This window comes from Gilliamella bombicola, from assembly GCF_900094945.1.
GTDB classification, from domain to species: Bacteria; Pseudomonadota; Gammaproteobacteria; order Enterobacterales; family Orbaceae; genus Gilliamella; species Gilliamella bombicola.
Genome location: NZ_FMAQ01000002.1, coordinates 57,672 through 115,342, shown reverse-complemented (window position 1 = coordinate 115,342; position 57,671 = coordinate 57,672). Strand labels below are relative to the sequence as shown.

General features: G+C 34.0%; 56 protein-coding genes, 2 tRNA genes and 4 pseudogenes (2 of these 62 cut by a window edge). 21 read left to right on the top strand and 41 right to left on the bottom strand.

All coding sequences use genetic code 11. The annotated features are described in order from the left end of the window. Both GA0061081_RS02600 and GA0061081_RS02595 read left to right on the top strand, forming a co-directional pair. On the top strand, positions 1–140 hold the 3' portion of the coding sequence (locus GA0061081_RS02600) for an AfsA-related hotdog domain-containing protein (RefSeq protein WP_342434161.1). 172 nt of this gene lie to the left of the window's left edge; 140 of the gene's 312 nt are visible here — the last part of the coding sequence; the start codon falls outside the window, past its left edge; its stop codon occupies positions 138–140. A 160-nt stretch (positions 141–300) separates the two neighbouring features. After that, positions 301–1,830, top strand: a complete 1,530-nt coding sequence (locus GA0061081_RS02595) for an MFS transporter (RefSeq protein ID WP_091346809.1) — start codon at positions 301–303, stop codon at positions 1,828–1,830. A 122-nt stretch (positions 1,831–1,952) separates the two neighbouring features. Here the strand turns inward: GA0061081_RS02595 and GA0061081_RS02590 are convergent, their stop codons facing one another. The 5 genes from GA0061081_RS02590 to GA0061081_RS11270 all read right to left on the bottom strand — a co-directional run bounded on the left by GA0061081_RS02590 (position 1,953) and on the right by GA0061081_RS11270 (position 4,384). Continuing rightward, positions 1,953–2,141 (bottom strand): hypothetical protein, encoded by a 189-nt coding sequence (locus GA0061081_RS02590; RefSeq protein ID WP_141683322.1) that lies wholly within the window; start codon positions 2,139–2,141, stop codon positions 1,953–1,955. 362 nt (positions 2,142–2,503) lie between these two features. Further along, on the bottom strand, positions 2,504–3,049 hold the full coding sequence (locus tag GA0061081_RS02585) for an RNA polymerase sigma factor (protein ID WP_085246544.1): 546 nt from the start codon (positions 3,047–3,049) through the stop codon (positions 2,504–2,506). A 232-nt stretch (positions 3,050–3,281) separates the two neighbouring features. Continuing rightward, on the bottom strand, positions 3,282–3,482 hold the full coding sequence (locus GA0061081_RS02580; RefSeq protein WP_091346806.1) for a hypothetical protein: 201 nt from the start codon (positions 3,480–3,482) through the stop codon (positions 3,282–3,284). A 211-nt stretch (positions 3,483–3,693) separates the two neighbouring features. Continuing rightward, the gene (locus tag GA0061081_RS02575) at positions 3,694–3,936 is read right to left on the bottom strand and encodes a hypothetical protein (protein WP_091346804.1); all 243 of its coding nucleotides are present in this window, start codon (positions 3,934–3,936) and stop codon (positions 3,694–3,696) included. A 247-nt stretch (positions 3,937–4,183) separates the two neighbouring features. Continuing rightward, positions 4,184–4,384 (bottom strand): YgaP family membrane protein, encoded by a 201-nt coding sequence (locus tag GA0061081_RS11270; protein ID WP_425337777.1) that lies wholly within the window; start codon positions 4,382–4,384, stop codon positions 4,184–4,186. 512 nt (positions 4,385–4,896) lie between these two features. Here GA0061081_RS11270 and GA0061081_RS11215 point away from each other — a divergent pair. Beyond that, a pseudogene (locus tag GA0061081_RS11215) lies at positions 4,897–5,202 on the top strand (transposase). Between the two features lie 79 nt (positions 5,203–5,281). Here the strand turns inward: GA0061081_RS11215 and GA0061081_RS02555 are convergent. Next, positions 5,282–5,662 carry a VOC family protein gene (locus GA0061081_RS02555; protein WP_085246549.1) on the bottom strand — a complete coding sequence of 127 codons (381 nt, stop codon included), beginning with the start codon at positions 5,660–5,662 and terminating at the stop codon, positions 5,282–5,284. A 127-nt stretch (positions 5,663–5,789) separates the two neighbouring features. On the opposite strand from GA0061081_RS02555, the gene GA0061081_RS02550 reads away from it, so the two are divergent. Next, entirely contained in the window at positions 5,790–6,761 is a 972-nt protein-coding gene (locus tag GA0061081_RS02550; protein ID WP_091346800.1) for a helix-turn-helix transcriptional regulator, read from the top strand. A gap of 312 nt (positions 6,762–7,073) precedes the next feature. On the opposite strand, the gene GA0061081_RS02545 is transcribed toward GA0061081_RS02550, so the two are convergent. From GA0061081_RS02545 to GA0061081_RS02525, 5 genes are all read right to left on the bottom strand, one after another. After that, positions 7,074–8,057, bottom strand: coding sequence for an AEC family transporter (locus tag GA0061081_RS02545; protein WP_085246551.1), 984 nt, complete (start codon positions 8,055–8,057; stop codon positions 7,074–7,076). Positions 8,058–8,966: 909 nt separating this feature from the next. Then, positions 8,967–10,097 (bottom strand): ABC transporter permease, encoded by a 1,131-nt coding sequence (locus GA0061081_RS02540; RefSeq protein WP_091346798.1) that lies wholly within the window; start codon positions 10,095–10,097, stop codon positions 8,967–8,969. A 5-nt stretch (positions 10,098–10,102) separates the two neighbouring features. After that, on the bottom strand, positions 10,103–12,901 hold the full coding sequence (gene rbbA, locus GA0061081_RS02535) for a ribosome-associated ATPase/putative transporter RbbA (RefSeq protein WP_091346796.1): 2,799 nt from the start codon (positions 12,899–12,901) through the stop codon (positions 10,103–10,105). A gap of 13 nt (positions 12,902–12,914) precedes the next feature. After that, the gene (locus GA0061081_RS02530; RefSeq protein ID WP_091346795.1) at positions 12,915–13,988 is read right to left on the bottom strand and encodes an HlyD family secretion protein; all 1,074 of its coding nucleotides are present in this window, start codon (positions 13,986–13,988) and stop codon (positions 12,915–12,917) included. Between the two features lie 267 nt (positions 13,989–14,255). After that, entirely contained in the window at positions 14,256–14,777 is a 522-nt protein-coding gene (locus GA0061081_RS02525) for a DUF2867 domain-containing protein (RefSeq protein ID WP_091346793.1), read from the bottom strand. A gap of 267 nt (positions 14,778–15,044) precedes the next feature. Here GA0061081_RS02525 and argE point away from each other — a divergent pair, with 267 nt between their 5' ends. Next, positions 15,045–16,202, top strand: a complete 1,158-nt coding sequence (argE, locus tag GA0061081_RS02520; RefSeq protein WP_091346792.1) for an acetylornithine deacetylase — start codon at positions 15,045–15,047, stop codon at positions 16,200–16,202. A gap of 57 nt (positions 16,203–16,259) precedes the next feature. On the opposite strand, the gene rnz is transcribed toward argE, so the two are convergent. Beyond that, complete coding sequence (gene rnz / locus GA0061081_RS02515) at positions 16,260–17,177, bottom strand: ribonuclease Z (RefSeq protein ID WP_091346790.1); 918 nt, start codon at positions 17,175–17,177, stop codon at positions 16,260–16,262. 6 nt (positions 17,178–17,183) lie between these two features. Next, positions 17,184–17,411, bottom strand: a complete 228-nt coding sequence (locus GA0061081_RS02510) for a YccJ family protein (protein WP_085247933.1) — start codon at positions 17,409–17,411, stop codon at positions 17,184–17,186. Between the two features lie 74 nt (positions 17,412–17,485). On the opposite strand from GA0061081_RS02510, the gene yaaA reads away from it, so the two are divergent. Further along, positions 17,486–18,259, top strand: a complete 774-nt coding sequence (gene yaaA / locus GA0061081_RS02505; RefSeq protein WP_091346788.1) for a peroxide stress protein YaaA — start codon at positions 17,486–17,488, stop codon at positions 18,257–18,259. 10 nt (positions 18,260–18,269) lie between these two features. Then, a complete protein-coding gene (locus GA0061081_RS02500) occupies positions 18,270–19,229 on the top strand; it encodes an AEC family transporter (protein WP_091346786.1) in 960 nt (319 codons plus the stop codon). Between the two features lie 13 nt (positions 19,230–19,242). On the opposite strand, the gene GA0061081_RS02495 is transcribed toward GA0061081_RS02500, so the two are convergent. From GA0061081_RS02495 to GA0061081_RS11265, 4 genes and pseudogenes are all read right to left on the bottom strand, one after another. Further along, positions 19,243–20,094, bottom strand: a complete 852-nt coding sequence (locus GA0061081_RS02495; RefSeq protein ID WP_091346785.1) for a carboxylate/amino acid/amine transporter — start codon at positions 20,092–20,094, stop codon at positions 19,243–19,245. 214 nt (positions 20,095–20,308) lie between these two features. Next, positions 20,309–21,091: an AraC family transcriptional regulator gene (locus tag GA0061081_RS02490; RefSeq protein WP_091346783.1), complete on the bottom strand. Its 783-nt coding sequence runs from the start codon at positions 21,089–21,091 to the stop codon at positions 20,309–20,311. Between the two features lie 25 nt (positions 21,092–21,116). Further along, positions 21,117–21,671: a YbhB/YbcL family Raf kinase inhibitor-like protein gene (locus GA0061081_RS02485; RefSeq protein ID WP_091346782.1), complete on the bottom strand. Its 555-nt coding sequence runs from the start codon at positions 21,669–21,671 to the stop codon at positions 21,117–21,119. 101 nt (positions 21,672–21,772) lie between these two features. Beyond that, positions 21,773–21,844: pseudogene (locus GA0061081_RS11265) on the bottom strand (riboflavin synthase); the annotation flags it as partial. Positions 21,845–21,971: 127 nt separating this feature from the next. On the opposite strand from GA0061081_RS11265, the gene GA0061081_RS02480 reads away from it, so the two are divergent. Both GA0061081_RS02480 and GA0061081_RS02475 read left to right on the top strand, forming a co-directional pair. Beyond that, positions 21,972–22,346 carry an integrase core domain-containing protein gene (locus GA0061081_RS02480; RefSeq protein ID WP_174786708.1) on the top strand — a complete coding sequence of 125 codons (375 nt, stop codon included), beginning with the start codon at positions 21,972–21,974 and terminating at the stop codon, positions 22,344–22,346. A gap of 226 nt (positions 22,347–22,572) precedes the next feature. After that, entirely contained in the window at positions 22,573–24,165 is a 1,593-nt protein-coding gene (locus GA0061081_RS02475; protein ID WP_091346780.1) for an ABC-F family ATPase, read from the top strand. A gap of 89 nt (positions 24,166–24,254) precedes the next feature. Here the strand turns inward: GA0061081_RS02475 and GA0061081_RS02470 are convergent, their stop codons facing one another. The 7 genes from GA0061081_RS02470 to GA0061081_RS02445 form a co-directional block, all read right to left on the bottom strand. Next, complete coding sequence (locus GA0061081_RS02470) at positions 24,255–24,590, bottom strand: YggL family protein (RefSeq protein ID WP_202112686.1); 336 nt, start codon at positions 24,588–24,590, stop codon at positions 24,255–24,257. Between the two features lie 27 nt (positions 24,591–24,617). Continuing rightward, on the bottom strand, positions 24,618–25,931 hold the full coding sequence (rhlE, locus tag GA0061081_RS02465; RefSeq protein ID WP_091346777.1) for an ATP-dependent RNA helicase RhlE: 1,314 nt from the start codon (positions 25,929–25,931) through the stop codon (positions 24,618–24,620). A gap of 569 nt (positions 25,932–26,500) precedes the next feature. After that, positions 26,501–26,857 (bottom strand): MmcQ/YjbR family DNA-binding protein, encoded by a 357-nt coding sequence (locus tag GA0061081_RS02460; protein WP_091346775.1) that lies wholly within the window; start codon positions 26,855–26,857, stop codon positions 26,501–26,503. A 203-nt stretch (positions 26,858–27,060) separates the two neighbouring features. Next, on the bottom strand, positions 27,061–27,237 hold the full coding sequence (locus GA0061081_RS11045) for a hypothetical protein (RefSeq protein ID WP_167349278.1): 177 nt from the start codon (positions 27,235–27,237) through the stop codon (positions 27,061–27,063). A 9-nt stretch (positions 27,238–27,246) separates the two neighbouring features. Next, a complete protein-coding gene (locus GA0061081_RS02455) occupies positions 27,247–27,489 on the bottom strand; it encodes a hypothetical protein (RefSeq protein WP_091346773.1) in 243 nt (80 codons plus the stop codon). 211 nt (positions 27,490–27,700) lie between these two features. Then, positions 27,701–27,907: a hypothetical protein gene (locus GA0061081_RS02450; RefSeq protein WP_091346771.1), complete on the bottom strand. Its 207-nt coding sequence runs from the start codon at positions 27,905–27,907 to the stop codon at positions 27,701–27,703. Between the two features lie 254 nt (positions 27,908–28,161). Continuing rightward, on the bottom strand, positions 28,162–28,620 hold the full coding sequence (locus GA0061081_RS02445) for a hypothetical protein (protein ID WP_091346770.1): 459 nt from the start codon (positions 28,618–28,620) through the stop codon (positions 28,162–28,164). 360 nt (positions 28,621–28,980) lie between these two features. Here GA0061081_RS02445 and GA0061081_RS02440 point away from each other — a divergent pair, with 360 nt between their 5' ends. The 3 genes and pseudogenes from GA0061081_RS02440 to GA0061081_RS11260 all read left to right on the top strand — a co-directional run. Then, the gene (locus tag GA0061081_RS02440) at positions 28,981–29,448 is read left to right on the top strand and encodes an STY0301 family protein (RefSeq protein ID WP_091346768.1); all 468 of its coding nucleotides are present in this window, start codon (positions 28,981–28,983) and stop codon (positions 29,446–29,448) included. A gap of 374 nt (positions 29,449–29,822) precedes the next feature. Then, the gene (locus tag GA0061081_RS02435; RefSeq protein WP_091346767.1) at positions 29,823–30,440 is read left to right on the top strand and encodes a hypothetical protein; all 618 of its coding nucleotides are present in this window, start codon (positions 29,823–29,825) and stop codon (positions 30,438–30,440) included. A 41-nt stretch (positions 30,441–30,481) separates the two neighbouring features. Further along, positions 30,482–30,640, top strand: a pseudogene (locus GA0061081_RS11260) (site-specific integrase); the annotation flags it as partial. Between the two features lie 25 nt (positions 30,641–30,665). Here the strand turns inward: GA0061081_RS11260 and GA0061081_RS02425 are convergent. Next, positions 30,666–30,742: transfer RNA gene (locus GA0061081_RS02425), tRNA-Ile, on the bottom strand. 216 nt (positions 30,743–30,958) lie between these two features. On the opposite strand from GA0061081_RS02425, the gene GA0061081_RS02420 reads away from it, so the two are divergent. Continuing rightward, the gene (locus tag GA0061081_RS02420; RefSeq protein WP_085247993.1) at positions 30,959–31,318 is read left to right on the top strand and encodes a DUF4156 domain-containing protein; all 360 of its coding nucleotides are present in this window, start codon (positions 30,959–30,961) and stop codon (positions 31,316–31,318) included. A gap of 75 nt (positions 31,319–31,393) precedes the next feature. Here GA0061081_RS02420 and serC read toward each other — a convergent pair whose 3' ends face one another. The 6 genes and pseudogenes from serC to GA0061081_RS02390 form a co-directional block, all read right to left on the bottom strand. Beyond that, complete coding sequence (gene serC / locus GA0061081_RS02415) at positions 31,394–32,479, bottom strand: 3-phosphoserine/phosphohydroxythreonine transaminase (protein WP_091346765.1); 1,086 nt, start codon at positions 32,477–32,479, stop codon at positions 31,394–31,396. Between the two features lie 160 nt (positions 32,480–32,639). Further along, the gene (gene argH / locus GA0061081_RS02410; protein ID WP_091346763.1) at positions 32,640–34,013 is read right to left on the bottom strand and encodes an argininosuccinate lyase; all 1,374 of its coding nucleotides are present in this window, start codon (positions 34,011–34,013) and stop codon (positions 32,640–32,642) included. A gap of 214 nt (positions 34,014–34,227) precedes the next feature. Then, positions 34,228–35,445: pseudogene (locus GA0061081_RS02405) on the bottom strand (argininosuccinate synthase); the annotation flags it as partial. A 103-nt stretch (positions 35,446–35,548) separates the two neighbouring features. Continuing rightward, complete coding sequence (gene argB / locus GA0061081_RS02400; protein WP_091346759.1) at positions 35,549–36,328, bottom strand: acetylglutamate kinase; 780 nt, start codon at positions 36,326–36,328, stop codon at positions 35,549–35,551. A gap of 78 nt (positions 36,329–36,406) precedes the next feature. Beyond that, positions 36,407–37,417 carry an N-acetyl-gamma-glutamyl-phosphate reductase gene (gene argC, locus GA0061081_RS02395; RefSeq protein WP_091346758.1) on the bottom strand — a complete coding sequence of 337 codons (1,011 nt, stop codon included), beginning with the start codon at positions 37,415–37,417 and terminating at the stop codon, positions 36,407–36,409. Between the two features lie 239 nt (positions 37,418–37,656). Further along, positions 37,657–39,120 (bottom strand): aminoacyl-histidine dipeptidase, encoded by a 1,464-nt coding sequence (locus tag GA0061081_RS02390; protein WP_091346756.1) that lies wholly within the window; start codon positions 39,118–39,120, stop codon positions 37,657–37,659. 146 nt (positions 39,121–39,266) lie between these two features. Here GA0061081_RS02390 and gpt point away from each other — a divergent pair, with 146 nt between their 5' ends. The 5 genes from gpt to proA all read left to right on the top strand — a co-directional run bounded on the left by gpt (position 39,267) and on the right by proA (position 44,386). After that, the gene (gpt, locus tag GA0061081_RS02385; protein WP_091346754.1) at positions 39,267–39,803 is read left to right on the top strand and encodes a xanthine phosphoribosyltransferase; all 537 of its coding nucleotides are present in this window, start codon (positions 39,267–39,269) and stop codon (positions 39,801–39,803) included. A gap of 23 nt (positions 39,804–39,826) precedes the next feature. Continuing rightward, complete coding sequence (locus GA0061081_RS02380; RefSeq protein ID WP_091346753.1) at positions 39,827–41,083, top strand: alpha/beta hydrolase; 1,257 nt, start codon at positions 39,827–39,829, stop codon at positions 41,081–41,083. A gap of 27 nt (positions 41,084–41,110) precedes the next feature. Next, positions 41,111–42,223: a glutamate 5-kinase gene (gene proB, locus GA0061081_RS02375; RefSeq protein ID WP_091346751.1), complete on the top strand. Its 1,113-nt coding sequence runs from the start codon at positions 41,111–41,113 to the stop codon at positions 42,221–42,223. A 367-nt stretch (positions 42,224–42,590) separates the two neighbouring features. Next, positions 42,591–43,121, top strand: a complete 531-nt coding sequence (locus GA0061081_RS02370) for a hypothetical protein (RefSeq protein WP_091346749.1) — start codon at positions 42,591–42,593, stop codon at positions 43,119–43,121. A gap of 11 nt (positions 43,122–43,132) precedes the next feature. After that, positions 43,133–44,386: a glutamate-5-semialdehyde dehydrogenase gene (gene proA / locus GA0061081_RS02365; RefSeq protein ID WP_091346748.1), complete on the top strand. Its 1,254-nt coding sequence runs from the start codon at positions 43,133–43,135 to the stop codon at positions 44,384–44,386. A gap of 59 nt (positions 44,387–44,445) precedes the next feature. Here the strand turns inward: proA and trhP are convergent, their stop codons facing one another. Continuing rightward, on the bottom strand, positions 44,446–45,789 hold the full coding sequence (gene trhP / locus GA0061081_RS02360; protein ID WP_091346746.1) for a prephenate-dependent tRNA uridine(34) hydroxylase TrhP: 1,344 nt from the start codon (positions 45,787–45,789) through the stop codon (positions 44,446–44,448). A gap of 319 nt (positions 45,790–46,108) precedes the next feature. Here trhP and GA0061081_RS02355 point away from each other — a divergent pair, with 319 nt between their 5' ends. The 3 genes from GA0061081_RS02355 to GA0061081_RS02345 all read left to right on the top strand — a co-directional run bounded on the left by GA0061081_RS02355 (position 46,109) and on the right by GA0061081_RS02345 (position 49,962). Beyond that, positions 46,109–47,413: a GntP family permease gene (locus GA0061081_RS02355; RefSeq protein ID WP_091346744.1), complete on the top strand. Its 1,305-nt coding sequence runs from the start codon at positions 46,109–46,111 to the stop codon at positions 47,411–47,413. Between the two features lie 16 nt (positions 47,414–47,429). Then, positions 47,430–48,575: a glycerate kinase family protein gene (locus GA0061081_RS02350; RefSeq protein WP_091346742.1), complete on the top strand. Its 1,146-nt coding sequence runs from the start codon at positions 47,430–47,432 to the stop codon at positions 48,573–48,575. A gap of 232 nt (positions 48,576–48,807) precedes the next feature. After that, positions 48,808–49,962: a sugar diacid recognition domain-containing protein gene (locus GA0061081_RS02345; protein WP_091346741.1), complete on the top strand. Its 1,155-nt coding sequence runs from the start codon at positions 48,808–48,810 to the stop codon at positions 49,960–49,962. A 62-nt stretch (positions 49,963–50,024) separates the two neighbouring features. On the opposite strand, the gene GA0061081_RS02340 is transcribed toward GA0061081_RS02345, so the two are convergent. The 9 genes from GA0061081_RS02340 to uvrA form a co-directional block, all read right to left on the bottom strand. Continuing rightward, complete coding sequence (locus GA0061081_RS02340; protein WP_091346739.1) at positions 50,025–50,216, bottom strand: thermostable hemolysin delta-VPH; 192 nt, start codon at positions 50,214–50,216, stop codon at positions 50,025–50,027. Positions 50,217–50,296: 80 nt separating this feature from the next. Next, positions 50,297–50,370: transfer RNA gene (locus tag GA0061081_RS02335), tRNA-Cys, on the bottom strand. Positions 50,371–50,499: 129 nt separating this feature from the next. Further along, positions 50,500–51,114 (bottom strand): C40 family peptidase, encoded by a 615-nt coding sequence (locus GA0061081_RS02330; protein ID WP_091346737.1) that lies wholly within the window; start codon positions 51,112–51,114, stop codon positions 50,500–50,502. Between the two features lie 71 nt (positions 51,115–51,185). Further along, a complete protein-coding gene (locus GA0061081_RS02325; RefSeq protein ID WP_167349277.1) occupies positions 51,186–51,602 on the bottom strand; it encodes a DUF4878 domain-containing protein in 417 nt (138 codons plus the stop codon). A gap of 139 nt (positions 51,603–51,741) precedes the next feature. Further along, complete coding sequence (gene truC, locus GA0061081_RS02320) at positions 51,742–52,452, bottom strand: tRNA pseudouridine(65) synthase TruC (protein ID WP_091346733.1); 711 nt, start codon at positions 52,450–52,452, stop codon at positions 51,742–51,744. Positions 52,453–52,474: 22 nt separating this feature from the next. Continuing rightward, positions 52,475–53,293: a pyridoxal phosphatase gene (locus GA0061081_RS02315; RefSeq protein ID WP_091346731.1), complete on the bottom strand. Its 819-nt coding sequence runs from the start codon at positions 53,291–53,293 to the stop codon at positions 52,475–52,477. Positions 53,294–53,359: 66 nt separating this feature from the next. Further along, positions 53,360–53,965, bottom strand: coding sequence for a recombination mediator RecR (recR, locus tag GA0061081_RS02310; RefSeq protein ID WP_091346729.1), 606 nt, complete (start codon positions 53,963–53,965; stop codon positions 53,360–53,362). 211 nt (positions 53,966–54,176) lie between these two features. Beyond that, a complete protein-coding gene (gene plsY, locus GA0061081_RS02305) occupies positions 54,177–54,779 on the bottom strand; it encodes a glycerol-3-phosphate 1-O-acyltransferase PlsY (protein WP_209435347.1) in 603 nt (200 codons plus the stop codon). Between the two features lie 174 nt (positions 54,780–54,953). Next, positions 54,954–57,671, bottom strand: the 3' portion of a protein-coding gene (gene uvrA / locus GA0061081_RS02300) for an excinuclease ABC subunit UvrA (protein WP_091347239.1). It continues 111 nt past the right edge of the window; the window shows 2,718 of its 2,829 coding nt (coding positions 112–2,829); the start codon falls outside the window, past its right edge; its stop codon occupies positions 54,954–54,956.

The following is a 57,671-nucleotide window of genomic DNA, read 5'->3' as shown; positions in this document are numbered from 1 at the left end:
CAACTCTATTGTTACAAGTATTCCGTCAAGTATCAATTTGTATTACTCATCATTTGTATAACATATCTTACTCAACTAAATTTATTTTTAGCTTGGATACGGGATGCAAAACTGTATGGGACAAGAGTTCGCTAGATTAGAAATTTGTACCGTTATTAAAATACTACTCACATTGTTGCCCGATTTGAGCTTAGACCAAAAATTTATTAAAGATATATCTTGGGATGAGGGAATTATTTTGAGACGCCCTAACACATTACCTGTCGCGAGTTGTAAAATATTTAACTAGAGAACTTACAAATGAACAAAAAAATTGACAATCCCAAAACAGCCATTGTATTAATATCCATATTGCTTGCAGTATTTGTAGTACCAACATCTATCTCAGGAACCGCGATTGCACTACCATTTATAGGTGCTGATCTCTCTGCTAATTTAACTGCACTACAATGGGTTGTTAATAGTTTTAATTTGACCTTTGCTTGTTTTACTTTGTTATGGGGATCATTCGCAGATAATTTTGGTCATAAAAAATCATTTATAGTAGGTGCAACTATCTATACGGTTGCTTCCTTATTATCCGCTATGTCCATTACTCCTTTAATGCTTGATATAGCTCGAGGTTTGGCCGGTGTGGGTGGTGCTGCTATATTCTCGTGTGGAAGTGCCATACTAATCAAAACTTTTGATGGAGAGAAGAGAACTAAAGCATTCGCATTTTTTGGAACAACAGCGGGCATAGGTATTACATTTGGCCCAACAATATCAGGTTTTTTGTTAGACTTATTCAACTGGCGAGCTATTTTTATATTACATACCGCTGTCTTGGCTGTAGTAATACTAATGACACCAACTATAACAAAAGATAATCTCACTAGACATCAACATCCATTTGATAAAATTGGGTCAATAATTTTCACCATAGTTTTGTTTCTATTAATGTTTTCAATTAGTGAAAGCGCCCAATTGGGATGGTTAAATATAAAAACATTAATATTGTTGGTTGTTAGCTTTCTTTCGGGTGTTATATTTGTAATGTATGAAAAATCGATCACTAATCCAGTGTTAAATCTAACGCTATTAAAAAATAAAAAATATGTAGGTTTGATTCTCGTTCCTGTTGTTGCTAGTTTCAGCTTTGTTACTTTACTTACCTATTATCCAAGTTATTTAATTGGCGTTATGCAGTTCAGCCCTTCTTATGCTGGCATTATCATGATCACATTAACTGTTCCCGTATTATTCTGCCCTTTACTGGCAGGAAAAATTGTTTCATCCGGAGTCTCCGCAATATCTATTATATTTATTAGCCTTATTTTAATGATTTTTGGCGTAATTTTATTGTTTTTAGTTGGTGGTGTTGATGGACAACTATACCTAATCGGTTTTGCATTATTTATGATCGGTGCTGGAATGGGACTAACAGCAGGACTTGTTGATGGGCTAGCGTTAAGCTGTGTTGAACCTCATCATACAGGTATGGCAGCTGGCTTATTGAATACATTACGTTTAGGTAGTGAAGCCATAGCAGTTGTATTATATGGTTCATTATTAACAGCTAATCTTAATGGTATTTTACCAGATTTATTAATAAAATATAATTCATCAATCGATGTAATAGAAGACTGGATAAATTCAGTAGCTAGTGGAAATCTCACCGCGCCACTATCTGATGTTGCTACAAATATTCAGCCAATTATGCTTAATGATATCATTACGAGTTATCATAGTGCCTTCAATTTTACATTAGCTATATTAACTATTATTAGTACAATAATCTGCTTGTTTAGCATATTTTTGTTGAAGAGGAAGAATGTTCCCATTAATTAAGGAATCTTCTTTAGAATTAGTATCAATGATGACAATGTAAATACCCCAAACTTAGTACAAGATTCAAGTAGAAAATAATACTACTTGTTTTAGTGTTTTATATTCAATCGGAGTCATATTATTTAATGCTTCATAAGGTCTTTCGGTGTTATAACTGGATAACCATGATATTCAGCCAGTTTATCTAAGTAACGGATAATTCTCCCTGCCGGTAAGCTTACTGCAATATCAATGCCTAGCGCCTCACGATTAAAGTCATCGATGACATTGAATGTCCTAAAGCGACGTTGATTACCACTACTGTCACTCATAAAATCCATTGACCAACATTCACCTTATTTATTGGGTACTAATAACCTTTCCGGGCATCGTGGAGGAATGCGCTGTTTACGCTTTACCCTTACTTTTGAAGTTTGTATATCAACGAGAAAACAATAGGGTTGACCATTTAACCCAGACCCAGGAATAAAAATTTTGTGCGAAATGTTATCTGGTACAAAACTAATACTAGGAGCTATATAAGTTTCTTTAGTAACTTTGACTAACCTACTGATTTAGTCGCCTATATTTTTATTCCTCGATAAGTAGTATTATCTAGTTTAATATTCATAGTGTTCATTAGTAATCCTATAAAATTATAAAAACTATAAATCCTGACACTTAAATATTATATTCAGGAAAAATGGCCACTAAGTTCCAATTTTTTCCGTACAATATTTCTAGCTCTATGAAGTCTACTTTTCACTGCTTCAATGCTTAGTCCAAGAATATCGGCCACCTCTGGAGCTGTTAATTCATTAATATCTCTTAGAATTAAGACAGTTCGATAAGTGCCCGGAAGAGAAATTATTGCTCTACTCAAGTCAATTTTTAAGACTGATTGTTCTGAGCTACTAATATAATTAGCTTCATATAATTGTTCTACCTCATTTGGAGCCATATGAAAATTTTTTTTATTTGACCTAAAAATTCGATAACATTCTCGTTCGATGATACGAAACAACCATGATGACAATGCAGAGATTGTACGTAAGACCTCTATTTTTTTATATAAAATCCAAAGAGCAACCTGCACAGCATCTTCAGCATCCTCAGCATTAGAACAAACTTTTCTTGAAAAACGATTTAGATCTGGTTGACATATTTCAAGTAATTTTAGTAAAGCTACTTGGTCACCAGAACGAGCCAATACGATAAGATTTTCATCAATTTTATTCATAAACACTCCTTATTTATCTACATAGAAGAGATTTAATTCTATAAAAAGGATTCAAATATTTTATATTTTTTTAAATAGAATATAAAAATCTGTAATATTTAAGTGTTAAAAATATGATAACTATAAGATATATATCAATAACTAGTAATTATATCTATTATATAATGCCATCAATTTTTTACTATCGAAAGTAGGTAATAACATCATAATTCTTTATGAAGAATAACCTCTCTCATAAAATGTAACTATCCCCTAAAATAGCTAATAAATCGCCTTTTCTTACTTTATGATTATCAAGTACTAGAACATCAGTTATAATTTCAGGTACTCTAGTGGGCACAATACTTACATTCCCATGAACATAAGCATTATTTGTCTCCTCGAAAAAATAACCATGCCAAACCATTCGAACTAGTACAATACAACCAATCATAAATCCCACACCCAAAATATATTTCTTCAAATTTTTACGAATATTATTTGAAGATAATTTTTTTCATCTTCTTGCGACATCTTATCTAAACTCTATCACCATGTTATGGCTTTCATTCTAGGGTGCATAGTTCTGTTTTAAGAGCTATTAGAACAAGTAAATTTCGGATCAAAACTATGCAATCTACGACCACCTCACATATGCATATAAACTATTTATCTTTTTTTGCGCATGGTTCACAAGTTTTACCTGAATTATAAATAGTAAGAATGAGACCTATAACCCAGCAAGCAGGGCATCCTCGCAATACCACAAATCCGCAAATAGCAGAAAAACCCCCTAACACTACAGTTAACAGAGCACCTTGAATAAACAAATAGATGGCTAAACCTAAAAACCCAAATCCTAGACACCCTCGTAACAAATGAACTACAACAGAAGAACTTTTAAACATATTTTCGCCTCCAAAGTTATTATGTTTAGTATGCAATTTAATCGAAGAAAATGGTTTTCCATTCACATTTAAATGTAAGTTGCAAACCTGCTTACATAAAGTGCATATAAAACTAAAAAAGAATTCAAAAAAAATTCATTTAATTTTAATGAATTTAAGTGCAATAAATCTGAGTACAGTCTTTAGCTTCCTTGAAGTAAATAGTTTTTATGAGTACCGAACTTCAAGGAAAACTACAATTAATGATTTAATCTATTTTTCTTTTCGCGATAAAACACATAAGGCAAAAACCCGTAACGCCAGTACAAGCTAAAACACATCCTACTGCTATGGCTATCCACATAACTAAATTAGTTGGTGCAAAAAGAAAACCCAAGCAAGCAATACACGTGCCAATAAAAACTCTACATACACGTTCAAAACTAGGGACATTTTTTTTAAAATTCATCATCTACCTCTCTTTTTTATGGTTAAAGATTAATCTCACTAATAAAGAGCTAGCCAAATTAAAAAAGGATTCAAAAAATTTTCATTTAAATTTAGTATCAATGATTTTAGATTTAATAAATTTGAGTGCAGCCCTTAATTACGGTTTGCTGATATTTAAAGTGCATAGTGGATTAGACAAAAAGATGAGTATATGTTGTTACAAATAAAACATTAAACAAAATTATTATTAGCTTAGCATTAACATACTGATTAACTAGACAGTTCTTAGATGTTTTATAAATTAACGAATAGGTATTTTCTCCAAGAAAGTTATACAAATTAACAATTAATCCCCCTTATTTCCCCTAATTGGATATTATTTAATTTAATATATTACATATAATAAAATAAACTGTGTTTGAGTATATACAATATGATATATAACAATAAGAAACGAAGAACTTTAATGTAAATACCCCAAACTTAGTACAAGATTCAAGTAAAAAATAATCCTGCTTGTCTTAGGGTTTTATACTCAACAAAATACGAGTAGATAATGGACAGGAATTTACTGGAAGAGTCTTTTCCAACGGGGCAATATCACACGGTATCACTCTTGATTATATTGAGCCCAGTAGCCCATATCAAAATGGTTACATTGAAAGATTTAACCGGACTTATTGAACTAAAGTGTTAGATTTGTATCTTTTTAACAACCTAGAGCAAGCAAGGAGAATGACCGAAGAATGGCTAACCAGTTATAACACCGAAAGACCTCATGAAGCATTAAATAATATGACGCCGATTGAGTATAAAACACTAAAACAATCAGCATGATTTTCTATGTCTATTTTGTACTAATTATGGGGTATTTACAAATAAAAGCCCCATTGTTTTAATTTATTAAGATAATGTTTTATTCAAACTTTGAAGTGTCGGTAGCACAAACCCGAAGACGATGACCATCGGGATCATTTCCTACAAATGTGTATCCGAAATCGAGCATTTGGGGTTCAAGTTCAATTTTGACGTTTAGTTTCTTCCATGTCGAATAAATCTCATCTACATCATTTTTTGTTACATCACTAAATGACAACTCAAAACCACCATAATGATTGGGTGCCTTTGGAGTTATTTCATCAGCCCCTTGTAGCCCCAAAATAAAATTATCATTCAATAAAAATACAGCGAAACCAGGATAAGTTTCAACAGGTGGGCGTCCTAGTATTTTTGTGTAAAATTCTGTACTAGTATCGACATCTTTGACATAAACAATAACGCTATTAGGTTTAAACATTTTTTGTTTCCTTTTGGTGATAAAATTTAATTTACTTAATTTTGGTTATCTATATTATGATGTAGCATTGCTGACAACTGTATGTCATATTTAAAATTTAATATAAATTATTTTGTAAACATAAAGCATGAAAATTAATCGTATAATTACTATCATCATGGTATTGCTTCAAAGAGAAAAAATAAGCGGTAAAGAATTAGCAGAAAAATTAAATGTATCATTGCGGACTATTTATCGAGATATACAAGTTATTGAGGGAGCTGGTATACCCATTATTACGTATCAAGGAAGTGCTGGTGGAATAAGTATTTTAAAAAATTATAAAATTAGTAAAGGTTTATTCACTAAAGAAGATGTCATTGTATTATTAAAAGGCCTGAACTTATTATCCTCACCAATTTTAAATGAAGATGAAAATGTGAGAACGCTAGAAAAGATCAAAAGTCTTTTATCAAAACACGATCTCAATCAAGTAAGAAATGATCTAAGCCAACTAACTGTTGATTTATCGCCTTGGCTTTCTAAACAGAATATTAATAATAAAATATCGATCATCAAAGAGGCAATAAATAAACAATTGCGTTTATCTTGTGAGTATATAAAACTGAAAAATAAACAAGATTCTCGTCTAATTGAATCATATAAACTCATTTTCAAAGAAAAAGAGTGGTACTTGCAGGCTTTTTGTTTAAGTAGAAATGATTTTCGGCTATTTAAACTGTCTAAAATGTCTAATATAAAAATCACGAATACCAAATTTATTAAACAAACCACACCTGATGCACTTTCTTCATTCGAAAAAGACATGGAAAAAAGAGTCTTTAAAATAAAATTATTAATAGATAACTCCATTTTAGAACGTATTTTAGATTACTGCGATGAACAAGATCTTCATAAATTAAACGATAAACAATATATTGTGGATTTTAACTTTATTGACGATGATTATAGTTATGGTATTTTGATGAGTTTTGGGCATCAATGTATTTGTTTAGAGCCTGAATATGTTCGTAAAGAAATGATTGAAAGAACGAAAAAGCTAATTAACTCTTATAAAAAAAACGACAATTTATTTCTTTCAAATTATTATCTTAAATAATTTGCTATGTTCTTAGTGCTATCAATAGTACTTAAAGTGTTCATTTATGATTTTACTAATAAAATCAGTTGATAACATTGGTGTTTTATACAATCATCCCCCACAATTACAAAAAAAACCAATAAAATCAATACCTTTTCTGACCGATTTTTTATAAGAAATAAAGCAGTATTTTGTTATAACAATAGGATAGGTTTATTCTGAGGTTGTATTGCAATTAAGGGAAAGTCGCTTACAAGAAATGTGTAATAAGTAATAAAATGCCCTCGTTTAAGTCAAATAAAACAAGGGCATTTATCTAGCCTTTATTTATTAAGCAACACCAGGAATGGTGAAATCCATAATAAGTAATAAAGTTGGTAAAATAAAGATAGATAGAACCGTTGATGCAAAGAAAATGCTTGATGCTTGTTCTTGCTCAACATTCCAATTATAAGCCAAAATAACTGCTGTTGATGCCGTTGGCATTGCCAATAGGAATACTAGCTCTTCAGCCTCCATCCCTGTGATACCAAATAAATATACGGCAATAAGTGCAACAATTGGCGTAATAAAACTTTTCAATACAATATTGACCATTAATGGTTTAGATAATTTCAATTTAACGCCATGAATACCAACACCGACCGCAATAAGCGAAATAAAGTTACAGGCATTTGACATAATATCAAAAGTGTTAAATACAAAATGAGGTAACCATTGAGTTCCATCGGTGACACTAACAATTAGCCCTAAAATCACAGCTAAAAACATCGGTTTCATGAGCGAGTTTTTTACTGCACTAAAGATCATATCGCCGGTGACTTTACCGCCAGATAATTTAGTATCACAGAGTTCTAATAAGAAGATTGTCATTGGAATCAATGATAATGCGACAACAAAATTAGCAATCGCGACCGAAATGGTAGATGCTGCCCCAAGCATCAACGTTAAAAAAGGCACCCCCATTCCGCCCATATTGGGAAAGCAGCAAAGCATTGCATTCATTGCTGTTGATTTTAACTCTTTATGCAAAATGTATTTATTGGTTAAAAAGCAAATTATCCATAAAAATGACATAGTGCAGAAAAAGGCAATCATCCAAATACCATTAAATATTTGCGACGGTTTAGCATGAGAAGTATGCACAAAAAGCAATGCAGGAAAGACAAAGTTTGATACCAGTCCAGATAATAATTTTTTAGAATCCTTCGAAAAAATTCCTTGTTGTACACAGAACCAACCAAGAAAAATTAACAAAAAAACCGGAAGACAAGAACTAACAACTTGTCCAACTGCTGACCAGATTAGATTCATTTTTTTAAAACTCCTAAAATAATATTACTTAAAAGACAAATTCGGTAATGGCCGGTAACTTCAGATTAGAGATTATATTTATAGACCTAGCTAAAATAAGTGATTACAAAATCGCATATATTTTATTACATGCAAAACAGCGTTCTTTTTGTTGTAAATTGTTATTATTAAATGCTATTTCACATTTAGTATGCTTAATAAAAGACATTATTAATATAGGAACCTTTTGTTATATTTCAATGAAAATATAGTAACTTGAAAGCATTATACTGATTCTTATAGACCTTGTGTCAACCAAGATCTTTCGACTGTCTTAAAAAAACAAAAAAACACGAAAATTTGGCTCGATATTTACTAAAAATAGCAATTTATTTCTTTAAAAAACAACAAATAAGTGAAAAAAAATAACAAATGTTAAAGTATGGTAAAAATTAATATTGCACTAAAATTCTTTAAATAACAGTTTTCGTCATACTTTATTTGCTATAAAAACTACTAAAATCAAATTTAATTAATTGATTTAATTTTTTTATATCAAATTACTGCTATAAAGATATTTTGCTGATATTTATATAATGAAGATAAAAAGAGAAAACAATATATAAAAATTTGCTTATTAATAGTCAATTAATAATTAACATAATGTAAATCATTTATGCCACATTGTAAAATGTGTAATCCCATTTAAACTAATTTTAGCTTAAAAAGCTTATTTAGCTTTTTATTTTTATCGATAAACACCATTTTGCCCAAATAGTAATTAAGCGCTATTATTCAATAGCTAGAATAGAGTTTCTTTTTTCATTATAAATGGGCAAGCGGTGTTGTGCCAATATTTACAAGAACAATTAATAGTTGTTGTTGGCTAAAAAATCGCATCATACACTGATGTACCAAATTATATAAATGCTATGATCCCATATTCACAATTGAACTACGAAAACGCCTTAAAGCAATTAAAAAGAACACGGTACCAATTACCAATAACCATGCAAACGAAGTCCAAACTACACTTAAGCCAGCACCTCGATACAATATTGCCTGTCCTAATTCAACAAAATGCGTTGTTGGGGCAAACATCATAATATTTTGCACAATTTCTGGCATACTTTCGCGCGGAGTACTCCCCCCTGATAGCATTTGTAATGGTAACAAAATTAAAATAAGTAACATTGCGAATTGCGCAGTAGATTTTGCTACGGTTGCCATAAAGATACCAAGTGACGTTGTCACAAAAAGATGTAGCGCTGCACCAATCAAAAATAAAGCTACCGAACCAGCAATTGGTACATTTAGCCAACTATGAACAACAAGTAACAACGCTACCCAAGTTGATATTAATACCACAAGTCCCATTGACCATACTTTGGATATCATAATTTCAAAAGGAGTAACAGGCATGGCAAGAAGATGGTCAATCGTACCATGTTCACGCTCTTTCATTAAAGCAGCACCAGTTAAAATAATAGATAATGTTGTCACAATATTGATAATTTCCATGACAGAACCAAACCAAGATCGCGTTAAATTAGGATTAAAGGCGGTATGCACTTGTATATTAACTGGCAAATTTGTTACCTTACTGTAACGGTTGACATATTCAGTCACTTCACCAGTAATAATTTGTGTTATATAACCATTTCCGACAAACGCTTGCCCCATTCTTGTTGCATCAATATTGAGTTGAATTTCTGGATTTTGATTATTTAGCACATCACGCTGAAAATTAGGCGGAATATTTAAAGCAAACGTATAATTATCTGTATCCATACCACGATCGACATCATCCATTGAATATAATTTAACAGGAGTATTAAACATTGGCGGATAAAAGGCTGTAATAATTTGTCTTGATAAGGGTGAGTTATCTTCATCAACAACGGCAATCGAGGCATGATGTAACGAGTCAGAAGTTGCCGTTGCAGCAATATAAATATCAAAGGTAAAGCAATAGGCAATTAATAGCAACATGATAGGATCACGCAATAACCCCCATAACTCTTTAATCCCTAAGCGATAAATATTAATTAAACTTTGCATAATATCTATCCCTCTTGCTTTTTAAGGAGAAAAATACTGGCACCCAATACAATAGGGATTGTGATCAATAAAGCAAATATTGAATTATGCAGATCGATAAAACCAAGCGCTTTATTAAACACACCACGAGCAATAATTAGCATATGCGTTGTTGGATAAACCTCGCCAATATAACGGCCACCGCCTTCTAGAGATGCGACAGGGTTGAGCAATCCTGAAAATTGAATTGCTGGTAACATTGTCCCTACGCAAGTTAAAAAGATAACGGCAATTTGGCTACGGGTGACAGTCGAAGCCAACAAGCCAAAACCCGTTGAAATAATGCAGTAAGCAAATGCAGCTAGGCACAAAGTAAACAAACTTCCTTTTACAGGCACAGCAAAAATGGTGATTGCCATAAATAACAATAATAAAAAGCTAAACATAGAAATAATGATATAAGGCACTTGTTTGCCTAGCAAAAACTCAGCTTTAGTTACTGGTGTTACATATAAATTGATAATCGAACCCATCTCTTTTTCACGCACGACCGATAAAGCTGCCAGCATTGATGGAATCATTAATAATAAAATAGGTATTACCGCCGGCACCATAGAAGGTAAGCTTTTAATATCAGGATTATAACGGTATCTTGTTTCTATATTTGCCAAGCTAGTTGAGGATTTTCCTGTTACTTCTTTTACTTTTTCACTTAACCAAGCAAGATGCATGCCTTGCACATAGCCTTTGATTGTTTCGGCACGTAGTGGCATTGCCCCATCAATCCAAATGGCAATATCAACGGGATCGCCTCGTTGTATGTCACGACCAAAATTTGGTGGAATTTCAATCGCTAAAGCAATGTCATTACTGCGCAACCGCGCATCCATATCGTTATAATCAGTGATAGGTGCCCTTTCAATAAAATAACGTTTAGAGCCTGACAAATTTAGAGTATAATTTTGGCTGATTACACTTTGATCGCGATCAAGCACAGCAAAACGCAGATCTTCAACATCCATCGTAATGCCATATCCCATAACCAACATTAAAATTGCTGAGCCTAATAACGCTAATAATGCTCGCAAAGGATCACGAGATAATTCAAGAGTCTCACGCCATAGACAACCTATCATACGGGTAAGACTAAATCCTTGAAGGTGATGATTTAGTATGGTTTTTGTTGCTTGATTGAGTATTTCTTTTGGCGGTTCAACAGAGCGTTCTTCTGCATTACTATCATCAGCCCCTGCATCAACAAGATAACGAATAAAGGCCGCCTCTAATGTTTTAGCATTTTTGGAGCTGATAATGTTATCTGGCGTATCACTTGCTAATACTTTACCCGCATGCATTAATGAAATTCGATCGCATCTTGCGGCCTCATTCATAAAGTGAGTTGTGATAAATACCGTTACTTTATCTTTTCTAGAAAGTTCGATAATTAAACGCCAAAAATCATCGCGAGCAATGGGGTCAACGCCTGATGTTGGTTCATCAAGGATAAGAATTTGCGGATTATGCACAACGGCAACTGACAATGAAAGCCGTTGCTTTACCCCTAAAGGTAAACTATCGGGCAGATTTTGTGCGTCTTGTTCTAAACCAAAACGTTTCAGTAATTCTTCAACGCGAGCGGAAATTTTACTTTCTTCAATACCAAACAGACGCGCATGTAGAACTAAATTTTGTTTGACTGTTAACTCACTATATAAAGAAAATGCTTGAGACATATATCCTAAATGACGCCTAACATTAATATCACTGGCATCAACCGGTTTACCAAATAACCATGCCTCACCTGATGAAATCGGTAATAAACCCGTTAACATTTTCATGGTGGTTGATTTACCACAGCCATTTGAGCCTAAAAAACCAAATATTTCACCTTGTTTAATTGAAAAATTAACATGATCAACTGCAATAAAATTACCAAACTGTTTAGTTAAATCTTTTGCTTCTATGGCTGTTTGCAAATCTTTATTAAGATCTAAAGGTGGAATTTCGACAGTTTGATAACCTTGTCTAGCGTTTTCTGGCATGAGCTGAATAAATGCATCATCTAAATTATTTTTTCCTGTTTTAGCTAGTAATGATTTTGGTGTGCCAGTTTCAAGAATTTTACCGCCATACATCGCAACTAACCAATCAAAGTTTTGGGCTTCATCCATATAGGCGGTTGCCACAATCACACTCATTTGCGGTCTTTGTTTACGAATTTTGTTAATTAACTGCCAAAATTGGGCTCTGGAAAGTGGATCAACCCCCGTTGTGGGTTCATCAAGAATTAACAAATCCGGATCATGAATTAACGCAGAACATAAGCTAACCTTTTGCTTCATACCACCAGATAGTCGCCCTGCCGGTCTTGATAAAAATGGATATAATCCAGTACTACGCGTTAATTCATCAATACGGCGACGACGCTCAACCGCATCATTACCAAACAAACGAGCAAAAAATTGCAAATTTTCTTCAACAGATAAAGTCGGATAAAGGTTTTTACCTAACCCTTGAGGCATATAAGCAATGCGTGTACAAACATTTTTACGGTGCGACTTATCTTTCATATCTCCATCTAAAACATACACTAATCCTTCTTGAATAACATGCGCACCAGCGATCAGCGATAATAAACTCGATTTACCCACGCCATCAGGCCCAATAAAGCCCACCATGCATCGAGGTGGAATGGCTAAATTAATATTATTGAGCGCACAATTTTTTTTGTAATGCAGTGTGACATTGCTTACTTTTACCACTGCATCATCAATGGATTTAGCTTCGTTTAATAAAACCAAATTTTTATTGTCTGAATCTGACATTTGCTATCTCCAATTATTCGGTTGGACATTTTGCAATATCAGATAAACCAGCAGGCCATGGCGTTTTAGGGTCAAGTTTAACCCAAGCCACACCTGGTAAACCAGTTTTAACTTGAGTAATATAGCATTTTAATAATTCAGGGCTTAATTGTGCTTTAACTCTAAACATCAATTTTTGACGTTCATCTTTTGTTTCAACGGTTTTTGGCGTAAATTGGGCAACGCTTGAAACAAACGAAATTTTAGCTGAAATCGCTTTATCTGGTAACGCATCTAAAATAAGCCTGACTTCATCACCAATAGCCACCTTACCCGCAACAGTTTCAGGTAAAAAGAAAGTTAAATAAACATCATATAAATTAACTAAATTTAGTACTTTACCACCCGATGGTAAAACTTCACCTAACTGAGCAATACGATATTGGATACGACCATCAACAGGCGCTATTAAAGTACTATCATCAATATCAGCTTGAATTTGTCTTATATTAGCGCTGGCAACATTAATAGCGGCTTTAGCACTATCAACACCGGCCTTAGCAACAGCAATAGCAGCATCTGCCGCTGTAACTTGAGATTTTGCTGAATCTAACGCTGCTTTAGCACTATTAAATTTAGCGGTATCATCATCAAATTGTTGGATGGACAATGCACCTTTTTGATAAAGCGCAGTAGTTCTCTGTAAATGTTTAGATGCAATATCTAAGTCACTTTCACGTTGACTTACACCGGATTGAGCGGAGACTTTATCGCTCATTTTTAATTCAACTTGTGATTGAGCACTAGCCTCATTACTGATTGCTTGCCCATATTGCGCTTGTGCTTCGTTTAATTGTGCCTGTAAGGTGTCAGTCTGCATAACCACAAGTGGTTGGCCAGCTTTAACAAAATCGCCTTCATCAACATTAATTTTTTCAATTCTACCAGCTAATTTAGCTGAAATATTAATTTCGGTTGCTTCAATGCGTCCATTACCACTAGCAAAATTCGAACCATAGCCATCTGTCTTCAATTGTTGCCATAAAATAAAAATAATAGCAATAATAACAACTGCAATAACAATCCATTTCCTGCTTATATTTTTCATATAATACCTTATTTTTTAAAACGATTTATGGAAAATCTTAACGAAATAACAAATCGTTAAAGGTTATTTGACTGTATTGGTTAGATAGTATCAAATGTTTATGGCAAATAATATCTGTTCATAAAACAATCGCAATAAAAGCTAAAAAATTAAGCAGGATGGTTTTATATTTTATTTATAGATTTGAAATTAATAACATCACTATATTATGCAATAAAGCTGATATGCTCATTACAACTTGATAAGTTATTTATAATAAATGACTTATTATTTTATATTTTCAAATAATTTATTAACAATATAAGGATGTAAAATAGCAACGGGTAACATATATAATTTCCCCCAAATATTGTGATTTTTAACTGATGCAATTAAATATACTGTATTTTTACTTATGTCATTACCTTTATCTACAACACGAATACAAACACATACATCTAAATGGCAATCTTTTACAACTAATGTCAGTTTATCGTTGGTTTCCTCTGTTATGGTAAAAAAATCAGCCATATTGATTTCGTCTGGTTGATGCTTATTTTCCGCAGAACTATCAAATCCATTAATCGCTTTGACACCGATTAATTTCACTAAACAATCCCTTATTTTAAAAAGTATTTTTAGCCATCTAGGTTGATAAGATGTCATCATTTTATAAGCTTCATAGGCTGTCAATTTTTTAGAAATATCTTTTTTTTGACAATCTAAATAATCAATTTCTTCTGCAATAAAGCTTACATTATCAGGTAATGTTTGCCGTACTTTTATGATATTGTTTTGTTTATTTTTCATATAATTATTCCCCTTCCTCCTATTATATAAAATGCTTATCTAAAACATGAATAAAAGTCATAAAAAACACCACATTCAACAAATTTAGCAGTCAATTTAACTCATAATCAGCTAACTATACATTAGTTAATGTACATATTGAATACTATCAAAACATAAAACATTAATTGAAACAAAGTGGTTAGTTGTATGCAAAAAATAATGTAAATGGTATGCTTATAACATTATTAAAAGTATATCTTCGATTTGTCATTTAAAGGTGCATTTATGACGCTACCATCTTTTTTAACACTATATAATGAATTAATTTCAACACCTACAATTAGTAACGTTACTAATGAGGAATTAGATTATTCTAACAAACCACTTATCGATAAGTTAGCCAGTTGGTTTGAAGATTTAGGTTTTGTTATTGATATCCAACCCGTTCCTAATACTCGCCATAAATATAATATGTTAGCTACTTATTCAAACAGCGAAAATAAAACACAAGGCGGGTTATTGTTAAGTGGACACAGTGATACTGTTCCGTTTGACGATGGGCAGTGGACTAAAGATCCTTTTAAACTAACCGAAGAAAATAATAAGCTGTATGGACTTGGTACCGCCGATATGAAAGGATTTTTTGCCTTTATTTTAGATGCTCTGCGTGATATTGATCTTAAAAAGTTAACTAAACCCATTTATATCCTTGTCACTGCCGATGAAGAAACATCAATGGCTGGTGCGGCATTTTTTGCTAGGAATACCAAGCTATTGCCTGACTGCACTATCATTGGTGAACCAACATCGTTAATCCCAATTCGTGCGCATAAAGGATTTATCTCTAATTCCATTAAAGTAATTGGTAAATCAGGACATTCGAGCGATCCCGATAAAGGTATTAACGCTATCGAAGTGATGAATTTAGTCATTGAACGCTTGTTAGTACTAAAACAAAAATTTAAAGAACAATATCATAATGACGGGTTCAGCGTACCTTACCCTACCCTAAATTTAGGTGTTATTCATGGTGGCGATGCAGCCAATCGTATTTGTGGTTGTTGTGAGCTTGTGATTGATATTCGTGTATTGCCCGATAACAATGTTGATTCACTTTATCATGCGCTTTGTGAAGCACTACAACCCGTTATGGATAAATACCCAAATCGAATCGAGATACAGTATGAAGTTGCGCCAATTCCGGGATACGAATGTAAAAAAGATCATCCGGCATTACAGCATATTGAAAAATTAGTCGGTCATAGTGCCGAAACGGTTAACTATAGCACCGAAGCACCATACTTAAATCAAATCTCGCCGACCATTGTATTAGGGCCGGGATCAATCGAACAAGCACATCAACCGGATGAGTTTATTTCCATGGACTTTTTAAAACCAACCAAAGTAGCTATAGAAAGGCTAATTAAGGATTTTTGTCTTTAGTCAATTATCTCAATCCGCCGATAACTTCGGCGAAGTTTAATAAAAAAATTTGATTAATTAAACGTGAAAGGATGCAAAATCGGTAGCGATTTCAGTATTAACAAAGACACTTTTTGCTTCATTAACTAACTTTTTATTATCATTCAAACTATATCTAGGGCTTATATGAGTCATAATAAGCCGCTTGGCCTTGGCTTGTTTGGCAATGGTTGCGGCATGAATGGTTGTAGAATGCCCACGTTCGAGTGCTTTATCTTTTAGTGCGTTTTCTTGTGTTGCTTCATGAACAAGCAAATCCACATCATTAGCAAGCTCAATCGATGCTTGACAAGGTATGGTATCACCTAAAATAGCCAGCTTTTTGCCTTTTTTTACTTTACTTTGATAATCAACTCCACGAATAATGCGCCCATCATCTAAAGTTACCGTTTTACCTTTTTTTAGATCACTATAATAAGAACCAGCCTGAATATTAGCTTGCTTTAATTTATCGATATCAAGCTGAGCTGGTAGATCTTTTTCAATAATACGATAACCAAAACACGGCACACGATGTTTTAGCAGTTTAGCTTCAACTTGAAACTGATTATCTTCAAAAACAATGCCATTTTCTTCAAGTTCAATAATATTGAGCGGATAGGTTAACCAAGAATAGCTAATTTCAATAACTGTTTCGACAAGCTGTTTAATTCCTTTCGGAGCAATCAATGTTAAAGGTGATTGATTTTGCATCAAAGAACGGGATGTTAAAACACCCGGTAGCCCAAATACATGATCACCATGTAAATGCGTTAAAAAAATGATCTCAAGTTTAGCAAGGCTAAATTTGGCTTTTTGCATTTGCATCTGAGTTGTCTCGCCACAATCAAAAAGCCATAACTTACCCCTCTCTTGTCTCAGATCAAGTACCATACTACTTACATTGCGCTCTGCTGTTGGGGAACCAGCACTTGTCCCTAAGAAAGTTAAATTCATAAAGATTTAAACATTTTTACGCTCAATAGTTTGCTCACCCCAGAACAACTTATCGGCTTTGGTTTTAGAAAACGCGAGTTTCAACACTTCATCACTACCTTCCGACCAAATTTGTTCGGCAAGTTTTTCATCATGGTTAGCTAGCTCAAAAATCGCCTCTGCAATTTCAATCGAGGTTTCACGAACAGAAGCCCAAGATTTAATATCATGTATTTCTTTTTTATCGATGTTCATTTTGCTACTCCTTTGGATTGAATTAGATGTAAAATAAACCTATTTATTGCAAAATACAATAGGCTCTATACGTTATGATAACAATTATTTCTCCAGCAAAAACTTTGGATTACCAATCACCATTATTAACCCAAAATCATACATTACCTCAATTTATTAACTCAACTAAAATACTCATTGAAGATTGCCAAAAATTAAGTATTGAGAATTTGGCTAATTTAATGTCTATTAGCGAAAAATTAGCCGAACTCAATTATGAACGATTCAAAAATTGGCATAGTGATTTTAATCTTGAAAATGCAAGACAAGCCATACTTGCTTTTAAAGGTGATGTTTACGAAGGATTACATGTTGAAGATTTTACTGATAAAGATCTACAGTTTGCACAATCTCATTTAAGAATATTATCAGGTCTTTATGGTATTTTAAGACCACTTGACCTAATTCAACCTTATCGTTTAGAAATGGGGATCCGCTTAAAAAATGGCGATAATACTAATCTTTATCAATTTTGGGGCGATAAATTAACTCAACACCTTAATAGCGAATTAGCCAAATCATCACATCGCACATTAATCAATTTAGCCTCAAACGAATATTTCAAAGCGATCAAACCAAAACAATTAAACGCAACTATTATTCAGCCCATCTTTTTAGATCAAAGCAAAGATACTTATAAAGTTATCAGTTTTTATGCTAAAAAAGCACGCGGACTGATGAGTCGATACATTATAAAAAATTGCATTGAAAAGAGTGACGATATTAAAAGTTTTAATCTAGAAGGCTATCAATTTGATTCAAAACGCTCAACTGACTTAGAATGGTACTTCATACGCAATCATCAATAACATAATAACAATGGAATTTCTTACTACATTATGGGCGCAGTTTTTATCTACCCTGCCCCTTTTTATGCTAATTTTATTGGGTTTTTTAGCGGTTAAACTAGGTCGTTGGCAAAAAACAGTCACCGATAGCTTAACCAAATTTACCTTTTATATTGCATTTCCCATCATGCTGTTTCAGATCATGAGCCATTTTTCTGAACATTCGCAAATCGATATAAAACTGTTATTCGTCTTTTTTGGTGGATCCTTTATCGTATTTGCAATTGGCTGCTTAATTGCATCAAAAATATTTAAGTTAAATGGCTCAGAAAGCACAATATTTGCTATGGGTAGTATTTACACCAATACAGTGTTTGTTGGTATTCCTATTATTAAAATGTTATTAGGCGATGATGCCATCCCCATTGTTGCCATTGTCGTTATCTTTAATGCATTAATTTTATGGACGCTTGCGACGGTTTCTATTGAATTTGTGCAAATGGGGAAATTTTCAACTAAAGGGATTGTTAAAGCCTTTAAAAATGTTTCAAAAAATCCCATTATTATTGGAATTTTTACAGGCATTGTAGTGAATTTTATTGGTTTACCGTTACCTAACTTTATCGATAAATCAACCAAAATGGTGAGTGAGATGACCGCCCCTCTTTCATTAATTGTTCTAGGAATGGGACTGGCTGAATATAAAATTTGCGATAAACTTTTAATTACAACAGCTATCTGTGCATTAAAATTGACAGTGTTACCTGTTGTTACTTATATTTTAGGCAAACTTATCGGACTACCAACTTTAGAATTGCAAGTGGTGGTATTACTCAGTTCAGTTTCAATTGCGATAAATTGTTATATGATGGCAAGGCAGTTTGAAGTGTTGCAAGGCCCTATTGCTTCTAGTTTGCTAATATCAACGACGCTGTCTTCTATCACAACGCCATTGATTTTATCTATTATGTTGCAGTTACCTTTTGCTTAATATTGATTGAGTATCATTTAATACGTTTAAACTTATTATGCAAAATTAAGGCAAAAATAATAACTGTACAACCAATTAAAAATCTTCCCCAATCAATGGATTGATGCCAAATCACCGCATTCACCAAAATCCCTGTTGGGATAACCGCATTATTCATAATAGCCAAAGTGCCCGAATCCACTTTGGTTGCACCATAATTCCATAAAAAGTAACACACACCAGAAGCCACTATTCCAAGCCAAATAATAATTCCCCATTGCAAACTAGTTGTTGGTAATTTTGATGCATCACCAAACAACAGCCAGCCTAAAATAGCAACAACCACAGCCCCTAAATAAACCCACGCAAAAGCTTGATGTTGGGGCATTGGATAAACTTCCATAATCCTTTTATATCCTACTTGACCTAATGCAAAAACGATATTAGCACCCTGGATCAATAAAAAACCAATAATAAAATTAGCACTAATATGATCATAGCGAATAATAGCTGCGCCAATTACCGCAATAATTGCCATTAAAAGATAGCTAAGCCTTAATGGATGATGCTGCAATAAATCATAAATAACTGTGACATAAATTGGTGTAAAAATAGTAAATAACAGGACTTCAGGCACCAAAATATATTGAAAAGAATTATAATAAAAAAAGTACATAATCCCTAATTGACATGCCCCCACTCCCATTAAAAGCAACATCTGCTTAAAACGAATATTTTTAAAACGTAAAAATGGAATAAAAGTCATAAAGGCAAATAGCACTCGCATTACAACAGCAAACCAAGCATCAACTTGTCCACTTAAATAAACCGCAATAAAACTAAATGAGAATGACCAAATAATTGTCACAAAAATAAGATAAAGCATAATTGATGAATATAAAAAATAACTAGATATAGATCGTATCAATTGGCTTAACACTTGTAAACTTTATATCATAAAAATTGATTACTATGATAAAATAATTGACAATCTGTAGGGATTGCTAGCGCTATATACAGTAATTTGAGAAACCATGGTAATGAACATGCATAAAAAACAATTCAATAAATAAAATTAAAATGTTATAGATAAAAATTAACTAACGTAGCCTCTTTGGTGAAAATCCAAAACGTTGTTTAAAGTAAAAAGCAAAACGAGAGCCTGATTCATATCCCACTTCTTGGGCAATTTGTAGGATCGTTTTTTGGGTAGTTTGTAACAGCATTAAACCAAAATTCATTCTTATATCTAAGATAATTTTGGATAAATTATATCCTTCTAAAGCAAGATGTCGCCGTAAAGTTGATTCGCTCATAGCAAATTGTTTAGCAATTTCTGCTGCCTGCCACTTTTTGTCTGGCTGCTGGTTAATAATTTCGCGAATTTTTTGGCTAATTTTCGGGTTATTATTCAGGGGAAAATACACACCAAATGCAGATAATCTGATTAATAATTCAATAAATAAATGTTTAACAAGATTAGAATTGCATTGATTATGTTTCAATAATTCTGTTTTAATCTGTATTAATCGAGTAATAAAAGTTTCAGGTAATATTGTTTCAACTTTAATTTTTTTAAGAATTTGACTACTCTGATAAAGATGAGATAAAGCAAATTGGTCTAGTAACTGTGCATGCCAAGAATAACAGATGGCTTGATAATCCTTATCATCAATATAAAAATTATTGATATTCATTAAATTACCTGCTGGAATTAGGACTAATTGACCTGTTTTTACCTTAAAATATTCGCCCTCACATTCAATCTGTTTTTCGCCATTTATGACATAGACAATCATTGGATCATTGCTTTGAATCTGCTTTAGGGTTTGATTACAACGTTGTGTTATATAAGTCACTCGACCAATTGAAGCAAAATCCATAATCCTAATAGCCTATTAACCAATATCAACGTGAGTAGGAGTAAATCATATCTGCCTTCGCTATTTGATGCGAATTAGCAATAAAACCAATTAGAGCTGGTGTGGTTTGTTCATCAACCTCAATGTGATCAATGTCTAGTGCATAAAGTGTAAATTGATATCGATGAGTCGAATTTAGCGGAGGACATGGACCACCGTAATTTATCACGCCAAAATCATTACGTACTAACCTACTTCCTTTAGGTAATAAATTGGGATTATTTCCTGCTGATTGTTTAATAAACGACGTTTGTACAGGAATATTAACAATCACCCAATGCCACCAACCAGAACCCGTTGGTGCATCAGGATCATACATAGTTAATACTAAACTTTTTGTCGCTTTGGGTAGATTTTGCCATGAAATTTGCGGGGATATATTTTCGCCTTGGCAACCAAATTGATTGGATATAAATCGAGCAGTAAACCCGCTATCGACAAGATCAGTGCTAGTTAATTGTAATTGTGCCGCATAACTGCAACTTGTACTCAATAATAATGTACTATAAATAATGGTTTTCGCTTTGTAAAAAATACGCATGTTAGCCTCTTTTGACTATTAAATAAAAGCCATCATAAGGAATTTTCAATCTATAATCAGCACAAATTAGCTTAAATATGACACAAATTCGATTAATATTATCATTCTCTTGCGACTAATACTCGTTCAACAGTATCAACAATGGCTTGAGTTTGTGAGTCAATTTCAATGTTGACTTTGTCCTATACTTTTTTTCATCTAAAGTTGATACCAAACCTTTACCTTTACTTAAGAATGAAACGAAACAACAAACTAAAGACTATTTATTCGTTGGTATCGATGATTTTTCACGTAAGCTCTATGCGATCATTTACTCCGATAAATCCCAATTTAGCTCAGCACTATTTTTTACAAAATGATGTGTTAGCCCAATGTCCTTATACCATTGAATGTATTTATTCCGATAATGGGCGTGAATATCAAGATACATGTGAATACCTATTTGTTAAAACATGTAATAATCATCCTATCAATCAAAAATTTACAAAACCTGCCTGCCAGCAAACGAATAGAAAAGCAGAAAGAGTCATACGAACTTTAATGGCGATGTGGCATAATCTGCAAATATTCGAAGATTCAAAAGATAGACAACAAAAACTTAAGCGATTTATTAACTATTATAATATGGTTAAACCGCATAAAGCGATTTCAGAGAAAACGTCTTATGAGTTTTAGAGGATTATGTTAATTATGAAGTGTAAACATCACGAAATTTTCCTATACTTTACAATATATTAATAATTAAATTAAATATCCCCTTCTTAAATGCCGTTATCTAAAACAAAGATCCTCAAAAATGATTAATTATGGCATAATGTGCGCCAATTCATATTTTAGCGACTTCACTCAAAAGCTAATGATTACTTTTGAATGAAACGCATTTTAAAGAGAGTTAATTTTCGTGTTAAGTACAAATAACATCACAATGCAATTTGGCAGTAAACCATTATTTGAAAACATCTCGGTTAAATTTGGCAACGGTAATCGTTATGGTCTAATCGGTGCTAATGGCAGTGGTAAATCCACCTTTATGAAAATCATTGGTGGCGATCTCGTGCCTACATCGGGTAATGTGGCTTTAGATCCACATGAAAGACTCGGGAAATTACGCCAAGATCAGTTTGCTTTTGAAGAATTTACCGTCCTTGATACCGTAATTATGGGACATACTGAATTATGGCAGATCAAGCAAGAACGGGATCGCATCTATTCACTCCCTGAAATGAGTGAAGAAGATGGCTTTAAAGTTGCTGATTTAGAAACCCAATATGCTGAAATGGATGGTTACAGTGCCGAATCTCGGGCTGGCGAATTATTATTAGGTGTTGGTATTCCAATTGAGCAACATTATGGATTAATGAGCGAAATCGCACCAGGTTGGAAGTTACGGGTATTATTAGCCCAAGCCCTATTTTCAAATCCAGATATCTTATTACTCGATGAACCAACCAATAACTTAGATATTGATACAATCCGCTGGCTTGAAGATACCTTAAATCAACGCGAAAGTACTATGATCATTATTTCGCATGATCGCCATTTTTTGAATATGGTCTGTACTCATATGGCAGATTTAGATTATGGTGAATTGCGTATCTATCCGGGTAACTACGACGATTATATGACTGCATCAACGCAAGCGAGAGAACGTTTGTTAGCCGATAATGCCAAAAAGAAAGCACAAATTAGTGAACTACAATCGTTTGTTAGTCGCTTTAGTGCCAATGCATCAAAATCCAAACAAGCAACATCACGCGCAAGGCAAATTGAAAAAATCAAACTTGAAGAAGTCAAAGCTTCTAGTCGGCAAAATCCTTTTATTCGTTTTGAGCAAGATAAAAAGCTATTTCGTAATGCGCTTGTTGTTGAAGACCTTACCAAAGGATTTGACAATGGTCCTCTTTTTAAAAATCTTAAGCTCATGGTTGAAGTGGGCGAAAAAGTAGCTATTTTAGGGACTAATGGTATTGGTAAAACCACATTATTAAAAACGCTAATGGGTGAACTGACTCCTGAGCAAGGCGATATAAAATGGTCTGAAAACGCAAATATTGGTTATTATGCGCAGGATCATGAATACGAATTTGAAGGTGACTTAACGGTATTTGACTGGATGAGCCAATGGAAACAACCAAACGACGATGAACAAGCCGTACGTAGTATTCTAGGTCGATTATTATTTTCACAAGACGATATTAAAAAACAAGTTAAGGTCTTATCTGGTGGTGAAAAAGGACGCATGTTATTTGGTAAATTGATGATGCAACGCCCTAATATTATTGTTATGGACGAACCAACTAACCATTTAGATATGGAATCTATCGAATCACTCAATATGGCATTAGAGCTTTATCAGGGCACACTATTTTTTGTTTCGCACGACCGTGAATTTGTTAGCTCACTAGCAACACGCATTGTTGAAATCACCCCAGAAAAAGTAATTGATTATACGGGTAATTATGAAGATTACTTGCGTAGTCAAGGAATTGAATGATACGTTTAGAATAAACATATCAATTGATAACAAAAAGCCATTGACTAATGTGGCTTTTTGTCTAACTGAAAATAATTCAAATAATTAAATTAAAAATCTAACTCATCCCACCAAATATCAATAAGTGGACTAGCTTTAACATTTTTCAGACCATGAGTTTCCAGCCATTTTGTGACAATGTCACGATGTTCTTCAGTACAATTCCCTAATTTTTGGGTGCAAATAATCCCTTTCCAATTTAAATAACCGCTGCCCTCATAAGCTAAACCATTGGGTTGAATGGCTTCAAGAATAAACTGATCAACGATATTATCTAAAGTCTCTTCGCTTGTGCCTTCGTCAAAAGACCAACTAACCGTAAAGCCTAACTCTTTAAACTCTTCAATGTGTAATTTTTTTCGTAAACGTCTGCTGCGATTTACCATAATAGTTTCCTTCTACATTATTAAATATTAATTAGGTTGTTTATTTTTAGTGTGATTATGTCGGCTTGATGATTTCACACCATTTTGATTGAACTGCGGCGATCGATTTGAGTTTGCACTTCCTCTTTTTGGGGGTACTCGCCTTTGTGATGATTTTTTTATCGGTTCAGCTTTAATTTTAGGATCAACTTCAAAACCTTGAGTTGTTAATTCTGGAATCGTTTTTTTAATTAACTTTTCAATCGCTTTTAATTGAGGAAGCTCATCAATGCATACCAGCGAAATAGCCTGCCCTTCATTTTGAGCTCGTCCTGTTCGTCCAATGCGATGCACATAATCTTCTGCCACTTGCGGAAGTTCATAATTCACCACATAAGGAAGTAACTCAATATCAAGACCGCGAGCGGCAATATCGGTTGCCACTAATGCTCTAATTTGTCCACTTTTAAAATCTGCCAAAGCTTTAGTGCGTGCGCCTTGGCTCTTATTGCCATGAATGGCTGCCGCTTTTATACCATCTTTAGTCAACTGTTCAGCTAAGTGATTCGCACCATATTTAGTGCGAGTAAAGACCAACACCTGTTGCCATTGATTTTTACCAATTAAATAAGACAACAATTCACGCTTACGACGTTTATCAACCCGATGCACATATTGGGTGATCTGCTCTGAAGCGCTATTGGTTTTCGCAACAGCAACCAATTCAGGGGCATGTAAAATCGATTGCGCTAATACTTTTATTTCATCAGAAAAAGTTGCCGAAAACATCAAATTTTGGCGTTTTTTAGGTAATTTAGCAATCACGCGGCGAATATCATGAATAAAGCCCATATCTAACATGCGATCAGCTTCATCCAATACTAGCATTTTAATCGTTGAAAGATCCACGGCATTTTGTTGCACTAAATCGAGTAATCGTCCTGGTGTTGCAATCAAGACATCCACACCACCACGTAGTTTCATCATTTGCGGATTAATACTTACCCCACCAAATACTACCAACGACCGAATGGGTAAATAACGGCTATACTCACGAATATTTTCGCCAATTTGTGCAGCAAGCTCACGAGTCGGCGCTAAAATCAATGCATATAAAGGACGTTTGCCTTTTTTCGCCTCAAGTTTATTGGTTGTTTGGGCTTGCTGTTCTACCCATTTTTGCAAAATGGGTAAACCAAAACCTGCCGTTTTACCTGTACCGGTTTGCGCACTTGCCATAAGATCTTTACCGGATAAAATGACGGGAATAGCTTGCTGTTGGATGGGAGTTGGGTCTGTATAGTTTTGTTCTTGAATTGCTTTTAAAATCTCAGCGTCTAAGCCAAGAGAGTCAAATGACATGAAATGATTCCTAAATAAATAAAAAGTGGATTGTCCGCTTACATTATAAAGCAATTCCATAATATTTTCTGTTTATTTTGTTATTGTCTATCTTCAATAATAAAATTTACTGTTTATTTTACAACCAGAGACTAAAGTTAGAGTCATATTAGTAAATATAATTTCACAATAGACTGCTTCATTTTATCCAACATTTTTAGCACCTTATAACAGCCTTATTGTTGGATTATATATGCATTTAAAATTTAACCGAATTAAAAATGTATTAATAGCCTAACTTTTATCACTTTTAGCCTTAACAGTTTTGCCAAAGATGATATCACCTTTGCAAACTTTCGTGACATTCGTGATTTGAACCCTCATCTTTATAGTGGCGAAATGTGGGCTCAAAATATGATTTTTGAGTCACTTCAACTAAACTATCTGCTCAATATCTGGTTTTTATGCTACCTAAAACATTGATCAGATAGTTTATATAAAAAACACTCAAGAAGTCATCCATAACATGTTTGTTATTGGATAAACTAATTGCTTAATTATATATTGCCTAAAAGCTATATCCATACAGTTTAGATCGTTAAATTATAGCTATGGTTTAATAAATTTATGATTTGTTCAAATGATATCGAACCGTCGAGCATTATTGTGATCCAATGATTTTTATTCATATGGTAAGCCGGTAATAAACCTGAACTATTTTTTATTATAGAAATCAATTCTGGATCGGATTTCACATCAATTATCTCTACCATATCATTAGATCCAAAACCTAATTTATTTTTCTCAACTGACATAATTAAACCAAACCATTTACCATTACGTTTATGCCGAAGTACTTTATAATCAGGAAATTTTTTAAAAGGCTGATCAACTTGAACTTCATTTAAAGTTTGTGCATATTCTATTAATCTATTTTTCAGTCTCATAGTTATTTCCTTTTTCGATTCACTAAATCTAAAGTTATAAACAGTTTGTTTAACCCTACAAACTACACTAACTCGTAGCCGATTTTTAAATTTTTCGATAGGATAAAATCTTTCTTAAAAATTATAAATACAATTACACTAACTATTTCAATTTTTTAAAGTAAAGAAAGAAAAAGATAATATAGATGTAATCGATAATCTGCTTATTGTTTTTGACAAATATTATCAATGGATAACGTTGCAGGTACAATGCGATCATCAGTGAATTGAAAGCGGAACAAGAAGCTAATATCATAAGCACGTAACACATCAATCACGTCTTGCTTATCACAAAATTGTGCATTTAGACCAAGCCTAATGCCTTTGATAATATCTTCCATTGATGCACTTTAGCTATCAGTTGGCATATTGTATTCAAAAACAACGTTATTAAGGTTATAAAAAATATTAGTGACTTCGTAACCCGCTTCGACTTTAACGGGAAATGTTCCACCTTCGCCTAATATCGATCTTTTAGCACTATCCGCAAAGGCTTTAGTTATATTTGCTGACGGAGGCAATTCGGCACTATACGCACTCGAAATCATAAAAAAAGCAGAAACTAGCGCAGCCAATTTTATTCGTTTTTTCACTTCAAGATTCCTTACATTTAATCTTAATCAAGTTATATTATTTTAATGGCATTATTGATTTCGATAAGCCTAAATATGTTGTTATTTTATACAAAAAATCAGATAAAAATAACACAGAATAAAATATTCATCAAAACAGCAATTATCTAAAATCGACACAATCAAAAAAGGCAACCCAATGGCTGCCTTTAATCGTTTTAAGTGACTAAAATCACTTTTTATTTGGATGAGGATCTTTAACTGAATCACCCTGCCCAGACATAATATACCAACCATTTTTGCTATGCGGCTTTTTATTATGATCAGGGCAAGGAGGTAACGATTTTTTGCTTTGATTTGAATATATATAGCCGCAGTCGGCACACTTATAAGTACCAGCCGAAACATCACTACCATATGGAGCAAATTTTTGTACCATGATAAGTTTCCTCCTGATAAAATTGGCGATAAGCCCAATTGCTTATCAATGTATATATAAGCGCTGATTTAAGAAAAAAGCAAGTATAATTTTTCAACAAAAAATCAATGAAATTGTTATTTTTATCACACAAAAAACCGTCAGTAAAGATATTGATTTTATTTAAGTTTTTGTATTGTTTTTTAAATAAAATCAATCCCTTTGATATTGCTATTGTTTTGAAAAATTGGGCTCTTGGGGTGTTTAAAATAGCGTTACTTTTGTTTTAACACAAAGCAAACCAACCATCTTAATACCTTAATAATAAACAGTATGCCATATGCCAAGCCACTTATAACAGGAAATAAAAATGCACATAAAAAGACAAAAAGTTCATTTAAACCAAAATTGTCAGCCACAGCACTAAAGTAAACAGCTCCCCCCCAAAAAATACAAAAAAGTTCGCTGAAAAATAGCCCTAAAAAAGAAGTAAATTGGCAGGTATTTGGCTCAGTAAACAGTTTTATCAACATCAAAACAAATAAAACAACTTCGATCAATAAGGTTAAACCTAAAAACAAATAAATAATAGGAAAGTAAATATTTGAATAAGAATCAAACTTAATAGTCGCCAATATAAGAATAATCATAAACAAATAACAAATAGCAAAGGCTATAAGCAAGGGACGAATGTTTAGCACTTTTTGGAACATATATTTTGTTACTAATTTCAATTAGCACTCCTTTTCATATCAGTATAGTGTATTTATCTAAAGAATAATGCAACACAATAACTACAAATTCAACAATCAATTAATAGGTTATGCAAAAATCACTTAAATTTGAGACATTGATGGGATCTACATTAGATAATCCCTTGATTTTACTAAAAATAACAAAACAAAAAATTCAATAAAATCAATACCTTTCCTGACTGATTTTTTATCACTATTGTGTTAAAAAACGGTCCACTTATAAATTTACCATAAAATATCCAATACTTTTAAAAACCTTAATAAAATCTTATTTTTATACTTGACGTTATTGATGACATTGGCATAATTACACGTTCAATGTTTTATCAGGATCTATCCATGAAATATAAAATAATCAGCCTTAGTATTGTCATTTTAGCTTGGATGAGTGCTTTACCCACAGCTCAAGCCGACGAAATAACTTGTCCAAGCTCAGTAACAATTAAATCCGCTCATTTAGATATTAATAACCTGCCTAACGATTGGGCGGTTTCTGAAAAGAAAGATGCATTATTATTGCTTGATGGCGTTGGCGTCTATTCCGATAATCCCGCTAAAAAAATCCAGCAAAAACCAGAAACCGGTATCATTGATGGTAAACAACATCAAGCAACTTGGAGCGTAAACACCATTTACGACGAAGGAGGTAGTTGGGTTAGCTGCAGCTACAACTATGAAGAAGTAGAATTAGTCAAAAAAATCAACCCAATCATGAAAAGCTGCTGGGAAATCGATTCTAAAGATCAATTTGATCGATTACAAGTCACGATTAAGTGTAGTGCTAGTGAATTGCAAGAGATTAAGTAGGTTTTGTATCTTATAAAAATGGTGGTTTTACAAAATAACGTTCAATCTTTAATAACTTTAAATCAGCCTAAAAAGGTAAGAATAAAAAGACTGAAAAAATTATTAAAATTTTAATCTTAAAAAATTAACTAATTTAATTATTTAATAAATAAAACAACATCATTTTTGCATGTTTGTGGTTAAAAAAGTGATGCTGAGTTTAAATAAAATTAATTTTTTAATGCAATTAGAATTATAATCATCAATGACATTAGTTGCTATTTTTTTGTGTCAAATATACAATCCCACCATTTAGGTGAAAATGGCATTTTCTAATTTTTTTTTGATTTTTATAATATAAAATGAGTTCACATAAATTGAATTAAGAATAATCAATGGTTAAATTAAAAGTAATGCTTTTTGTTGTTCCTATTATTGCTATTATTGCTATTATTGTTGTTATTGTTCCGTCTTGTTCGAGTCGTGGAGAGCTTTGCCTTTTTGGTACAGTTAAATCGACATTCAATGATTATAAAAATGCATATTGGCAATCAGTTGATAATAAAAAATCTAAAGCTTCAAAGCTCGATATTAAAAAATGTAGCCAAGAAGCAGAGAATGCAAGAATTGTTCTTATTAATATTTTTACCCAGTTATGTACTGATGGGCATATATCCCAAGAATATTTACCTGATGCTGTTTGGATTCAACACAATTATATTGAGAACTATTATTTTGGTAAAAGCACTGAAAAATTGACAGGTACAACAGAACAAATCCTCACCAAATTTTTAGCTTATGACGACAATGACAACTTTCCTAGTGTTGATAGATTAAATAAGGCGTGCGCTCGTTATATTCCAAAAGATGGCATATTATATCATTATCCGGAAATAGGTCCTGATATTCCATTTTATACAAATTATTATTTTGAACAATGTATGATTAAAAATAACTTTGAAAGCATCGCTCCTGTAACAACAAAGACATACTGCAAGGGAATTGGCTGGTAACTAGATAATATATAACTATAAGCTTTTCGCAGAAAATTGAACTTTTTATGCTCAAGAATATTAATGGATGGGAGACGTTAGAGGTGATGAATAAATACGCCCATTCAAACGCAGATCACATGCTTGAATTCGCAAATAACGTCACATTTACGGCACAAGGCTCATTCAATGGCACAATGGAAAATCTAAGAAATGCTTAAAAATTATATAAATCATGATTTAGAATGGTGGCCCCTACTGGACTTGAACCAGTGACCAATCGATTATGAGTCGACTGCTCTGACCAACTGAGCTAAGGGGCCATTTGGGTGTGCTACTGAGTTAGTAGGGTTATGATTATAATAGAGTTGAATCAAATTTGCTATAGTTAATTAATAAAATAGGTCGGTTTGATTATTTATTAAACTGTAATTTATTGGATTTTATGCAAGTTTAATTACTAATATTTTTTGTTTAATTAAACTGATACAATAATTTGGTTTATTACTGTTAGTTATTTTATTGGTTGAGGAAATGTTATGTCTATCAGAAAATTATTATTTATTGGTGTTGCGATGTTTGCAACCTTGCTTTTAGGTGCTTGTAGTGGTTCTAAATATCAACCTACTTCTGCTGGTAGTCAAGTTCAGTTTATTGATACTAAACCTGCGGCTTCTTGTCAGTTATTGGGTAAAGCGGAAGGACGTCGTAGTAGTTTCTTTTCTGGCCTTAAAACTCATAGCGAGCTAATTCGCGATGCAGCTTCTGAGCTGATGAATAAGGCTGCTGCAATGGGGGGGAATGTGATTTATAACGCACAAGATACTTCTATGCAATATATTTCGGATATTGCGCCAACAGATGCGGTTATGGTTGGTGATGTTTATAGTTGTAAATAAGGCTAGTTAAATAAGAAAGGGAGCTTTGCCTCCCTTTTTTATTGGTATTAATGAATTATAATATCTTGTATTAATTTAACCATTTTGTTTTTCAAATTGCCGCATAAAGTCAATCAAATAATTCACTCCTTCTTGATCCATCGCATTATAAATGGATGCACGCATTCCACCTGCAATACGATGACCTTTGATTCCAATAATGTTAGCTTGAGTTGCTTCGCTTACAAATTTTTTATCTAGTTCTTCATTTGGGGATAAAAAAGTGACATTCATAATTGATCGATTCGCTGTTGCGACAGTATTTCGATAAAAATCGGATTGATCGATAAATTGGTATAGTAATTGCGCTTTGGCTTGGTTTCGTTGCTGCATTGCTTTTAGTCCACCAAGGCTTTTTATCCATTTAAATACTAAGCCTGACATATACCATGCAAATGTAGGTGGCGTGTTAAACATGGAATCGTTGTCCAATAAAATTTTGTAATCTAATACTGATGGTAGGATTTTTTGCGCATAACCAATAAGATCTTCACGCACAATAACAATGGTAATGCCTGATGGACCAATATTTTTTTGTGCACCAGCATAAATAATACCATATCGGCTTACATCAATAGGTTGTGATAATATGCATGATGATAAGTCAGCAACCACGGTTTTATTGTCAAAGTTGGGCTCTTCAAAGATTTGAATCCCGTCAATTGTTTCATTTGGGCAATAGTGTACATAGGCGGCATTATCATTTAATTGCCATTCTGACATAGGTTTAATAGCTGTTAGTCCATTTTGTTTGATAACAACATTTTGTTCATTAATTTGGCAATATTTGCTAGCTTCTTTGGCTGCGCATTGGCTCCAATAACCGCTGTTGATATAGTCTGCACTAGTTCTCTTACCTAAGATGTTCAATGGAACTGCGGCAAATTGTGCTCTGGCACCACCTTGGCAATAAAGGATTTTATAATTATTAGGGATGTTTAAAATTGCACGCAGGTCATTAGAGGCTTCAATAGCACATGCATCAAAATCTTTACCTCTATGGCTTAATTCCATGACCGATGCGCCTGTATTACGCCAATTTAATAATTCAGTTTGAACTTGCTTTAACACATCAGCAGGCAATTTTGCAGGACCTGCACTAAAGTTATAACTTTTATTCATTACGATTCACTTTGATCCATTCAAAAAAGGATTCTATTTTTACACTGTATGGACAGATATACAATCAGATTTTTTGTAAAAAAGTTTCAGGAAACTATATGTTTTAGCATAAAAATACCGGCGAATGCCGGCATGGTTGTAATTAGATTGATATAGGTGATTATGAAAGTTGTTGCTTGGCAACTTCAATCGCTGATTTTACCTGCTGTGGTGCAACGCCGCCTTTAGCACAGCGTTTAGCTAAGCATGATTCTAACGATAATATTGGATAGACATCATTATTGATCACGGGGCTGAATTTTTGTAGTTCTGCAAGCGAGAGTTCTTCGAGTGCTTTTTGCTTTGCTATCGCATCAACAACGGCTTCGCCAACAATGTGATGAGCTTCGCGGAATGGTATGCCTTTGGCAACTAAATAATCAGCAAGTTCGGTTGCATTTGAATAACCTTGTTTAGCGGCTTCTTGGCAGCTTTTATAGTTGATTTTGATATCTTCTAACACTAATGTGGCCATATCTAAACATTCTTGCCAAGTGTCGAGCGCATCAAATAGGTGTTCTTTGTCTTCTTGTAGATCTTTATTATAAGCAAGCGGTAAACCTTTGATAGTCATGAGTGTTCCCATTAGAGCACCCGTAACCCGCCCTACTTTGCCGCGAATCAGTTCTAATGCATCGGGATTCTTTTTTTGTGGCATGAGTGAAGAACCTGACGTAACGCGATCTGATAACTCAACAAAGTTGGCTTCGCCACTGTTGAAAATAATAAGATCTTCAGCAAAACGCGATAGATGTACCATGCCTATTGAGGCGTTATTTAATAATTCAACAATATGATCACGATCGGACACCGAATCTAAACTATTATTAGTTGCTCGAGCAAACCCTAACCAATGCGCCAATTGCTCACGATCCATTGGATAGGCGGTTCCGGCTAATGCTCCTGAGCCTAATGGGCTAACGTCTAAGCGTTTTAATGTATCTTGTAAGCGACTGACATCACGGCTAAGCATTTCAAAATAAGCTAAGCACCAGTGAGCAAAAGTAATTGGTTGAGCTCGTTGCAAGTGGGTGTAACCGGGCATAATCGCATTTTGATGCTGTTCGGCAGTTATAACCAGAGATTGTCGCAAGTGATTAATCGTACTAATTAAATAAGGAATCTGATCTTTACACCATAGTTTTAAATCGGTCGTTGATTGGTCGTTACGGCTTCGGCCTGTATGTAATTTTTTTCCTAAGTCGCCAATTTTTTCGATCAGTTTTTGTTCGACCCAACTATGTATATCTTCGGCATCACTTTGTAAAATCTGTTTGGGATCTTGTTGAACCGAAATCAGTAATTCATTTAAGGCTTTTTCTAATTTTTTTTGTTCATCATAAGATATAACGTTAACCGTCACCAATGCTTTTGACCAAGCAATTGAACCCATGATATCTTGCTCTGCAAGACGATAGTCAAAGCGTAATGAATCATTAAAATGCTTAAATCGTTGATCTGCCGCTTGACTAAAACGTCCTCCCCATAATGCCATAATTACCTCAATATTATCTTCAATAATTGCTTAAATAATTTAAATTTTATCAAGAATAAAAATAATATATACAGGGTTTAACCTGTATATATTTATTATTATCACTTTTTTATTTGCGCATTAGCGTTTACTTTTTCGTTTTTGTTGCTGATTTTTTAGCTGCTGTTTTTGTGTTAGTGGAGGATTTAGCTGTTTTAGCTTTTTTTGCAGGTTGTTTTTGCTTTTCTTCATTTAATGCACGTATACGTGATGATAACGAGAATAGACGAATAAACCCACCAGCATGGCTATGATCATAAACTTCATCTTCACCAAATGTGGCAAACTCTTCGCTGTATAAGCTATTTGGTGATTGCTTTTGTACCGCAGTCGCATTACCTTTATAAAGTTTAACCACTACTTCACCTGTCATATCTTGCGCTAAAACTTCGGCTGCGGCTTGAATTGATCGACGATATGGAGCAAACCAGCGTCCATCGTAAACAACGTAAGCCATTTCTAAACCAAGTTGTTCGCGCCATTTAAAACTGTCACGATCTAAGATTAATTGTTCTAAACCGCGTAATGCTGTCATCATGATTGTGCCACCAGGCGTTTCATAACAACCCCGTGATTTAATGCCAACTAGGCGGTTTTCAATAATATCAACTCGCCCAACACCATGTTTTGCACCAATTTTATTTAATGTTGCAACACAGTTGTAAGGCGATAATTTTTTACCATTGACTGAAACCACTTCACCTTTTTCAATGCCAATAGTCACTAATTCTGGTTTGTCTGGCGCTTCTTCTGGCGAAACAGTCCAAGCCCAGCAATCAGCATTAGCTTGATTCCATGTGCTTTCTAACACGCCGCCTTCGGTTGAGATATGCCATGCATTTTCGTCACGACTATAAATTTTTTCAACGGTTGCAGTAGTTGGAATTTTACGGACTTTTAAATAATCAATTAATGCTTCACGTGAACGTAGATCCCATTCACGCCAAGGTGCAATCACTTTAAGTTGTGGCGCGAGTGCGGTATAAGTGGTTTCAAAACGTACTTGGTCATTACCTTTACCCGTTGCACCATGGCATAACGTATCAGCGCCAACCTCTAGCGCATATTCCACTTGTGCTTTAGCAATAATTGGACGAGCCATCGAGGTACCAAGATAATAAGTACCTTCGTATAAAGCCCCTGTTTTTAAGACGGGATATACATAGTCTTTAACAAACTCTTCTCGTAAATCAACAACTTTACAAGCAACTGCACCCGATGCTTTGGCTTTTTTTTCTACATCTTTTAATTCTTTTGGATCTTGACCTACATTAGCAACGAATGCATAAACTTCACACCCGCCATAATTTTCTTTTAACCAAGGAATAATCGCCGATGTATCCAAACCGCCTGAATAAGCCAATACAACCTTTTTTGTTCCACTTTTTTTCATGCTACACCCTTTCTAAATTAACTTACGGTAAAAAATGAGTTAGAGACCTTTACTTAAATTGTTAAATATAGCTAACCAGTTCAATATAATATCAGCTTAATATTTAAGCAATAATTCTTGTGCCTGTTGTATCTGATTGTCCGTTAAATAATTGAATCAGTTGGTCAGACTCTTTCCAACTGGCAATTGCAATCGGTCGTCCTAAGGCTTTGGCAGCTTCAAAAGCGGAATTGACTTTTACGAGCATGCCCTCTGTAATAATACCTTTGGCAATCAGTTGATCGGCTTGTGATTGCGTTAGCGATTCAATGCGTTGCTTGTTTTCATCAAGTACGCCAACCACATCAGATAGCAATATCAAGTCAGCATTTAAGGTTTTAGCTAGCGCGACCGCAGCATGATCAGCATTGACATTCATCATTTGCCCTTCTTCAGTGATACCAATCGAGCTGACAATGGGTAAGTAACCGGCATTAACAAGTAGGTTTATTAATGTAGGATCGCCGGTTTTGGCTTCGCCAACATAACCAAGATCTTCCGAAATTTGCTTGACTTCTACACTATTACCATCAGCTAAGCAGAGTCCCACACTAGCTATTTGCTGTTTTTTAGCTTCTGATAATAAAGTGGTATTAGCACTGCCAGCAAGGCTACCGACAATAACGTCAATTTGGTCAGCAGGGGTGACTCGTAGTCCATTTCGACGTACCACAGGTAAAGAGAGTCTATCCATTAATGAATCGACCACTGTACCACCACCATGCACAATAATTAATGACCGCTGAAAATTCTTTTTATATTCACGAATAACAACAAATAACTTACTTAGGGCATCTTTGTTATCAAGTAATACGCCACCAAGTTTTATAATTAATGGTTTCATTTTAGTTTCCTATGAATTTAACCTACTGCTAATTTGTTCAAATTTTTGTACAGAATTTAAATATAATTTCATCCATTTTTATAATAATGATGTGGTTTCATCAAATCCATATCGAATGTTCATACACTGCACTGCTTGTGCTGCTGCGCCTTTTAATAAGTTGTCTTCAACAGAAATTAATATTAAATGGCGATCTTTTAATACAAAGCCAATATCGCAATAAGGCAAACCAATGACAGATTTTAATGCCGGCCAATCTTTTTGATAGACTCTGATTAAAGGTTTATTTTGGTAATATTTATTTAAAGCCGTAAGAATATCTTGTGATGTTACGCCTTCTTTTACTCGGCAAGTTATAGTGGCATGAATACCTTGTTTAAAACTACCTAAATGAGGTGTAAAGATCACTTCTTGCCCTAAATGTGTCGCAATTTCGGGTTGATGGCGATGAGTAAATAACCCATAAGCATGTAAACTCACTTCGCAAAATATATTATTATGCGAAGGTTTTCGCCCTGCACCACTCACACCACTGATGGCATTAATAACAGGCCATTGTGAACTGTCTAGTAGCTCTTCTTTAATTAATGGTTTAAGAGGTAATTGCGAAGCGGTAGGATAACACCCTGGTACTGCAATAAGTTGAGCACTTTTGATCTGTTCACCATTCCATTCAGCTAAGCCATAAACGGCCTTGCCTAACCATTTTGGATGTTGGTGGGTGAAGCCATAATAATCAGTATAAAAAGTGGCAGAATTGACTCTAAACGCACCAGATAAATCAAAAACAGTACAACCATATTCTAAGAAATAAGGGGCGATATTATGACTAACGGCATGTTCAGTAGCTAAAAAAACGATATCGACATCATTAATATAAGCCGAATAATCCGCAGTGGCTATAAGTGGTAAATCAACAACACCTTTTAACTGGGGATGTAAATCGTAATCAGAAATAAGCTTACCACCATCTTGGCTGTTTTCTGATACTGTTAAAGCAATAAGTTCTATATGCGGATGCTTATGTAAATAATAAGCTAATTTCGCACCAGCATAACCACTTGCTCCTACAATAATGGCCTTTAACATACCTATCCTTATCTATTTTTTATACAATAATTTGTATATAGTAGGTTATTTATAAGGCTATTACAAGTGCCAAAATGAATTTTTATTCACTTTTTATGAATTTAATTTCATTTTGTTTTTTTTTTGGATTTTTTCTTACTATTTTAAGTGAATCTAATTTATGATTTTATTTTCTTGAGTAAATACAAGCAAAAAACTTTAAATACCTACCGATAAAGATCGGCAGGCAACGCGGTAGATTATTTTAAAAGACTTGCTGATTTTAATATCGCTACTAATAATTCCCAATAACGATAAACACTTTGGATATTGACCTTTTCATCTGGAGAATGTGGCGAAACAATCGTTGGCCCAATTGAAATCATATCCATATGTGGATAACTTTGCTTAAATAGACCGCATTCAAGCCCAGCATGAATCACCATTATTTTCGCTTGCTGAGAAAAAATTTCGTGATATTTATCTTTGGCCAGTTTTAGTAATTGTGAATCTAAATTAGGTTCCCATCCTGAATAACCACCACTTATTTCATAATTGGCATTCACGAGTTGGCTAAGTGATATCAGTGTTGATACAACAGCATCCTTAGCACTATCGACTTGAGAACGAATTAAAAAATGGGTATTAAATTGGTTATCTTTAATACTGACAATACCTAAATTAAGTGATGTTTCAACCACACCATGAAGCTGATCACTCATTCTAACCACACCATTAGGTGCTGTATTTAACCAATTAATGATCTTATCTTGATGTTCAGTGGTTAATATGCGTTTTACTTTATTGGATTCAACCTCTGATAATGTTATTTCAATAGCGGGTTCTACATGCCCTAACTCATTATGTAAAATAGTTTGATATTGCTTGATAATAGCCTCTAATTTAGGTAAATCCTGTTTATTTAGCGTGATTTCAGCAAAGGCTTCTCTTGGAATAGCATTACGTAATGATCCACCTTTGATATCGGCTAATCTAAATGAGACATCTTGTGCATATTGCGCTAAAAAGCGAGCCATTAATTTTATTGCATTACCACGACCAAGATGAATATCACAACCTGAATGGCCACCTTTTAACCCTTTAAGAGAAATGCTCATATAACAATCATGTTTTTCAGGTATTACTGCATAAGTAATAGAAAAAGTCGATGTAAAGTCAACACCACCAGCACATCCAGTAAATATTTCACCTTCGTCTTCAGAATCTGTGTTAATTAAATATTGGCTTTTTAGCCAATCTGGTTGTAAACCAAAGGCGCCATGCATACCCGTTTCTTCTGATACGGTTACCAATACTTCAATTGGTCCATGTTCAACTGCTGGATCAATTAAAACAGCAAGCGCAGAAGCAAGTCCGACTCCATTATCAGCACCCAATGTAGTACCTTTAGCTTTTACCCATTCACCATCAACATAAGCTTGTATTGAGTCGGTTAAAAAATTGTGACTAGTGCCTTCGTTTTTTTGTGGCACCATATCCATATGTGCCTGTAATGCAATCGACGGGCACGCTTCCATGCCTTTGGTAGCAGGCTTTGTTAATAAAATATTACCCACTTTATCAAGTTTGCAATCGATATGATGAGTATTGGCAAAATCGACAATATATTTGGTGATCATTTGTTCATGGTGAGATGGGTGGGGGATTTTACAAATATCATTAAAAATCTGCCAAACAAATTTAGGTGTTAAGGTAGAAAGCATAATATAACCTCAATTATTAAGTAAGTAATAAATTAATGAGTGGTTTTTTTTAACTAATCACTCTATAATAAGGTGCAATTTTACATCTATTTTTAATCCATTAATATTTATTTATTCTTACATCCGATTAAAATTGCAGGTTACACATGTCAACAGAACAAACTTTATTAACAGAACAAGAAATCCAAGCAAAAAAACAACACAAAGCAGAACTGATTGCTGAAAAGAAAAAATTCAATGTCACTTGGGAAATGTTACAATCCTACGGGCGCCAACTTTCAGAACGCTTATTACCTGCTAATCAATGGAAAGGTATTATTGCCGTTAGTCGTGGTGGATTAGTTCCGGCGGCTATCTTAGCGCGTGAATTAAGTATTCGTTATGTCGATACGGTTTGTATTTCAAGTTACGATCATGATCATCAACGAGAAAAACTAATATTAAAACAGGCCAATGGTGATGGAGAAGGCTTTATTGTCGTTGATGATTTAGTCGATACAGGTAACACCGCTCACACTATCCGCGAAATGTATCCAAAAGCACACTTTGTTACTATTTTTGCAAAACCTGCAGGTAAACCACTTGTTGATGATTATGTTGTCGATATCGCTCAAGATACCTGGATCGAACAACCTTGGGATACTGGAGTGATGTTCGTTAAACCAATTTGTGATCATAAATAATCAATAGGGAAATTAAAGTTGTTATGGCAACTACCGAAAATCTAACGGCACAGATATTCAAACCACAATTTGATTATCCTGAAACTTCAACACTCATAAATCGTATCGATAGTAGTGATGGCAGTAGTATTAGTGCGTTAGATGGTGAAATTGATTCAAGATGGTATCGTATTATTAATCCCATTTTGTGGCATTGGCGTGGTTTACCTAAATTAGAAGCTGAAGCGGTTTTATCAAAAATTGCCGCTTCAACTAGACATCATACAAATGATAACTGGTTAGACACCGTTGTTGGTTATCAATCTGGCAACTGGATTTATGAATTTTTAAACCAAGCAGCAATCTGGCAAGCTAAAGCAGAGTCGATTGATAAAACTAATCTTACCAATGAAGATAAAAACAATTTACTCAATTATTACCTTATTGCTAGTGAATTTTCAAGTATCGCCAGTTATCCTCATTTTAAAAATGATGAACTGGCAATGTATGCCCAAACTTGTGCTTATCAAGCTTATACAAAAGCGCTTAGTTTTTCCCCTCTTTTGATTAAAGAGCTTGAATTTAAGGTTGATAATCGTAGCGTCAAAGCAATTTTGCATCTACCAAAAACTGAAAAAGTTTGCCCTGTTGTGCTAATCTGTAATGCATTAGGTAATTTGCAAATCGATTACTATCGTTATTTTAGTGAGTTTTTAGCCCCACATGGATTTGCTATGTTAACTGTTGACTTACCGACAGTTGGGTATAGCCGTAACTTTGCTTTAACACAAAATAGTAGCCAAATTCATCAAGCTATATTAGAGCAATTATCCTCTGTGCCATGGGTTGATGATCATCGTGTTTTTGTTGCAGGCTTTCGTTTTGGTTCGCATATTGCTACACGTTTGGCCTATTTAATGCCAAATAAAATAAAAGGATTGTTTAACTTCACTCCATTTGTTCACCAAATTTTTGTTGATAATGAGCTGCAAAAAAATCTACCTAATAGCTACAAAGATATGCTCGCAAGTCGCTTGGCATTACCTTCGATATCCAATCAGCAATTAGCGGCAGAACTGAAATACTTTTCACTAAAAAATCAAGGCCTTTTAACTCATACTTGCCATGTGCCAGTAATGAATATTATCTTTGAGGATGATAAGCTAAGTAATCTTTGTGAAGCAAAATTGATTCATTCAATTAAGCAAAATAAAGTAGTAACAGTGTCTAAAAAACAGTTACAAAAAAGTTTGCATCAAGCGTTTACTCAATCAGTAAAATGGATGGAGTCTATTTTATAATTCATGATTAAAAATAAGAGCAATGTTATGATCAATAAAAAACAACAAGTTGTTGTTGTTAAATTAGGTACCAGTGTGTTAACTGCTGGCTCAAAACAACTCGATCGGGCACGAATAGTTGAGCTGATAAGACAATGTGCATGTTTACATCAAGATGGACATAAAATTATTATTGTTACTTCTGGCGCAATTGCAGCAGGTCGCGAATACTTAAACTTCCCTACTCTACCTAATACTGTTGCATCAAAACAATTGCTTGCATCGGTTGGCCAAAGTAAATTAATACAGCTTTGGGAACAACTGTTTTCTATCTATAAAATCTATATTGGCCAAATGTTACTTACCCGTGCCGACCTTGAAGATCGTGAACGATTTTTAAATGCGCAAGATGTGTTAAAAGCCATGTTGGATAATCATATCATTCCGGTCATTAACGAAAATGATGCTGTTGCAACCGCCGAAATAAAAGTTGGAGACAATGATAATTTATCAGCACTAGCAGCAATTTTAGCCGAAGCTGATAAGCTGATTTTATTAACCGACATTGAAGGACTTTATACAGCCGATCCAAGAGCAGATGTAAATGCCAAGTTAATTCATGAAGTGGATCACATTGATGATAAATTACTAAGCATTGCTGGTGATAGTGTTTCAGGGCTTGGCACTGGTGGTATGACAACGAAACTACAAGCAGCAAAAGTTGCTGGTAGTGCGGGTATTGAAGTTGTGATTGCGGCAGGAAACAGAGCCAATGTGATTATTGATATTATCAATAATCACCCTGTTGGTACACGATTTATTGCTCAAAAGACACCATTAGAACATCGAAAACACTGGTTATTTGGCGCACCTAAAGCAGGCAAAGTGTTATTAGATGATGGTGCTGTTAATGCGATTTTAAATAATGGCAGTTCGCTATTACCTAAAGGTATTCTAAAAGTTGAAAAGGACTTTTCGCGCGGTGAAGTTATTGATATATGTGATAACTTAGGCAAACATATTGCTCGAGGTGTTAGCCGTTATAACAGTGATGCTTTAAGACAAATTGCTGGGCATCATTCGCAAGAAATTTACAAAATTATAGGTTATGAATATGGTCCTGTTGCAGTTCATCGAGATGATATGATAATTAAACAATAAGGCAGTATTTTTTCTCATAACTTTATAGTTAATTTGGGCTTTCCCCGTAGTAAAAAATTAATCGGTCAAATATGGAATAAAAAGAATTTATTCATATTGTAATAAAATCGCTCGTAAAAAATTCACTTTAAAAAAACATTTAAATTTTAAAAAAAATGACGTAAAAAAGAAATTTTAAATAAATTACGTATGTGTTTTTAAAGTATAAATAAAAGCAAGACAATAAAAAAACTAATATTTTCCAATTCTCAAAAAATAAATCAACCTGATTATTTTATGATTTATAAATATACAAATTAACGTTAAAAATATTACAATTACGTTTAATAAAAAATACTATTATCAAAAAAAGTGGGAAAAAAGAAAATTGAGTATTGAAGTTAATAGTTATTCAAATAACTGGAAAAAAGAAAATCAAGACTTAGTATTTTATCAACGAAAATATATAAAAAATGGCCTTATTCTATTATCTATAGTTTTCGTTATTTTTTTATGCCTTGCTTTAACCTTAAAGCTGCCATTACAATTAGGTATAGCAATAATATTTATGATTATTTATTTATTGCTGCGCGGTTCGGAAAAATACATTATTTTGGGTCAAACCTATATAACAGTAGGAAAAAACAGTAAGTTAAGAATAATTGATTTATTATTTTTTGCGTTGTTTTTTATTGTCTATGCTTTGATGCGAAGCAATGAAAGTAATAAAATGAATTGCATCCTATTAAAAAATATTGAGTTTATCATTGAAGAAAATAATTTTTTAAGAATAGACTACAAACAAAATGCTTCTCATAAGCAAATTTTGATAGATTTAAATTATATGACTGATGATGATAAACAATCATTACTAAAAGAAATAAATAATATAAAACAATCAAATAGCAATATAAAATAGTGGTGATAAAAATGTTACAGCAAATGGGTAAAACAGCTAGACTTGCTTCATATCAACTAGCACAATGTCCTACCTCAATAAAAAATAACAGTTTGATGGTTATTGCTGATTTATTAGAACAGCATAGCGCAAGTATACTCATTGCAAATGAAAAGGACATCCAAGCGGCGAAAGAACAAGGTTTAAACGAAGCCATTTTAGATCGTCTACTCTTAACACCTGAGCGACTATCATCTATTGCCAATGATGTTCGAAAAGTCGTTTCATTAACTGATCCTATTGGTCAAATCATTGATGGTTCTACTTTAGAAAACGGCTTAAAGTTACACCGTCATAGGGTACCACTTGGCGTTATTGGAGTGATTTACGAAGCTCGACCAAATGTTACAATTGATATTGCAGCTCTTTGTTTAAAAACAGGTAATGCAGCAATACTTCGTGGAGGTAAAGAAACAATCAATACTAATACGTCCATAATTTCTGTCATCCAAAAAGCGTTAAAACAAGTTGGTTTACCTCAAACAGCTGTTCAATGTATTAATAATCCTGATCGTAAATATATTTATGAGTTACTTAAACTCGATAAATATATTGATATGATTATCCCTCGAGGTGGTGCCTCTTTACATAAATTATGCCGTGAATATTCGACAATACCCGTCATTACAGGAGGTATTGGAGTCTGTCATATTTTTGTTGATGAAACTGCTGATTTTGATAATGCTCTACCAATTATTGTCAATGCCAAAACTCAGCGTCCAAGTACTTGTAATACGCTTGAAACGTTACTAGTCCATCGAAATATTGCGGAGAAGTTTTTACCAAAACTTTATCAGGTCATGGTAGATAATAACGTCGTATTACATACCGACCAAAACTGTTATGACATATTAAAAACGGGTAATGCAACTATCCTACCAGTAAAAAATGAAGAATTACGGCAAGAATGGTTATCAAAAGATTTAAACGTAATTATTGTTGATTCACTTGAACTGGCTGTAGAGCATATCCGCGAATATGGTACGGGTCATTCTGAATCAATTCTCACACGCAACTTACTTAATGCAGAACAATTCGTAAATCAAGTTGATGCAGCTGCAGTTTATGTCAATGCATCAACACGCTTTACTGATGGTGGGCAATTTGGTCTAGGTGCAGAAGTAGCTGTTAGCACTCAAAAATTACATGCCCGAGGCCCAATGGGTCTTGAAGCTTTAACCACATATAAGTGGATTGGTTATGGCGATGATTTAATTCGCCAATAACAAAATAAGATTTATAATAACTGTTCGGTTATCTCGAACAGTTATTATTGTCCAATTTACTAATCAAAATTACGCATTAATAATGCATAATTAAGATCTATATCTTCAGGTATTGGAATATAAACAATATGGCCATCACCTAGTCCTGCTGGAACGGGTTGCCCCTTTTTGTTTTCCATACGTTCAATAATGAAGTTTTGATTACCTTTGGGAGTCATCATTTCGACACTATCCCCAACAGAAAATTTATTCTTTACAATAACTTCAGCTAAGCCATTGAGTCGCTCACCGCTAAACTCGCCAACAAATTGTTGCCTTTCTGAAACCGAATGGCTATGTTCGTAATTTTGCATTTCTTCATGCTTATGACGGCGTAAAAATCCCTCGGTATAGCCTCGATGTGCAAGTGCATTAAGTTCTTGTAATAAACGAGGATCAAAAGGCTTACCTTCACTCGCAGCATCAATTGCTTGGCGATACACTTGCGCAGTTCTTGCACAATAATAAAAAGATTTGGTTCTTCCTTCAATTTTGAGCGAATGTACGCCAATTTTAGTTAAATCGTCGACTAACTCCACAGCTCTTAAATCTTTTGAGTTCATGATATATGTACCGTGTTCATCTTCAAAAGCTTGCATATATTCGCCTGGACGCCCTGACTCCTCAAGCATGAATACTTTATTGGTTGTTTGACCAATACCTAATGTTGGCTCAACTTGTTGCACTGGTATCGGTTCACATTTATGAACAATTTGCCCTACTTCGTCTTCTTTACCTTCAGCTACTTTATATTCCCAACGACATGCATTAGTGCATGTACCTTGATTTGAATCACGCTTATTGATATAACCAGACAGCAAACAGCGCCCAGAATATGCCATACACAACGCACCGTGAATAAATACTTCTAATTCCATTTCGGGCACTTTTTCACGAATCTCAGCAATTTCATCCAGTGATAATTCACGTGATAATACCACACGAGTTAATCCCATTTGATGCCAAAATTTTACCGTTGCCCAGTTAACTGCGTTGGATTGTACCGATAAGTGAACTTCCATTTCAGGAAAATGTTCACGAACCAACATAATTAAACCTGGATCTGACATGATAAAGGCATCCGGTTTCATGTTTACAATAGGCTCTAAATCTCGAATAAAAGTTTTTAACTTAGAATTATGTGGTGCTATATTAACCACCACATAAAACTTTTTGCCTTGAGCATGAGCTTCGTTAATGCCGATTGCTAAATTTTCATGATTGAATTCATTATTACGAACCCGCAAACTATATCGGGGTTGGCCTGCGTAAACTGCATCTGCACCATATGCAAATGCATAGCGCATATTTTTTAAAGAACCCGCAGGAGAAAGTAATTCTGGTTTTGCATATAAATTTGTCATTAAAAATGCCTCTGATTTCAGGTCAGTATTACTAATTAGTAATAGATTAAGCAAAATAGGACGGGCATTTTACGCTTTAGCCTATCAGTTGGCAAATTAATTATATAATCAAGCTAGACAATATAAAGCATTACACTAATTACAAAGTTATTTTAGTAAAGAATGTGATTGAATTCACACCAGTTTGTAACTATGCCTAATTTTTTTTAATTTTTAATTATTATTTTTAGGCAAAACTACATAGCACAATGACTACTACAATAATAAAATTAATCACTAATATAACTTAGCTGTATAGAAATAAATAAGAGGTAACCTAATGACTGAAATAATTACTTGGTATGGAGCACTGATAGGATTATTTATTGCTATATTTTTAATTTTGCGAGGAATAAATCCTGTTTATTCGTTATTTTTTGGTGCAATAATTGGGGCATTTGTTGGTGGTGCTAATCTAATTCAAACTGTATCTATTTTAATTAGTGGTACGCAAAGTATTATGGGTACAGTGATTCGAGTGTTAGCAGCTGGTATTTTGGCTGGTGTTATGATGGAATCAGGAGCAGCTGAAACGATAGCTCAAGCAGTAGTGAAAAAATTAGGCGAAAAGAAAGCACTATTAGCTTTAGCGCTTGCAACAGGAATTATTACTGCATCAGGTGTTTTTATTCCTGTAGCAGTATTAATCGTTTCACCGATTGCTTTATCTGTTGGTAATAAAATGGGAATATCACGATTAGCTCTATTGTTAGCCTTATCGGGTGGAGGTAAAGCAGGAAATATTATATCGCCAAATCCGAATACTATTGCCGCAGCAAATGGTTTTAACTTAAGTTTAAGTGATGTAATGATAGGTGGTTTTATTCCTGCTATATTTGGTTTAATTGCAACCGTTGTTATTGCCTCATTAATTAAAAATAAAGGAGATAAAATCACGGAGCAAGAAGTACTTGCCTTAAAAAAGGATGAACTAGAAGGTAAAAACAATACTCCATCTTTGATAAAAGCTATTGTTGCTCCAGTTACTGCAATAATTCTGCTAATGGTTAGCCCAATTGGTAATATTTGTCATATTGATGTTTTGGCTAATTTAAAAATTGACGCATTGTATGTGCTACCAGTTGCAGGAATGATTGGTATGTTTGCTATGGGGCAGCATCGTAAAATCGCAATGTATACAAAATCAGGAATAGACAAAATGACACCAACTGTTCTTATTTTAGTCGGTGCTGGAGCTATTGCAGGTTTAATTAGTGCATCAAATCTTGCCAGCCAAGTTATTAATATAATCCAATCAATGGGGGTTTCAGGTTATTATTTATCACCAATTTCAGGTGTCCTAATGGCGGCAGCAACTGCATCTACTTCAACTGGTGTTATTTTAGCAACAGGAACTTTCGGTTCTACAATTACTAATATGGGTATACCGGCGATTAGTGCAGCTGTCATGATGCATACAGGTGCTACAGTTATTGATTCATTACCTCAAGGAAATTACTTCCATGTAACTGGTAACAGTATGAATATGTCAATTAAACAACGTATGAAACTAATCCCATACGAAGCCCTTGTTGGAGGAACAATGACACTTATTGCGACTTTATTATATGGATTCATTATTTAATATCAGGAATAATTTTATGAAACAGAAAACATTTGTACTGGCACCAGATTCTTTTAAAGAAAGTCTTACAGCCAAAGAAGTTTGTAAAGCAATGGAATCTGGCATAAAAAAAGTATTTTCTGATGCTAAATTTGTTCATGTGCCAATGGCTGATGGTGGCGAAGGCACTACACAATCATTAGTTGATGCTACAGATGGAAAATTGCATACTTGTGAAGTAATGGGCCCATTAGGCACTAAAGTCATGGCTAATTTTGGTATTTTAGGAGATAAAACCACTGCAGTAATTGAAATGGCATCAGCGAGTGGAATTCAACTTGTACCTAAAGAAAACCGTAACCCATTGATCACCACGACTTACGGAACTGGTGAGTTGATTTTGGCTTGTATAAAGCACGGTGTAAAAAAAATCATTTTAGGTATTGGAGGTAGTGCCACTAATGATGGTGGTGCAGGAATGGCACAAGCTTTAGGCATTAAATTTTATGATAATAACAATCAATTGTTAGGTAAAGGAGGTGGAGTCTTAGATAAACTAGCAAAAATTGATGTATCCGAAGTTAGCCCATTGCTCAATGGAGTAGAGTTTATTATCGCGAGCGATGTTACAAACCCATTATGTGGTGAAAAAGGAGCCTCAAGAGTTTTTGGACCACAAAAAGGGGCGACACCTGAAATGGTTAGGCAATTAGATCAAAATCTACAACACTATGCTTCTGTCATCAAATCACAATTAGGGAAAGATGTCTCAACAATTCCTGGTGCAGGAGCTGCTGGTGGATTAGGTGCTGGATTAATGGCATTTACCAATAGTAAAATGGAAAAAGGAATTAATATCGTTATTCGTTATAGTGATTTAAAAAACAAATTAAAAGGAGCTGATTTTTGTTTTACTGGTGAAGGAGGAATTGATTTCCAAACTAAATTTGGTAAGACGCCTTTTGGCGTAGCTCAAGTTGCTAAAGCACAACAAGTCCCTGTTATTGCTTTGGCTGGCACCATTGGAAGAAATATTGAAGAACTCTATCCTGAAGGAATTGATACTATTTTTGGTATTATCCCTTCTGCTTCTACAATAGAAGAATTACTAAACAATGGTTTTCAAAACATAGAACGAACCAGTGAGAATATAGCTCGCTTGATTAAAATAACCCAAACCTGAAATCCTAACAATAAATTAATAGTAAATGGGGAATAGCATAATGGAAATACTATTCCCTCTTTTATAAAAAAAGAACAGCAATTAAACTCAATTCATCATAATTAATGATCTTGATTCGTAAAAGTTGAATTATAAAGATTATATAAACAAATATCATTTATACAAATTAAAATTATACTAATTACATTAAAAATGACCTTTTGATTAACAATAAGATTAGGAATCTATATCGATGAAATCTGTTAGCATCACCCCAAAACTTGCTCAATATATTGTTGATCGAACAATGAAAATTATTAACTGTAATGTTAATGTAATGAACAGTAGTGGGGAAATTATTGGTAGTGGAGATATAGAGCGAATTGGAGAGTTACATGAAGGAGCTATGCTCGCTATATCGCAAAAAAGAGTTGTAACGATTGATAATCCAACAGCAAAAAAATTAAAAGGCGTAAAACCAGGCGTCAATTTTCCTCTTAAGTTAAAAGATGAAATTGTAGGAGTAATCGGCGTTACAGGAGAACCTACAGAAATCACTCAATTTGCAAAATTAGTCTGTATGTCTGCAGAAATGATGATGGAGCAAGAGCTTTTACTAAAGCAATTATCTCAAGATAATCGATTGAAAGAAGAATTTATTTTATCTATTATCCAATCTGATAATGAAGTTTCTGATCTTTACGAATGGAGCAGAAAACTTAATATTAATATTTCTTTACCCCTAGTAGCAGTTATTATAGAAATAGATAGTGGACAATTAGGCATTCAAACTGCAATGAGTGAATTGCAGCATATTCAAAATGAACTACAAATCATTACCAAAAGTAAACTTGTTGCAATAAAATCTTTAACTGAAATTGTTATGCTAATTCCCGCATTAAATAAATTTAACCGCTGGGATCTTGCTGAACACAAAGGTAACTTAGAAAAGTTGGTTAGCTATATTAAAACCTCTTGCCAAATTTTGGTTAAAATATCTTTAGGAAACTATTTTCAACAAGGTATTGATATGATTGCACGTTCTTATCAAACAGCAAAAACAGCAATGTTAGTAGGAAAAAAAAGAATGCCACATTGTCGTCATTTTTACTATCAAGAATTAATTCTACCTGTCCTTTTAGATAGTTTAAATCATGATTGGCAAGCAGAAGAGTTGCTTTCACCATTAAAAAGATTAAACTCGTCCGATCATAGTGGAATTTTACAAAAAACACTCATAACTTGGTTTAATCATAATCTACACAATAACAAAACAGCCGATGCGTTATTTATACATCGTAATACTTTAGAATATCGTCTAAATAGTATTGCTAAAATAACTGGATTGAATCTGTCTAAATTTGATGATCGTGTATTGCTTTACATTGCACTACAACTTGATAAATAGGCCTTCATTTTTAGAAGATAAGTCTAATATATTTATTAATATAAAAATTAATTGTAACTCAGTTAATCTTTGTTATTCAACAATGGTAAATATTCATTCCATCGATATTCTCTAACTGGCATGGGGTTAACCTCTCTAAAATATAAAACTAATGCAGGCTTGATACCATTCCAATTATCTACAAACTCATACCTAATAAGGTAACCATCCTTGATTAACTTCTTCGCTTTTGCATGATAATTAAAGTAACTCATAGTTAATACCAATGAATTAGACTATAAAATTAACTATAACCTAAATAATAATTAAGAATATTAATTAATTTAATATGAAATGGAGGCGCGTCCCGGAGTCGAACCGAGGTAGACGGATTTGCAATCCGCAGCATGGCCACTCTGCCAACGCGCCTTAGAGGTCTATCTGAATAGATTGCAAATAGTAGCACTGGCTTGGTTAGTCGTCAAGATTAAATAGATTATAATTACAGCAATCGCTTCATTTTTATTTGAATTTTTAAGGTTTACTTATTTTTACAAATTATTCTGATGCTTCGGGATACTTATAAATCCAAGTAATATCAGAATAATTTGCAAACGCATTTGGAAATAAATAAGTACCGCTTAATGATGGAAAATAGGTATATTTCCATTCAACATTAAAATCGGATTGAAACTTAGTTATCGAATCAAAAAGTAACGTTGTACAATAAAGGTGTGGCTGTTCGCGAGGAGCTAAGACAAAGGCTTTACCTCGCTTGGTTAGAAGATCATCGACAATTTGCCGTTGTTGTACATCAGATAAAAAATTAGGTCTTGCTATAGCATATTTTTCAGCTAATTCAGGAGCTATGAACTCGGGTAAGGTCGATACAATCACTTGATTAGGAAATTTGTCATCATCACTCGTGGTCGCATGAATAATTTTAATTTCGGGATTAGTCGATATAATCATGCCAATATGTGAAAAATCACCACCTCCTAATTGTTTGACAATAAGGCTATCAGTTTGTATACCTTTTCTAAAAATCCAATCCCCTACTTTTACTGAATAAGGCAATTTAGAGGTTGGATTTGAAGAATAAACAGACTCATTAGCAAAAACAACCGTTGCCAGCATAATAAAAATAATAGAGAAAAAGCGACAGTAGTTCATCAAAATTCATTCTTAACTAGAAAGGGTAAATAGTATCTACCCTTTCTAATATAACATTGCTATATTACCTTTTATTTAAGATTAATCATCCATTTGTTATCAGTTTTGATTACTGATAGGACACTTTCATCTTTTTTAGTATTATCTTTGAAAAAAACAGTCGTTTTTACTTTAGCCATGGTTTTTTCATCATTAGTATATTCTGCAGGAGCAGACTCAACTTTATCAAGGCCGCCATGTTCATCAGCAAATTTTTTCCCTTGTTGAATCGCTTCTTGCATTTTGCTTTTCACTAACATTGTCATATCCATACCTTTGTTATTATCATCTTTAGGGAAATTGATCAGATTCATAACGGTATCTGTATCACCTTTATAAATTGCAGTGATAAATTTTTCGGATACTTTTTCTGGAGTATCTTCAGTCGAACACGCTGTAACGATAAGTGCCAATAAAAAAACGCTTAAGAATTTCATTAGTAATTTCATTTTTATTTCCATTAAAATCTAATTTATAAAATATTTTACATTCTTTCCTGTCGATTAAACTATACAGATAACATCAAAGGAAAGAGTTAAAATAATACTATGTAATAAGATAATCGCAAAGCAACTTTATTTTGAAACATTACTTTTTAAAATTTACAAGGATATCTTGCCAATTTTGATCTAATTTAGCTTCAATAGTGATTGGTTTATGGTTAAGAGGATGAGAAATCTCTAACTTACTAGCATGTAACATCAAGCGTTTAACACCAAAATAATTAGCAAAAGCACGATTTTGATGAAGATCGCCATGTTTACTATCGCCTAAAATAGGATGAAAGAGATGTTTCATATGACGACGTAATTGGTGTTTACGCCCTGTTTGTGGTTTTAATTCAACAAAGCTATATCTTGCAGTATCAAACTTACCAACTTTAATAGGAAGTTCAATTTTGCTAATCCCTCGATATAAAGTCACTGCATCTTGTGCTGGTTTATTTTTATCAGAAAATTTATCAGCAATTTTGTCTAACTCTTCAACTAAAGGGTAATCGATCACAGCTTCACCTTCAACATAGCCACGCACAACAGCATGATATGTTTTCTCAATTTGTTTTGTGGCAAATTGTTCTGACATGAGTCTTGCTACATCACTAGAAAGGGCAAACAGCAACACACCTGAAGTTGGTCTATCAAGTCGATGTACGGGAAACACATGTTGGCCAATCTGATCTCGTAATGTTTGCATAACAACAACTGTTTCTTTTTTATCTAACCAACTGCGATGCACAAGCCAACCCGATGGTTTGTTAATCGCAATTAAAGCATTATCATGATAAAGAATTTCAAACATAGTCTATTTTATTGAAAACCAATTAGAAAAATAGCTTTTCAAGTTCAACAGCTATACTTGGGTTATTATTATCGCCAATAGCGTAACTTGCTTTTGCTTTCACTTCGTTATCGGCATTCCCCATAGCAATCCCTAATCCAGCAATAGATAACATACTAATATCATTATAACTATCACCAAAAGCGACTATTTCGCTTAAATCAATATTTTCATGTTCAGCCCAGTGTGTTAAACCATTTCCTTTAGTATTACCTTTAACCGCAACATCTGCTCGATTTGACCAGGACCATTCACACGAAAACACATCTAGCGCATCCACCGCATTTGAGAATTGTTGTAGGGCGGGAAGGTTATGACTACTAGTTGCAAATTTAAAAATAGCACCAGATTGTTCAATCACGTTTTCAAAACTCTCTACTTTTTTGATTTCTGGTTGTAAAAATTCGGGCAATGATTTTACCCATTTAAAAAAGCCTTCTAGATGATCATCTAACACTTCATAAGTCATCATTTGATCAGTATAAACTAAAGTATGGATGCCATAATGATTAACTAGCTTTAATAGCATTCTTGCTTGATCTTTAGTCATTGGTTTAGCTGCAAAAGCGTTTAGTTTTTCAAAATCATAGAGATAAGATCCATTACAACAAATTGCGGGAGTTGATAATTTGAGTTGATAGTAATATGGATAAATTACAGAGTGGTGACGCCCTGAAACTAAAATCACTTTTACACCTTTAGCACTGATTTTTTTTATCATCTCAACTGTTTCTGGCAAAACTAAACGATTACTGGCTAGCAACGTGCCATCCATATCAAAGGCAACAGCTTTATACTTCATATAATACCTCTTTTTATTTCTAATCTTTGTGATAAAGATTAGCCAAGTACTAAAACTTCAATAAATTTAAAATTCAATTTTTTGACGCCCAACAAATGAATGCGATAAGGTAGTACCATCCACCATTTCAAGCTCACCGCCGACTGGAACACCATGAGCAATTCTTGTTGCTGTCACATTAAACTCTGCACACATTTGTGCAATATAGTTGGCAGTTGCATCACCCTCAACGGTCGGATTAGTGGCTAGAATCACTTCGTTAATCGATTCTGATGCTAACTTGTTTTTCAATAAATCAAGACCAATATCGCTTGGACCAATACCATCTAATGGTGATAGATGACCTAACAATACAAAATAACGACCACTATATTGTCCTGTTTGTTCAATGGCAACGATGTCAGCTGGAGTTTCGACAACGCAAAGCTGCCCACTACTTTGACGCCGAATATTTGCACAAATCGTACAGGTTTCTTGTTCGGTAAAAGTTCGACATTCTTTACAATGACCTATATTTATCATCGCTTCATGTAGCTCATGAGCTAATTTTATGCCACCTTGTCGATTGCGTTGTAATAAGTGAAAGGCCATGCGTTGCGCCGATTTGGGACCAACGCCCGGTAAACAACGTAGTGCTTGCATAAGTGATTCTAATAATGGACTTATTTGCATGAATTTATTTAGTTCTCACATATTTGAATTTTAAGTTAATAATACCTTTTTTCAATAATCTATCAAACAAGAATTATTCTGTTGTTTTATTTAATAATGATGAAAGTTGAAAAAATTTACTGAAAAAACAGTCGATACAATAATGGTTAACACGTAACAGCTTTACAGAAAGAAATCTCTAAATTTAAACGTATTACGCATAAATTTTAGATTATTTTTTATTCTTACTGCGATAATAACTTTTCGGTTCTTCACCCTTTGAAAGTCGCGTAATGTTACTGTTGTGACGAATAATAATCAAACAAGAAAGCATAGCAACCGGTAAAGTAAGCTCTGGTTTGAATAGCCAAACATAAAATGGCGCCATAAGAAAACCAACTATTGCTGCCACAGAAGAGTACCCAGTGATGAATAATATAAGTAACCAAGTTAAAATAAAGCAACCTGTAAAATCAAATCCTATCGGGACCATCATACCTAACGCCGTGGCAACACCTTTACCACCACGAAAATGAAAAAAACAGGGAAACATATGCCCTAAACAAGCAAAAATACCTATAATACCTAAAAAGAAAGGAGCAATACCAAGTCGATAAGAGATGTAAACCGGAATGGTACCTTTTAACATATCAAAAATTAACACAAAAATGGCGGGTAATTTACCATTAAGCCGTAAAATATTGGTTGCTCCAGGATTGTGCGAACCGTGTTCTGAAGGATTAGGCAAATGCATAATACGGCTGATAATCATAGCACCAGAAAGCGACCCCAAAAAATAGGCAATTATGATCATCAATATAATTTGTAATGCCACACTCACTCCTTCCATTTGTCGCTTGCTGCTGATACCTGAACACTAAATGTTAATAAGTACGCTAAAATCTGTATCTAACCTATTTTGTAGGTATTAAAATAATAATAGAATGGGCATTATACTTCGCTCGCTCTATTTATGCTAAATAGTTATAATGCCGCCCTACTTGGATTACTATTTTTCCAACAATGGTTTTAAATATTTTCCAGTGTAGGAATGCTTAGATTTAGCAACCTCTTCAGGTGTGCCTTCAGCAATAATCTCTCCCCCACCATTACCGCCTTCTGGTCCTAAATCAATAATCCAATCAGCTGTTTTAACTACATCCAAATTATGCTCAATCACAACAATTGTATTGCCTTTATCGCGCAATGAATGTAATTGCGTGAGTAATTGTTTAACATCAGCAAAATGCAACCCTGTTGTTGGTTCATCTAATATATATAAAGTGCGTCCAGTATCTCGCTTTGATAATTCTTTTGCAAGTTTTACACGTTGTGCCTCACCACCCGATAATGTTGTTGCTGATTGCCCAATGGTAATATAAGAAAGACCTACATCAATTAGGGTTTGTAATTTACGAGCAATCATCGGTACTGCATCAAAAAATTCACGCCCTTCTTCAACTGTCATATTCAAAATCTCGTTAATAGACTTACCTTTATATTTAATCTCTAATGTTTCACGATTATAACGAGCGCCATGACATTGATCGCAAGGAACATAAATATCGGGTAAAAAGTGCATTTCAACTTTAATTAAACCATCACCTTGGCAAGCTTCACATCGTCCTCCCTTAACATTAAAACTAAATCGTCCTGGATTATAGCCTCGTGCACGGGATTCGGGTACACCGGCATAAAGTTCACGGATAGAAGTAAAAAATCCAGTATAAGTTGCAGGATTAGAACGCGGTGTACGCCCGATTGGACTTTGGTCGATCGCAATGACCTTATCAAAATGGTTAAGCCCTTTAATGGCTTGATATGGCGCTATTTCTGTTTTTTCAGCACCATTGAGTTCATTTTGTGCAAGAGGATATAACGTATCATTAATTAGTGTTGATTTACCTGAACCTGATACACCAGTAATACAAGTAAATAATCCAACCGGAATATTTAATGTTACATCTTTAAGGTTATTTCCGGTAGCGCCAATAAGTGATAACATTTTTTTCTTATCAACTTTGGTGCGCACAGTTGGAATTTCAATCTTTTCTTTACCAGATAAATATTGGCCTGTTAAAGATTTTTTACATGCCATTATCTGCTTAGGCGTACCTTGCGCAACAACTTCACCGCCATGAACCCCTGCCCCCGGTCCAATATCAATTACATAATCAGCGGCCATAATTGCTTCTTCGTCATGTTCAACCACAATAACAGTATTACCTAAATCGCGTAAATGCGTTAAAGTGTCAATTAGACGAGTGTTATCACGCTGATGCAATCCAATAGAAGGTTCATCTAGTACATACATCACGCCAACCAGCCCTGCACCAATTTGGCTAGCTAATCGAATACGTTGCGCTTCTCCTCCTGATAAGGTTTCAGCAGAGCGCGAAAGTGTTAAATAGTTAAGTCCAACATTAATCAAAAATTGTAAGCGATCGTTAATCTCTTTTAAGATTTTCTCGGCAATTTGAGCTCGTTGCCCTGTCAATGACAACTGATCGAAAAAATCTTTCGCTTTTTGAGTGCTTAAATCACTAATGGCCGGTAGATTAGTATCATTAATAAATACATTTCTTGCTGCTGTACATAACCTTGATCCGCCACAACAAGGACAAGGTCGATGGCTAATATATTTGGCTAACTCTTCACGGATAGTTTGTGATTCAGTTTCTTTATACCGACGAGCTAAATTATTAATAATGCCTTCAAATGGATGTTTACGCTTAACTACATCACCGCGATCATTTGAATAAATAAATTGGATTTCGGTATCACCTGAACCATTTAATAAAATATCTTTTACCTTTTCAGGTAATTTTTCATAGGGTTTATCAATATCGAATTTATAGTGATCCGCTAATGATTTTAACATCTGAAAATAGTAAAAGTTACGACGATCCCAACCTTTAATCGCACCTGCAGCTAACGAAACTTCTGGCATTTGCACAATACGTTTTTGATCAAAATATTGTTGCACACCCAAACCATCACACTCAGGGCAAGCACCAGCTGGATTATTGAACGAGAATAAGCGAGGCTCTAACTCTGAAATACTGTAGCCACAAATTGGACAGGCAAAATTAGCCGAAAACAGATATTCTTCAGCTTGAGGATCATCCAAATTTGCCACTTTAACAATACCATTTGTGATCGAAAGCACGGTTTCAATCGACTCGGCCAAACGAAGCTTTAAATCATCCCGAATACGGAAACGGTCAACAACAACCTCAATGGTATGTTTTTTTTGTAGTTCAAGAATGGGTGGATCAGAAAGATCATAGACATCACCATCAACTCTTACTCGAATATAACCGCTAGCGGCTAATTGCTCGAACAACTTAACAAATTCACCTTTACGCTCGGTAACCACTGGGGCTAGCAGCATATAACGATTTTCAGTTGGTAATGCCATAATACTATCGACCATTTGTGATACCGTTTGTGCAGCTAATGGTAAATGATGATTTGGACAGCGAGGCTCACCAATTCGGGCAAAAAGTAAACGTAAGTAATCATAAATTTCAGTAATGGTTCCGACTGTTGAGCGCGGATTGTGCGAAGTCGATTTTTGCTCAATCGAAATAGCTGGTGATAAACCTTCAATATGATCTACATCAGGTTTTTCCATCAATGATAAAAACTGACGAGCATATGCTGACAACGACTCAACATAACGTCGCTGCCCTTCCGCATAAAGAGTATCAAATGCTAACGAAGA

What these genes read in the sequence shown, in the direction of transcription:
- GA0061081_RS02595 (WP_091346809.1), top strand. Translation starts at nt 301, where the DNA reads ATGAACAAAAAAATTGACAATCCCAAAACAGCCATTGTATTAATATCC.
- GA0061081_RS02590 (WP_141683322.1), bottom strand. Translation starts at nt 2,141, where the DNA reads ATGAGTGACAGTAGTGGTAATCAACGTCGCTTTAGGACATTCAATGTC.
- GA0061081_RS02585 (WP_085246544.1), bottom strand. Translation starts at nt 3,049, where the DNA reads ATGAATAAAATTGATGAAAATCTTATCGTATTGGCTCGTTCTGGTGAC.
- GA0061081_RS02580 (WP_091346806.1), bottom strand. Translation starts at nt 3,482, where the DNA reads ATGATTGGTTGTATTGTACTAGTTCGAATGGTTTGGCATGGTTATTTT.
- GA0061081_RS02575 (WP_091346804.1), bottom strand. Translation starts at nt 3,936, where the DNA reads ATGTTTAAAAGTTCTTCTGTTGTAGTTCATTTGTTACGAGGGTGTCTA.
- GA0061081_RS11270 (WP_425337777.1), bottom strand. Translation starts at nt 4,384, where the DNA reads ATGAATTTTAAAAAAAATGTCCCTAGTTTTGAACGTGTATGTAGAGTT.
- GA0061081_RS02555 (WP_085246549.1), bottom strand. Translation starts at nt 5,662, where the DNA reads ATGTTTAAACCTAATAGCGTTATTGTTTATGTCAAAGATGTCGATACT.
- GA0061081_RS02550 (WP_091346800.1), top strand. Translation starts at nt 5,790, where the DNA reads ATGAAAATTAATCGTATAATTACTATCATCATGGTATTGCTTCAAAGA.
- GA0061081_RS02545 (WP_085246551.1), bottom strand. Translation starts at nt 8,057, where the DNA reads ATGAATCTAATCTGGTCAGCAGTTGGACAAGTTGTTAGTTCTTGTCTT.
- GA0061081_RS02540 (WP_091346798.1), bottom strand. Translation starts at nt 10,097, where the DNA reads ATGCAAAGTTTAATTAATATTTATCGCTTAGGGATTAAAGAGTTATGG.
- rbbA (WP_091346796.1), bottom strand. Translation starts at nt 12,901, where the DNA reads ATGTCAGATTCAGACAATAAAAATTTGGTTTTATTAAACGAAGCTAAA.
- GA0061081_RS02530 (WP_091346795.1), bottom strand. Translation starts at nt 13,988, where the DNA reads ATGAAAAATATAAGCAGGAAATGGATTGTTATTGCAGTTGTTATTATT.
- GA0061081_RS02525 (WP_091346793.1), bottom strand. Translation starts at nt 14,777, where the DNA reads ATGAAAAATAAACAAAACAATATCATAAAAGTACGGCAAACATTACCT.
- argE (WP_091346792.1), top strand. Translation starts at nt 15,045, where the DNA reads ATGACGCTACCATCTTTTTTAACACTATATAATGAATTAATTTCAACA.
- rnz (WP_091346790.1), bottom strand. Translation starts at nt 17,177, where the DNA reads ATGAATTTAACTTTCTTAGGGACAAGTGCTGGTTCCCCAACAGCAGAG.
- GA0061081_RS02510 (WP_085247933.1), bottom strand. Translation starts at nt 17,411, where the DNA reads ATGAACATCGATAAAAAAGAAATACATGATATTAAATCTTGGGCTTCT.
- yaaA (WP_091346788.1), top strand. Translation starts at nt 17,486, where the DNA reads ATGATAACAATTATTTCTCCAGCAAAAACTTTGGATTACCAATCACCA.
- GA0061081_RS02500 (WP_091346786.1), top strand. Translation starts at nt 18,270, where the DNA reads ATGGAATTTCTTACTACATTATGGGCGCAGTTTTTATCTACCCTGCCC.
- GA0061081_RS02495 (WP_091346785.1), bottom strand. Translation starts at nt 20,094, where the DNA reads ATGCTTTATCTTATTTTTGTGACAATTATTTGGTCATTCTCATTTAGT.
- GA0061081_RS02490 (WP_091346783.1), bottom strand. Translation starts at nt 21,091, where the DNA reads ATGGATTTTGCTTCAATTGGTCGAGTGACTTATATAACACAACGTTGT.
- GA0061081_RS02485 (WP_091346782.1), bottom strand. Translation starts at nt 21,671, where the DNA reads ATGCGTATTTTTTACAAAGCGAAAACCATTATTTATAGTACATTATTA.
- GA0061081_RS02480 (WP_174786708.1), top strand. Translation starts at nt 21,972, where the DNA reads ATGCGATCATTTACTCCGATAAATCCCAATTTAGCTCAGCACTATTTT.
- GA0061081_RS02470 (WP_202112686.1), bottom strand. Translation starts at nt 24,590, where the DNA reads ATGGTAAATCGCAGCAGACGTTTACGAAAAAAATTACACATTGAAGAG.
- rhlE (WP_091346777.1), bottom strand. Translation starts at nt 25,931, where the DNA reads ATGTCATTTGACTCTCTTGGCTTAGACGCTGAGATTTTAAAAGCAATT.
- GA0061081_RS02460 (WP_091346775.1), bottom strand. Translation starts at nt 26,857, where the DNA reads ATGAGACTGAAAAATAGATTAATAGAATATGCACAAACTTTAAATGAA.
- GA0061081_RS11045 (WP_167349278.1), bottom strand. Translation starts at nt 27,237, where the DNA reads ATGGAAGATATTATCAAAGGCATTAGGCTTGGTCTAAATGCACAATTT.
- GA0061081_RS02450 (WP_091346771.1), bottom strand. Translation starts at nt 27,907, where the DNA reads ATGGTACAAAAATTTGCTCCATATGGTAGTGATGTTTCGGCTGGTACT.
- GA0061081_RS02440 (WP_091346768.1), top strand. Translation starts at nt 28,981, where the DNA reads ATGAAATATAAAATAATCAGCCTTAGTATTGTCATTTTAGCTTGGATG.
- GA0061081_RS02435 (WP_091346767.1), top strand. Translation starts at nt 29,823, where the DNA reads ATGGTTAAATTAAAAGTAATGCTTTTTGTTGTTCCTATTATTGCTATT.
- GA0061081_RS02420 (WP_085247993.1), top strand. Translation starts at nt 30,959, where the DNA reads ATGTCTATCAGAAAATTATTATTTATTGGTGTTGCGATGTTTGCAACC.
- serC (WP_091346765.1), bottom strand. Translation starts at nt 32,479, where the DNA reads ATGAATAAAAGTTATAACTTTAGTGCAGGTCCTGCAAAATTGCCTGCT.
- argH (WP_091346763.1), bottom strand. Translation starts at nt 34,013, where the DNA reads ATGGCATTATGGGGAGGACGTTTTAGTCAAGCGGCAGATCAACGATTT.
- argB (WP_091346759.1), bottom strand. Translation starts at nt 36,328, where the DNA reads ATGAAACCATTAATTATAAAACTTGGTGGCGTATTACTTGATAACAAA.
- argC (WP_091346758.1), bottom strand. Translation starts at nt 37,417, where the DNA reads ATGTTAAAGGCCATTATTGTAGGAGCAAGTGGTTATGCTGGTGCGAAA.
- GA0061081_RS02390 (WP_091346756.1), bottom strand. Translation starts at nt 39,120, where the DNA reads ATGCTTTCTACCTTAACACCTAAATTTGTTTGGCAGATTTTTAATGAT.
- gpt (WP_091346754.1), top strand. Translation starts at nt 39,267, where the DNA reads ATGTCAACAGAACAAACTTTATTAACAGAACAAGAAATCCAAGCAAAA.
- GA0061081_RS02380 (WP_091346753.1), top strand. Translation starts at nt 39,827, where the DNA reads ATGGCAACTACCGAAAATCTAACGGCACAGATATTCAAACCACAATTT.
- proB (WP_091346751.1), top strand. Translation starts at nt 41,111, where the DNA reads ATGATCAATAAAAAACAACAAGTTGTTGTTGTTAAATTAGGTACCAGT.
- proA (WP_091346748.1), top strand. Translation starts at nt 43,133, where the DNA reads ATGTTACAGCAAATGGGTAAAACAGCTAGACTTGCTTCATATCAACTA.
- trhP (WP_091346746.1), bottom strand. Translation starts at nt 45,789, where the DNA reads ATGACAAATTTATATGCAAAACCAGAATTACTTTCTCCTGCGGGTTCT.
- GA0061081_RS02355 (WP_091346744.1), top strand. Translation starts at nt 46,109, where the DNA reads ATGACTGAAATAATTACTTGGTATGGAGCACTGATAGGATTATTTATT.
- GA0061081_RS02350 (WP_091346742.1), top strand. Translation starts at nt 47,430, where the DNA reads ATGAAACAGAAAACATTTGTACTGGCACCAGATTCTTTTAAAGAAAGT.
- GA0061081_RS02345 (WP_091346741.1), top strand. Translation starts at nt 48,808, where the DNA reads ATGAAATCTGTTAGCATCACCCCAAAACTTGCTCAATATATTGTTGAT.
- GA0061081_RS02340 (WP_091346739.1), bottom strand. Translation starts at nt 50,216, where the DNA reads ATGAGTTACTTTAATTATCATGCAAAAGCGAAGAAGTTAATCAAGGAT.
- GA0061081_RS02330 (WP_091346737.1), bottom strand. Translation starts at nt 51,114, where the DNA reads ATGAACTACTGTCGCTTTTTCTCTATTATTTTTATTATGCTGGCAACG.
- GA0061081_RS02325 (WP_167349277.1), bottom strand. Translation starts at nt 51,602, where the DNA reads ATGAAATTACTAATGAAATTCTTAAGCGTTTTTTTATTGGCACTTATC.
- truC (WP_091346733.1), bottom strand. Translation starts at nt 52,452, where the DNA reads ATGTTTGAAATTCTTTATCATGATAATGCTTTAATTGCGATTAACAAA.
- GA0061081_RS02315 (WP_091346731.1), bottom strand. Translation starts at nt 53,293, where the DNA reads ATGAAGTATAAAGCTGTTGCCTTTGATATGGATGGCACGTTGCTAGCC.
- recR (WP_091346729.1), bottom strand. Translation starts at nt 53,965, where the DNA reads ATGCAAATAAGTCCATTATTAGAATCACTTATGCAAGCACTACGTTGT.